Genomic DNA, 53,843 nt, shown 5'->3' with positions numbered 1-53,843 from the left:
CGACCTCGGCGACCGGGCCGGCCTGAGCGAACCCGACCGCGATGATCAGGTCGTAGCCCTGCTGAGCGAAATACTGCAGGTTGGGCACGAGATCCGAGTCCGAGGCGGACTCACGCGCCTCCGAGGTGAAGGACACTCCCGCATCCTCGGCGAGGGTGAGACCCGCAAGGCTCAGTGCGTTGAAGCCGCGGTCGTTGAAGCCGCCGCTGTCGGAGACGAGGCCGACCTTGAACGCTGAAGCGTCCTCGCTGCTGTCGGCGGCGGGGGCCGATGGGGTGCCGGCACAACCGGAGACGGCGAGCAGCAGGCCGATCACCGCCGTTCCGAGAATAACGTTTCGCTTCATGCCGAGAATCCTTTTTTGGGAGAGTGGAGGAGCTGTGTTACCCACCGAATAGGGGCTGGGTTCGACCAGGATGCCCATCTCGAGTTTCAGGGACGGTGCTCGCACGTTACAGCGATGTTAACTTGCGAATCGTTTCGCTACGCGCGGTCAGGCGAAGTCGTTCTTCCGAATGCGGGCGTGCACTCCTTTCACCAGGTCGACGACCTGCGAGATGGTGAAGTCCGTCGCGGCACTCAGGTACGCGTACGCATGGCGCTGGTCCATGCCGTAAGCCGCGACCAGCAGGGCGATGGCCGCACGCACGCAGTTCTGGAGGGCGATGTCCAGATCCGGGTCCATTCCTGTGGGCACCAGGAAGTCGCTTGTCTCGACCAGGGGGCCCGCGAGTTCACCGAAGCGCTCGACTGCGTCCTCTCGCCGGATGACCTCGAAGCGAGCCGTGACCCGAAGGGAGGCCTCCATGGCGGTCAGGGAGACCTCACCGTCGCCCTGGGCGAAGTGCGGGTCACCGAAGTACGCGAGCGCGCCGTCGACCTGCACCGGCAGGTAGAGAGTCGACCCGGCGGCGAGCATGTTGATGTCGATGTTCCCGCCGTGCGGACCGGGGGGCACGCTGTGAGCGCGAGTTGCGCCGGCAGGCGCGACCCCCATGATCCCGAGGAACGGATGCAGCTCGAATCTCGCCCGACGATCGCTGCGGGGCGCCACAGGGATAGAGCCGAACGACTTGCCGTCCACCTGCTCCACCTGTGCGAACACGCTGTAGAGGTCACCCTCCAGTGGGTACTCCAACGGCAGCGCACCGAGTCCGTGGCGGTTCGAGATGACTCCGTAGGGCACGCGCGGAACTGCGTCGAGCACATGAATCGCCAGCAGGTCACCAGGCCTGGCACCGCTCACACGCACAGGACCGGTCACGAGGTGCGGCCCGTCATGCTCGAACGAGTGCTCGGCGCTTGAAGCCGCAAACTCCACCAGGTCGCGCAGCACGTGTTGGTCGGGAATCCCCTGACCACGGAAGTAGCCCAGCGGGTCTCGCCCCTGGTCTTCCATCACGCCCTCGTGACTGAGAGTGTCGACGATGAGGGTGCCGCCGGAATCCACCTCGGCCGCGGGCAGATCGCCCTCGCCGAACAAGCGCCCCCACAGGAGGGTGCTCTCGGAGGCAGGGAGATAGGCGACGCCATCCGGGATGCCCTCGCCGCGCTGCAGGATGCGTGTCATGGCGGCACGGTACAAGAGAAACGTTTCGCCGACGTTTCTTTCATGAGTCGCTAGGCGATAGTCCCCAGGATTTCGAGAGTGGTCACCCAGGACGCTGAGTCGACGTCGATGACGACGAAGTGGTCGCCCTCCACTGGGACCAGCTGAGCGACACCCCCCGCAGAGACAGAGCTCGCGACGAACTTCTCGGACTGACTGAAGGGCACGATGTCGTCCGCCGTCCCATGTACGCACCAGACGGGCACCGCCAGGGGCACATACCTCGCCGGGTCGGCGAGGTCGTAGCGCTCGTCGACTGCACCGCCCATGAACAGCTCTACCGCGCCCTCGCCCATACCGTCCGCAACTGCATCCGCGAAGTCGAGCACCGCACCGAGGGTGATCAGGTGCGTAGCCGCCACAGCGGGGTTGCTCCAGGGCGATTCCGAGGGCTGCTGTCGGCGACTCGCCGCCCATGCGGCCAGGTGCCCGCCCGCCGAATGACCCATCGCCACAACGACCCCGTGCTCGAGCCCGGTGCCGGCGAGAAGGGCGAACGCGGCATCGACGTCGTCGAAGGTCTGCGGGAAGCCCCCGCCAAGCTCATTTCGCCGGTACTCGACATTCAACGTCGCCCATCCGTGCGCTGCCAGCGCGGCAGCGATCGGACGCCCGAGGCTGACGTCGTACTGTGCCCGCCAGAATCCACCATGGAAGTAGACCACCACGCCCTTCGGCGTCCCCTGTGGAGTCGTCAGTTCAGCGAACTGGATCGGGTCGGGTCCGTAGCTGAGTGTCGTCATGCGTCGAAACGATACTCGAATCCGTGACTACGCCTGGGCGACCAGCCGTCCACGCTTGTAGACCTCCATCGGTCGCTCCCGCTGTAGGAGCGCATCGCGTGCACTGCTCGCGTTGTAGAGGGCGAAATCGGCGTCGGCTCCGACCTCGAGGCCGTACGACGTGAGGCCGATGGCGGATGCCGCATGAGACGTGAGCATCCTGAAGATCGTCGAAGCGTCCTCTGCGCTGCCCAGATGGCACAGCACAGCGAGCAGGTTGGCGACGTCGAGGATGTTCCCCCTGCCGAAGGGTGTGAATGGATTCTGGATGTTGTTCGTGGCGACCGCGACATTGACCCCCTCCTCCAACAAGAGTCGTACAGGGGTGAGCCCGCGGCGTGCCGCCTGCTGGTCAGCGCGCCCGTTGAGGAAGGCATCCGTGACGGGAAGGGTGATGACGCTGATCCGAGACTGCGCCAATGCCGCCGCGATGCGCCGAGCCTCGTCCACCGGCACCGATCCGAGCGAGGTGAGGTGTCCGAGGGACACGCGGCCCTCCATCTCGAGACGACGCGTGCGCTCGATGACCTCGAGCACATCGAGTTGCCCAGGATCGTCCGAGAGGTCGATATGGAGGTCGAGCGGCTTGTCGAACCGCGCCGCCAGCTCGAACACGAAGTCGAGGTGCTCGGCGACGTCGCGGTCGTTGTAGGGGATGCCCCCCACAGCGTCCGCTCCCATCCGCATCGACTCCTCCATCAGGTCGGCGGTGGTCCGTTGGACGAAGATGCCTTCCTGGGGAAAGGCAACGACGTTGAGCGTGACCCGGTTGGCGTATTCCTCCTTCAAAGCGAGGATGGTCTTCATCGCGAGTAGTCCCAGAGTGTCGTCGATCTCCACGTGACAGCGCACGTGCGTCACTCCATGTGAGAGCGACTCGTCGAGCACCCGCCGCGCCCTGGTGAGGATGTCCCCCGCGGTGAAATCGCGTTTGAGCGCCGATGTGAAGGCGATGGCCTCAGCCAGGTTGGATGCATCCGCTGCCATGCGGTCGAGCAGGTAGGCCTTCTCCAGATGCAGATGGGAATCGACGAGTCCCGGCATCACGAGCAGGGCCTGGTCGGTGGTGCGCGATTCCGCCGGTGTGATCGCGGAAATGCGACCTCGATCGATCCTGATGTCTACGAGGCCGTCACTGGCCGGCGCGCGCACGCCTCTGACGATGTCCACCAAGCACCTCTCCAGCGGTCGGCCCGCACCAGGCGGAGGGCTCGGAATCCGTGTGCAGTCTAGGACGTCGACGGCCTGGTACTTCAACCAGCTACAGCGAGCGATGTGGCGCCGCTCGAGGCTTTTGGGGTCTGCGGCAGGATGACTGATCGCTCGACTCAGGCGCTGGACTTGATTGAAGCGCCGCATGCTCGGAAGACTGCTGAACAATCCGATCCGCTGGCACTTCGAACAGTGCGCGGCAGTAAGCCGTGCGCGCGTCCGCGCCAGCTTCCCGTGCCCACAATTTGCCCACACTTGTAGAAATATCGGGGTGATCGAGGCCCACACATGTGAGTCTAGAACCGGATGTTTCCGCGGTTTCTGGCCTGGAGAATACCTGGTCAGAGGCTAGTTCGGGAGTTCGAGTCCCTCCAGGGCACCGTGTTCCACCATAAAATGGGTGATCAGCATCTAGTTTGCTTCACCGCCCGCTCGAATCCGACGGTTCATCGACGGAGCGATCGGACGACGGCTGACCACCTCGAACCTGCACGTCACCGGACCTGTGCGGAGCGTTGCGATGTTCGCCTCCCTGTCGGCCGTGTGGGAGCAGATGCCGCGAAGGGATGAGTAGGTGCGCACGTTCTCGATCGAGGAACGACGCCGGATGCTGGTGCACAAGCACCATCTCCGAGGTGACGCAGACGGCCCCGAGCGAGTGACCAAAGCGTTGGTGGCCCTTCATGCCACAGACCCGGCGACGGTCTACCTCTCCGTACTTGCCAGGACATCCACAACGACGATCGCTGACGTGGCTTCCTCCCTCTATGAGAATCGAACCCTCGTGCGGTGGATGGCGATGCGTCGCACCCTCTTCGTATTTCCGACCGTCGATGTGCCGGCGATCCAGGGCGCCGTCAGCACGCCGCTCGCGGCGACCCTCCGCCGGCAACTCATCAGTCGTCTCGACAGAAACGGATCAGAACCCGCCCTCGGCACAGACGCAGACGAATGGCTCGACATCGTCGGAGCCGACGTCGACGCGGCCCTGGAGAGCGCAGGTGCAGCCACAGGAGCGCAGCTCGCAGCGGCGGTGCCCGCTCTGCGGACGACGATCCACCCCGGGTCCCCGTCAGAGAAGCCGCAGAACGTGACATCGCCATTGCTCACGGTGATGAGTACGGCTGGTCGGATGGTTCGAGGCACCCCAACGGGACCATGGACCAGCAGGCACCACCTCTGGGAACCCGTCGACCACTGGTGGCCGAACGGGTTGCCTCTGATGGATCCAGCCGAGTCGCAGGCGATGCTCGCTCGGCGGTGGCTCGAACGCTACGGCCCAGCCACTGCGGACGACCTTCAATGGTGGACAGGCTGGAACAAGACGACCACTCGCGCTGCCCTTTCCCGCCTGCCGATCGAGGAGGTCGACCTGCATGGCGTAGCCGGGATCGACCTGCGGCATGACGCATCCACGCCCGATGATGACGCTGTGCCGGAGGCAACGCTGCTACCGAGCCTCGACCCCACGTCGATGGGGTGGAGAGACCGGAAATGGTTCCTCGGCATCGACCCGCAACAGATCTTCGACCCCGCGGGCAACATCGGTCCCACCATCTGGTGGAACGGCGAGATCATCGGCTCCTGGGCAGTCGCACGAACGGGAGAGATCCGCACGGCGATCGCAGCAGACCGAGGCTCCAGCGCTGTCCACCAAATCGAACTGGCGGCAGAACGACTGCAGCGTCGGCTGAATGGCGCCCTCGTCACACCGGCTATCCGCACACCGCTCGAACGGTCGCTGGTCAACTAGATCGTTCAAGGTGTCATGAGTCGCGAGCCGGCAGCATCCAGCGGCTCGGGCCCGTCCACGGGGGCCCACCCTCTGCCGGTCGGGTCTAACAGCAGAGGGCGCGGGCTCGTCTCCGGGACCGCGCCCTCTTTCGGTCAGGTCTAACGGCGCGCGCCGCGACCCTTCACCGCAAGGTAGATGGCAAGGACGATGATCGCGCCGATGATCGAGCCGATGATGCCTGCCGGCTGGAGGAACCCGTCGCCCGCGTCCTTTCCGAAGAGGAGGAAGCCGAGGAAGCCGCCCACGAACGAGCCGATGACGCCGAGCAGGATCGTCATGCCGATGGACATGCTCTGCCGGCCGGGGATGATGAGTCGCGCGAGCGCGCCGGCGATCAGGCCAACGACGATGACGGTGATGATCGTGCCGATTACACCCATGATGAACCTCCTGCTCTGAGCTCGCATGACGAGCGCCAAATGTGACCGCGGTTACGGCAACCCCTCATTCAACCATCACTTGAGGGTGTGGAGCGAATGGATATCAGCGCAGCATGAGGTGGCCAGAGCGATGTCAGGTGCAACCAGCATCTGCGGCGCGATCGCTGTAACCCCTATCAACCGCCTTCGCGCCACCACCGGAGCGCTGTACGAGCTGGGCACTCGCTCGCTTCCGGAACGGCACGCGAGTAGCGTCCGTGGTGTGAGCGACGAAGCACGCAAGTCCGAGCGGAACCCGTGGTCTTTTCGAGGCATGGTCCTCGGTGCGTGGCGCTCAATCCTGATGCTCTTCGTTGCGGAATCCACGCTCGACAAGAGTGAGGTCACGAAGCTCGAAGAGCGCTGGGCATCCGACGACGCTCGCCGAGGGGGCCCGGAGCGCAAGTCGTAGTACAGCTCACCGCAGGTGCCCGCACGACCCGCACACTGACTCACGCGGAGAGGTCTGCGGACAGCAGTGCATCGCTCTCTCGATTGCGACGTCAGGCGGGGGCGAGCTGCTCTTCACTGGCAGCCCGAGTGCCCGCCGCCAGCAGCGCGAGTTCCCGCTCGGCGCGATCCGCGAGCACTTGGAGCCGCTGGAGGTCAACGGCCGAAGCCTTTCGGGGCGTGCCGTCCAGGATGCAGAGCGTTCCCACTGCCCGGCCGTCTTCCGAGTGCAAAGGGATGCCCGCGTAGAAGGGAAGCTGCACGACGTCGAGGAAGGGGTTGTTCTTGAACCGATCATCGGCCGCAGAGTCCGGGACGACCACGGGTCTGTCCTGCGCGACCGTCTCGTTGCAGTAGGCCAGCTCCCGAGGCATGGAGGAGGGCGCGCCGCCGCTGTTGGCGACGAACCAGTTGCGGTCGCCGTCGAGCACGTTGACTGCCGCGAGGCTGACCCCGAACATCTCCTGCGCCTCGCGCACGATCTCATCCAGCGGAGACCTGCCGTCGGTCGTGCTCGCAGCACGAACCGCGCGCTCGGTGCCCGCCCACTCCCAGCGCCGCTCAGTCTCGTCAGCGAAGGGCTTTGCGGCGCGGATCGTTTCCAGGACGGGGCTGAGATGGATCGAGAGAGCCTCTGCCCATGCCTGGTACATCTTCGGTGAACCGAGCGGCCTTGCGGCCTCGAACTTCTCTGCGGGAGCGTGGACGGCGGTGACCCGAGGGTGATTCTGTGCCAGCTCGACAGTGAACTCGGTCATGCGGTCGGCGTGCAGCTGCGCCACCGATCCCGCGGACGAGTTCGCCATCGCGTAGGCACGGATGTTCGGCAGCCCGACGAGGATCACCTGGGCCGCAGGATGGATGTCTGAGAGCACTCGATCGAGGACAGCGGCATAGTCGCGCTTCCAGTCATCGAGCCGTGTCAGACGGAGGGCGTCGTTCATGCCCAGGGCGATGACGATCAGGTCGTGTCCGGCCGCCGCTCGATTCCCGAGCCACGCGAGAGTCGATGCGGCATTCATCCGCTCGTCCCCCACGTACTCGACGGATGCCGATCTCGACGACCGCTCGTTCAGCGCTCGAGCGAGCTGTCCAGGAACAGCGAGATCGTGCAGCGAGACACCCCAGCCATGCAGTGGGCCGTTGCCGATGAGGAGGACTCGATCGGTGTCTCCCTCGGGTCCGACGCGCACCGTCGCGTCGCCTCGAGGATGTGGCGTGGAGGGCGCCGCCTGCAGCATGTTGGCGTACCACATGCGCAGCGGTGCGCGCAGATGCTCGTAGAGCGGCAAGATTCCCCCGAATCGTTGGTCCTCAAAGGAGTATTCAGGTCCAGAACCCGCGCGACCGCTCCCTCTTCGGGTGTCTCGCCTGGTCCGGGCCCTCTTCTCGCGGATGGACGACCATATGTCCGGGCCTCGACTCTTTTACCGCGGGGGTGGAACTCCCCCACCAGCGCATCGGCGGATCCAGCTTCGGGAGCTCTGGCGACTGTCTGAACGAGCTCGCGTGGCTGGAGGCTATGCTCCGAGGCAAGGCCATGCCCACGATTGGTCGAATCCGCACTCCTCAATCGACGTGCGCCTTTTCACAACCGGGACCGTGGCTGCAGCGCCCGTCCATCTCCGCAAGCAGCAGGGGTTGACGATGAAGCGTGTGCGCTATGACGGCGAAGAGCTGATCATGCTCGACGAGGTCGCTGACGGATTCATCAGGTACGCGCTCGCGCTGGGGCAGCGGGGCGGCGTCGACGTCGTGACGGTTCCCACCCTCACCGTTTCCGGCGCGTCCCAGACGGTGCAGATCTACCTCAACCCGTCGATCCACCTGAGCAGCCGCCCCATCGACGAGCCCCAGGACGACCGCCATCCGACGGCGGCCTTTCTGGCCGAGCTGGAGCTGAGAAGTGCCGGGGTCGAGACCAGTCTCTCGAAGGACTGACGGCGCAGACCGAAGTGACGGCGCTCGATCACAGCAACGGTTCTCGTCGGCAAGCTTCGCTCACAGCATGAAGGGGAGCGTGGTTCGCGCGACGGTGCATGAGCTTCGTGAACCCCTGGGTGAACTTTTCCGGTCCACGAGGGAAAGTTCGGTCGCTGATCTGGAAGTCGAGCGCGATCGGCGTTGGATCGGAGGATGAGCGAATCCAGCGGTACGCGTCTGCCCGACGACCCGATCGACGAAGCCGAACTCCCCAGCATGCGGATCAGTCCGTCCGCCGGTGAGGAAGCGCTGATCACCTCGGGCGCAGAGGTGGTGGGTGACTCCGAGATCGAGTCCTCCCCTGAGGACGTCGATTCCGAGGCTCCGACCCCCGACGGCGACACCGCTCGCTAGGTCAGGCGCCGGAGTGCGCTCCACGGACCTCTTCAGCTGAGTGGATCGGAAGCGCTGCGCCGTTCGATGAGGAGGGTGTCCCGCCACCGACCGGCGAGAGGCCCGTAGGTCATGAGGGCGATGCGCTCGCGCCTTCCGATCTCGCGGAATCCGAGCCTCGTGTGCAGAGCGAGACTGGCGAGATTCTCGGGGAAGATGCTCGATTGGATCGTCCAGATGCCTGCGTCTTCGGCGGCCTCGATGAGTGCGGAGACCAGCAGCCGGCCGACGCTGTGTCCTCTCGCGAGCTCGCCGACGTAGACGGAGTGTTCGACGACGCCCCGGTAGACGGGCCTCGCCGAAATGGGAGTCAGAGCGGTCCAGCCCAAAATGGCGCCGTCGTCAACAGCGACGAGGCGTCCGACGGGCAGCTTTCCCGCATCGAAGTCAGCCCAATCGGGTGGGGCGGCTTCGAACGTCGCGTGGCCGGTGTCGATCCCCTCCCGATAGATCGCCTCGACCTGCGGCCAGTCCCCCGCCGTCATCGCGCGGACGGCGACGCTCACGCGCAGCATCCGCTGGACTTCGGGTCGGCCCCCGTCGTCTCCGCCGATGAGTTGGCCTCCCACATCGTCTCCGAGGTGGCGGGCTCGACCGCGCAGCAGCCGGCGCCACCGGATCCGAGGTCGGTCGAGCAGACCCCGGTCTGCGGAAGTACAAGCTGCACCTGTCGGGCGGCCGCATGGTTGCCGGCGAGCTCGTCGGCGATCGAGCGGACCTGCTCGTAGCCGGTCAGCAGCAGGAAGGTCGGCGCACGTCCGTAGGACTTCATCCCGGCGATGAAGAAGTTCGATTCGGGGTGGGCGAGCTCGGCGACGCCGTGGGGTTCGACCGTGCCGCAGGAGTGCAGGTTCGGGTCGATGAGGGGCGCCAGCGCACGCGGGGCCTCCACGATCTCGTCCAGCGAGACGCGCACTTCGCGGAGCATGTCGAGGTCGGGGCGGAAGCCGGTCGCGTTCACCACGACATCGACGGTGACGCTCGCCGGCGCTGCACCGCGGCGCGCGGTCACCGCGCAGGCGCCCTCTGACTCGTCCAGCCGCTCGATCTCGAAACGGTCGAGCAGCGTGACCGCACCGGATCGGACGAGTTCGTGCACCCGGCCACCGAGCTTGCCCCGCTCCTCGAGCTCGTCGCCATCGGAGCCGTACACGCGTACCGGATCGGCGCCGCGGATGGCCCATGTGATATCCGTTCCGGGTTCCTCCGTCGCGAGCTCGGCGAGCTTGAGGAGGGTGTTGGCAGCGGAATGTCCGGCCCCCACGACGAGCACGCGGCGTCCGGCGAACCGGGCACGCTCGGCACCCAGGACGTCCGGCAGCGCGTGACTGACGAATGCGCCGCCGCCGGAGGAACCGAGCGGGTCGAGACCGGAGGATGCGAGCGAGTTGGGGGTGGAATAGGTGCCGGAGGTATCGATGACCGCGCGCGCCAGCACATCGATGGTCTCCCCTGTTGATTGAATACGCAGCAGGAACGGCGTCGACGCGCGGCCGGTGGATCGGGTGCGGTCCATGCCCTCGCGGCTGACGGCGGTGACGCGCGAGCGATATCGGATGCGGGGCGCGAGCTCGGTGGTGGCGGCGAGCGGCGCCAGGTAGTCGCGGACGAGCTGACTGCCGAGAGGCAGCTCGTCGCTCACGGGCGACACCCATCCGCCGGCGTCCAACAGGCGTCGCGCAGCCGGGTCGATCAGGTGCTCCCACGGCGTGAAGAGGCGGGTATGTCCCCACTGGGTCACGGCGGCGCCCGCGTGGTCGCCGGCCTCGTAGACGACGACCTTGATCCCCCGCTCGAGCAGCTGGGCGGCGGCGGCGAGGCCGATGGGCCCAGCGCCGATGATCGCGACCGGCAGGCCGGTGAGCCGGTCCTCTGTGGCACGGGGCGGCACGGTGAGGGTCATCGTCATGCGTGGGTCTCCTTCATCCATGAGCCGTTAGACCCCGGAATCTATATCGACGTTGATCGATGGAGGCAGTCTGCAAGCAGACATCGACGGTTGTCAATGTCTATGGGAGACTGTGGCTGTGACACTCCTCCAGACGACCGTTTCCGACGCCTGCTGCGCGCCGACGTCGTCGCGCGAGCCGCTCGGAGCCAGCGAGGCTGACTCGCTCGCGCACACGCTGAAGGCGATTGCAGACCCGACTCGGCTGCGCCTGGTGTCGATCATCGCGGCGAGCACGGAGGGCGAAGTCTGCGTCTGCGATCTGACGGATCCCGTCGGGCTCAGCCAGCCGACGGTCTCTCACCACCTGAAGGTGCTCGTCGACGCGGGCATCCTCAGCCGCGAGAAGCGGGGCACCTGGGCCTACTACTCGCTCGTCCCAGGCGGACTGAGTTCCCTCGCCACCCAGGTCGCCGGGGTCTGACCCGGTCTTGCCGCTATGCGGCGGAGATGCGATCGACGAGCCCCTCGATCCGGTTGTCAGCTGTGCAGGCCCTCGGGGTCGATGTCCATCGGGGGTGGCCATTCCTCCCAGGTGGCGACCTCGTCGTCGGTTCGTTCCGCTGCGGAGAATCTGACGGGGAAGTGGGCGGTCATGAACACGGACACTCGTCCGTGGCCATGGGTGTTGAAGTGGACGAAGTCGCCGCCTACTCGCACTGCAGCGACGATCTCCCTTTCGAGCGTGAGTTGGTCGACGTCGGGAGTGAGGTAGAAGTAGTCGCCGTCGTGTCGCATGGTTGTCACCAGCATCGCGTGGTGCCCGATCCGTCGCCAATGAACGCTGTTCTCGACTGGTCTTCCTGGTTGGAAGCGCCTCGCTGAGACGCGGCGACTGCATCCACGCTACGTCCCCTTGGCGAACGCGCAACCCTCTTGACATGAAGCTGCGCGCGGCTGCTGTGGGCGCTCGATGGTTCATCTTCACCTCCACGGCAAGTGGCGGCGCGCCCTCTGAGAGGGCGGTCGAGCTCACGAACGCCGATAGCGGCGGAACGCTGGTGCGACGTCGGATGGACCGTCGCTCGCTGTCACCGCTGTGCGGTGAGCGACAGCTCTGCCGCGATCAATTCCAGCGGGGTCGTGATGTCGCTATTCGCGGGCTGCACCTGGATGCAGACGTGATCCGCGCCCTGGTCGAGATGCGACTGAACGACCGCTGAGATCTCGGCCGCGCTTCCATGGGCGACGAGTCCATCGACGAGCTGGTCGCTTCCGCCGTTCGCGATGTCGTCGTCGGTGAAGCCGGCGCGGCGCATGTTGCGGGTGTAGTTGTCGAGCTGCAGGTAGCTCTTGAGGAAACGGCGGGCGCTCACGCGGGCTGAGTCGCTGTTCTCGTCGAGGACTACCGTCTGTTCCGGCGCGACGAGGGCGGCGGCGCCGAGAGCGTCGCGCGCCTCACGGGTCTGCGTCGGCACGGTCAGGTAGGGGTGAGTGCCCGCGCTGCGTTCGCGGGCCAGTTCGAGCATCCGCGGGCCCAGTGCTGAGATCGCGCGCGACTCGACGGGCACGTTCTCACGGTCGAGGACGTCCAGATAGCTCACCATCGCGTCGATCGGGCGGACTCGTTCCGGGGTCGATTCGCGGTGACCGGTCCCGATCCCGAGAAGAAGCCGGCCGGGGTGCCTCGCCTCGATGCGGTGATAGGACGCGGCGAGCTCTGCGGCGTCGGACTGCCAGATGTTCACGATGCCCGTCGCGATCTGCAGGTGCTCGGTGGCGTCGAGGAACTCTTCCGCCTCGTGCAGAGCGGATTCCGGCGATCCGCCCAGCCAGAGGGTGCCGTATCCGAGCTGCTCGATCGTCTGAGCCAGTTCGGGCGTGATGCTTGATGTGCTTCGCCAGACGCCGACCGTGCCGAGCCGGGCGGTCCAGGAGGAAGGGACTGAAGGGGTCGACGCTGCCATCTGCCCAGCCTATGCACCGGCTCGGTCAGGCCTCGCCCGGAGCACATCCCTTTGACAGCGCCGGCATATGAGACAGTTTCACCACCGCTGCGGGTGGTCGAGGCCTCCCCTTCTCATCGGAGCTACGCCAATGCTCAGCCTTCTCGGACGCGCCCTTCGGAATCGACGCGCAGGTCAGCGAGCCCTCGCCTGGGCTCGCCCCGGTCTGCAGGCTCCAGAGATCTTCTCGGTCACGAGCTCGGCCTTCGAGCACGAAGCGCAGATCCCAGAAGCGCATCGCGGGCGACTTCTCGGTGACAACATCTCCCCCGCCCTCGCCTGGACGCCTCCCCCAGCCGTCGCCGTCGAACTCATACTCGTCGTTCAGGATGCCGATGCTCCCGGGGCGAGTCCTGCGACCCATGCGCTCACGATCGGGATCGATCCCGCTCTGTCAGGCATCCCGGAGAACGGACTGTCCCACCCGAGCCCCATCCCCGGCCTCCGTCACGGCAGAGGCCCCTTCGGGCGTCGAGGCTGGGCGGGCCCCCTTCCCCTTCCTTCCCACGGGCCACACACCTACGCCTTTCAGCTGTTCGCCGTCGACCGACGTCTGGATCTGCCAGAGAGCTTCACCCTCGAAGCAGCCCTGAACGCGATGGAGAACCGCGTCGTAGCTCGGGCACGGCTCGATGGCACCTTCGAGATCCGATGAAGAACGTTCGAGACTTCCCCGAGTCGTCAGTACTACGAGCGCGGTCGATACTGTTGCGCTACCGGCCGGGACCCCGCCGCGACGGGCAGCCCGAGCTGCTCGGGTGAGCGAAGGCCCGGACGCTGAACCTGTGGCGCCGAGTCTTCGTTGCCCGTGAGCGGGCGCCGGTGCTCGGACTCCGTGAACGGTCAGTCGAAGATGACCGCAGCGCCGCGGCTGCGGAGATCGGTCAAGGCGTCGCGCATGCGCTGAAGCTCGTCCGGGGAATGCCCGGTCCACTCGGCGAGCTCGCCGACGACGCGGACGGGCTCACGGGTCCGAAATGAGCGCGTCGGATTGCCCGGCATCCGCTTGTCCGTGACATTCGGATCGTCTTCGATCGGTCCCATGGGTTCGACGAAGTAGATCCGCGCCGGCCCATCCCCGCGGGCGAACTCAGCGCCCCACACCGCGGCGTCGAGCGTCTGGGTCACGTAGACGTGGTTCATGATCCGGCCCTCCTCGAAGTTCGACTCGCGACCCGGCACCAACAGGTCGCCGACAGCGAGGTCGGCCCTGGTCCCGTGCAGGAACGCCCCCGACTCGTGGATCTCGAAGGGCTTCGGTACCTGATTCATGCGTCTCCCGTCCCGCTCACCGGATATTAGCGAGGCCGGTCGGCTCAGCACGGAAGTCGGTCTCAGGCGCGCGTTCCGCGAGCGTTATTGTTCACGGGAACTCGAAAATGGCGCGGGCAGCGCGAGGAGGTGGCTGATGCGGACCCTTCACCCCGCCCTGCTTGTGCGCGACATCTCTGCATCCCTGCGGTTCTACTCCACTCTCGGATACAGCGAGGTGGGAAGGGTTCGCGGCACCTCGCTCGGCGACCTGACGCTCCTCAAACTCGCCGGCGACGACTACGCCGCGTTGGAGCTGGTCGAAGATCCACAGCGGGATGCTTCGACATCGGGCTCCTCGTTCAGTCACCTCGCTGTGCAGGTCGAGTCCGTCAGAGACATCATGGACGCACTCCGCCTCAACGGATTCGAGCCGGCACCCGTTCTGATGCCGGGTGGCCCTGCCGGTCCGGAGACGTCTTGGGTCTCGGACCCTGATGGCCATCGGATCGAGTTGACCCAGTGGCCGGCCGGTCACCCGCTCGGCGTGACCTCGGCGGACTTCTGAGCGGACACCCTCACCTGCTCGACGCGCACGTGCGCCGGATCGCACCGGACCGGGAAGGTTTCGGCGCGCTGCTAGCGTTCGACCTGCATCTCCCGACTCGAGCAGGAGCCCAATGGCTGAACAGATCGTCCTCCTTCGCAGCATCGACATCAGCGCCGAGCCCGCCGAGGTCGCGGCCGCCATCTCCGATTTCCACCGATGGGTCGAATGGTCCCCCTTCGAAGGATTGGATTCGAACCTCGCACGCACCTACTCCGGCCCCCAGTCCGGTGTCGGGGCCGCCTACGCGTGGGAGGGAAACCGTCAAGCCGGGGCCGGTCGGATGGCGGTCACCTCGGCGACCGATGACGAGGTGGGAGTGAAGGTGAACTTCCTCAAGCCGTTCAAGTCAGAGAGTCAGTCCACGTTCACCATGGCTCCGACCGCTGCCGGAACCCATGTCGCGTGGCAGATGTCCTTCGAGAAGACTGTGCTCGCTCGGGTCATGAGCCTGGTGGCGCCCTACGAGAAGGTTCTCGGGCCGGAGTTGGACAAGGGACTGGCCAAACTGAAGGTCGTGCTCGAGAAGTAGTCGGGGATGATGAGCGCGCCCTCCACTCATCCCCCAGCTGCGGGACCCGACGCACGGCTCAGCAGCAGCTCAGCCATCTCGCGGGAGACGGCGGCCGCGGCGGCCGTGTGATCCATCTGCGCGGTGGTCGTCGCTCCGTCGTAGAGCACCACGAGCTGCAGGGCGAGCCGATCCGGTTCTCGGGTGTCCAGTGCAGACGTCAACTCGCCGAACAGCTCGTGGATCCAGGAACGGAAGCGCTCCGCGGCCAGCATTTCGACGCTGTCGGGTCGAGCTTCAGCGGCCGCATTCATGAACGCGCAGCCCCGGAAGTCAGGTCGGGAGAATAGCTCGCCCAGGGTGTCGAAGACGGCGAGGATGCGCCGTACCGGGTCCGCCTGTGCTGAGATGCCGCGTTCGACGGTGTCCTTCCACACGCCATGTCGATTGGCGAGGTAGGTCTCCACCAGCTCGTCCTTACCGCCCGCGAAGTTGTAGTACAGGGAGCCCTTCGCGACGTTGGCCTTCTCCAGAACTCGATCGATCCCGACGGTATGGATGCCTTCGGAATAGAAGAGCTCATCGCTGGCCGCCAGCAGACGCTCGCGCGCACTGCCCGCCTTCTTCACCGTCGCTGTCACGCAGTCACCATATCAGACAGGTCTGTCTAAAACCTGAGGCACGCTTCGCCTTCGGCTGTGGCAATTGCGCGAATTAGACAGACCGGTCTAACATCGGTTTAGACAGACCGGTTCAAACGGCCGGCGTCGAGAAGGAGCACACCATGACCCCCACCAGCACCCCCGCCGTTCGAGACCTCGAAGGTCTCACCGCCCTCGTCACCGGGGCGACCTCAGGAATCGGCCGCGCTACCGCGATGCAGCTCGCCCGACAGGGCGCCGCCGTCATCGTGCACGGACGAGACGCAGCCCGAGGCATCCAGGTAGTCGAGGAGATCCAGCTCTCCCAGGGCAAGGCCCGGTTCATCGCCGCAGACATCTCCGACCCCGCCGAGGCAACCCGCCTCGCTGCTGAGGCGGGAGACGTCGACATCCTGGTCAACAACGCCGGCTTCTCCTGGTTCGGACCCACCGCCGACCTCGACCCCGACACACTCGACAAGCTGTTCGCCTCCAACGTTCAGGCCGCCTACCTGCTGGTCGCCCAGATCGGGCCGAAGATGGCGGCGAAGGGAAGTGGAAGCATCATCAACCTCGCCAGCATGGCCGGCACCATCGGCCTCGCGGGCGGAGCGGCCTACGGAGCCACCAAGGCGGCTGTCGCATCCCTCGCCCAGTCATGGGCGGCCGAGTACGGACCCAGCGGCGTCCGAGTGAACGCCGTCGCGCCCGGCCCCGTCTACACCGGCGGCGCGAAGAAGGAGACTACCGACAGCCTCGCACCCACCACCCTCCTCGGACGCGCGGCACAGCCCGAAGAGATCGCAGAAGCGATCGGCTTCCTCGCCTCACCCCGCGCAGGCTACGTCACCGGAGCCATCTTCCCGGTCGACGGAGGACGCACCGCGGTATAGGCCAGGGGCCCCGGCGCGCCTAAGCACCGGGGCCCAATAAGTCGCGCCCCCAGACCAACTTCACGACCTCGCTGCCGATATCACCCCTGGGCTTTCACGCCGCTCTTGTCGTGATACCACATGAGCACCGGCACTGCGAGCACATCGCCAATCGGCGATGAGCTCGCGCCCGCACCATACGCAGGACGCCCCCGTGTGGGGGCTAAAGGATCAAGGCAGAGGCCATCTGTCAAGGGTCTGGTCGCTGTTCCCGCAGGCCGTTTAGCTTCCTGGCGAGTGCTAGGAGGATCGATGCTCGCCGCCCATTCCTTGGGACATTCTCGACACATCCGTCGCCGTCAGACCGACCGCCGAAGCGGACTCCTCGTCTGGTCGCGCGTCGGAGACGTCTGGATCGCGCACATCGACAACGCGGTGGCCGGCTGCATCGAACGCCGCGGACACACCTACCGCGTGCTGAACTGGCTCGGCGAGCCGGTAGACGCCTCCCTCACCCTGGCGGGCGCGAAGAGGTACCTCGAACCATCGCGGCTGGCAGCGATGCGCGACGAGATCTACCGAAGGGACACCCGGCAGGAAGCCCACCTCTCCGGGGTGATCGTCACGAGCGTGATCCTCCTCGGCGGCATCGCCGGGACACTTCTCGTCCAGGCCCCGATCTAGAGGCGGCGCACACGATCCGGCGCCCATTGCCCTCATGACGTCGCTTTCATAATTCATGGTCGAGAAGTCATCCATGAGGATTCCTTTCATGCTGCGCGGCCGCGATGTCATCCTTCGGGATGATCGGCCCACTACTCGCCGCTGACGACGCGGTGCATCCCGGGCTCATACGGTCGATTCACCCCCGCCTGTCGCCGACATCGCGGTCGTGCCAGCCGAAGGGAACCGCGTGCACCGGCGTATCTCTCACACCCTCGGAGCAGCCACCACCCTGAACGACGTCCTTACATGCTGACCGGCATCCGCAGACGCTCACCACTCAAGGGCCTGCTGAGAATGTTCAGCAGCCGGACTGCAGATCCGGCCGGTACTCCCGCTGGACCAGCGGGAGCAGCGACGCGCGACGCCGACGCCGCGTTCCTCTCGCGCCTCCGCGCACGGATCGTGCCGAAGGCGATCGGCGCAGAGGGTGTATTCGCCTACGCCCGCCCCTTCGCCGCAGGTCTTGTGACCGTGCTGTGCGTGGATCATCCCGAATCCGTCGAGACCCTGACGGATCGATCCGTCGCCGGCGCCGACCTCGACTTCCTCTTCGAGATCGGCATCGCGAACACCATGCGCGAAAGCGTCGACGTGGATCGGGAGATCTCCCCCGGGGTCCGCGTCTTCGCCGGCGACTCCCTGTTCTCAGCCAGCCAGGCCATCCAGATGGAGCAGGTGGTGTCGCGACGTTTTGGCTCCGCGCCGCTCGGAGTCGCCTTCGCCCTCCCCCATCGCCACCTCATGCTCGCCCACCGCCTGAGCGACTCCGACTCCATCGTCGCCGTCACCAGGCTCGCCAGGCTGCTCGCCATCCACAGCGCCGAGGCGCCCGGCGGATCGCTGAGTCCGCTGGTCTACTTCTGGCGGGATGGAGTCATCGAGACCGCAGGCAGGCCGAGTCTCGACGGGTCGATGGAGATGAACGGAGCGCGAGAGTTCTCGAAGGCCCTGGAGGAGGCATCCGGGCGCTGACTGCCCCTGCGCCACCGACTATTCGAGGCCGACGAAGCGTCTACAGGCTCTCCCTCCACGGATGCTGCGGCTCGAAGCCGAGCATCGAGCGCGCCTTGTCGATGGAGAGCAGCGTCGCGGTGCCCGGGATATCGCCGCGCACCGGGACGTCCGGGAAGACCTCGGCGACAAGCTCCAGCGAGGGCCGCGACATCACGGTCTCGGCATTCGCGATGATGAAGTTCTCAGCGCCCACGATGTCGCTCTCCACCGCGAGGCGACAGGCCAGAGCGCCGTCGCGCGCGTCGATGTACCCCCACGAGTTCCACGAGCGCAGGCGGGCATCTGAATCGAATCCGGGGAAGTCGGCGTAGTCCTCCGGCGCCATCACGTTCGAGAATCGCAGTCCGAGAAAGCCCGCCTGCGGAGACCACCTTGCGAAGTGTCGGGCGATCTCCTCGTCGACGGCCTTGCTCAGCGAGTAGGACGACTGCGGACGTACCGGATACTCCTCGTCGACGGGGAAGTACGGCGGCGGGGTGGTGTCGAAGGGCAGACCGAGCAGCGTCTCGCTCGAAGCGAAGACGATCCGGGTCAGGCCCGCCAGCCGCGCGGCCGAGAACAGGTTGTACGTGATCGCGGTGTTGTTCGCGTACGTTGCCGCGTTCGGCCGCAGACCAGGTGCGGGGATCGCCGCGAGGTGGACGAGAGCTGGTGCGTCGGCGCCGGAGCCGACGGGAAGCGAGCCGTACGCGTCGTCGATGTAGCTGAGCGCTTCCACCGCCTGACCGAAGTCGGTGAGATCAGCACTCAGGAATCTCGCACCGTCGGGCAGCTCCGCCGGCCGCGCACGGTCGACGCAGACGACGGAATATCCCTGTTCGGCGAATTCCCGCACCACTGCACGGCCGAGCTTGCCGCTCCCGCCGGTGACGATCACGGATCGAGTCGAATCGGTCATCTGACGATTCTCGTCCCCATCGCACAGCAGTCAGCTCGACGCCTTCGCGACCAACCCGCCGAGCATGGCCAGGTCGGCTTCGGTGAGATCGTTCGTCACCGCGAACGCCGTCACCCACGCCGCACCGTCGTCAAGGGTCGCCGCGGTGTCGAATTCGAAGGTCGAGTAGCGGACCTTGAACTTCGACTTCGGCTTGAAGAAGCAGATGACCTTCCCATCGCGTGCCCAGGCCGGGAAGCCGTAGTAGGTCTTCGGGTCGAGATGCGGCGCGGCAGCGACGACCATCCCGCGGATGAGCTCGGCGAGCTCGCGCTCATCGTCGGGCAGCTTGGCGATCGCCTGCTCGTTCGCCGCGGCGTCCGCCTCCTTGCCGGCCGCGGCCTTCAGCTCCTTGGCACGCTCGCGCATCGCCTTCTTCTCTTCAGGACTGAACGTGTCTGCTGCCGCTGCATCTGCCATGCCGCCATCGTAGGGACGCAGCCGATCCCGCACTTCTCGAAATATGCTCGATCGCCCACCAGCGGGCGGAACGCCGTCGGTCGCCTCGACGCATTCGAGATCGTCCAGGCCGGACCGGGCAAGGTAGTGGATGACCGGAAGGCCGCGGGAGGACGCCTCCTGCGATACCGGAGAGGAGCCCGACATGACCAGGACGGATGACGAGACTGCGGCATCTCGCCTGGCTGAGGCGTTGGCGAGCCTCGACTCCTCCGCCCGGCTACAAGCGGCGCTCGCTGCGGGAACCCACCCGAATCCGGCGTACGTCGCCGTGCTCGTCGGGCGGTGCGCGATCGAGCCGGACTTCTTCGTCCGCGACATGCTCACCTGGGCGCTCGTCCGCCATCCCGTCGACTCCGCTGTTCCTCCGCTGCTCGAGGAACTCCGTGGAGGCTCGGCTCAGGCCCGCAGTCAGGCGCTGCACACGCTGTCGAAGATCGGAGATCCGCGCGGATGGACCGCGATCACGACCGAACTGCTGGAGGATGCGGACGACCGTGTCGCCCGGAGCGCCTGGCGCGCAGGCGTGATCCTCTCCCCCGACGACGCCGGCGCCGATCTCGCCGCAGCCCTGACGAGTCAGCTCGGGCGAGGCGACCGGGAGCTCCGCAAGAGCCTCAGCCGTGCGTTCGTCGACCTCGGCTCCGTGAGCGAGCCGGTTCTGGAGGAATCCACGAAGCGTCTGCACGGCAGGGCGCTCCTGCACGCGCTCGCCACCCTGCACCTCGTGAGGAATGCGGATGAGACATTCGAGAGCGCGATGTTCGAGGCACAGCACGAGGTGCTGATCCGAGATGACGACGGGGCGTAGCCCCGGCCCCGCTCAGTCCAGGAAGTCGGCGAGTGCCTCGGCGGCGGCGGCCGGGGTGATGTCGTGCGTCTGGTGAGCGAGCACCTCGAATCGTCCACCGGACCGCGCAGCCACTGTCTGCGCTCCATAGTGCAGGAAGTCGGGCGAGGCTCCGCCCGCCAGGGCGAGCACGTCGGCCCGCAGCGACGTCAGGTCGGGGACCCTGCTGTCGCCCATGACGGCGTCGTCGTAGGCGAGGGTGGGCGCGAGCGCTTCCATGCCCGGCCACGCCGGCGATCGACGTACGCCGACGACGGCGTCCGGAGCCACCCCGACGCGGCGGAGGAATGCCTCGACCGCGGCACCTCGATCGCCGTGCCGCAGCGCGCGTGCGAGTTCGGCGGTGTAGGTCCGTGCACCTGCAAGGGCCGGTTCGGGCATGAACGGAGGCTCGTAGACGGCGACACGGGTAACGATGCTGAGGGCGCCCGCCGCGCGCAGGGCCAGCGCTCCACCGGAGGAGATCCCGAACAGAGCAAGCGGTCCGCCGACGGCGGCGCCGATCGCCGCGACGTCCTCGATCTCGCGCTCGACCGCGTACGGGGCGGTGTCGCCGGATTCGCCTCGGCCTCGCCGGTCGTAGACGACGACACGACGGGTGTCGCCGATCGCTTCCGCTATCGCGGGCATCGGTCCGCCCGCGCGAGAGCACATCGCGCCGTCGACGAGTAGCAGAACCGGACCGTCACCGTGCACGTGGAAGCCGATCCGGGTGCCGTCGGCCGACGTGGCGAACTCGGTCATGGGTGCTGCCTTTCCGAACTGTCTGCGACCAGGAGGAGGTCGAGGGCGTCGAGCGCCCGGCTGAGTCCGGATTCGATTCCGAGCTTCAGTGCGCGGTCCCGGTCGAGCGCCGACCGATGGCGGATGCGGATGGTCAGCGTGGTGGTGGCGACATCCGGGGCGGGCGCGAGATTGATGGCGACGTCCGCCGGTGGACGACCGGCCGCAACGCCGCCCGCTGAATCCGACGGGGTCTCCCAGTACCGCAGCCTCGTCGGTTCGACGATCTCGGTATAGACGGCGCGCGCCCAGAACTCCTCTTTCGTGAGCTCTCCGCGGAGCAGGTAATGCCAGACTCCCCCGGGCCGGAAGTCGATGGTGCAGCTCACCATCGGGTATCCCGGAGGGCCCCACCAGAGGGAGAGCTCGTCGGGGTCGGACAGCGCGCGGAAGATGCGCGGCACATCCGCCGGCAGCTCTCGCGTGACATCCAGTCCGTTCTGCACACGGGTCACCTGCGCCGCGCGCACTACGCCTCGTCCCGCAGCCGGGCTTCAAGACGGTCCAGGCTCGAGGTCCAGAGCGACTCGTAGTGATCGACCCACTCGCGCAGGCGCGCGAACGCCGCTGCCTCGAGCCGGCACCGTCGCCACTGCGCCTCGCGGTGTCGCGAGATCAGTCCGGCGCTCTCGAGCACGGTGAGATGCTTCGAGACCGACGGGGTGCCGATCTGCAGCCGAGTCGCGAGCTCACCCACCGTCGCGTCGCCCGATCGCAGCTCGTCGACCAGCCGCCTGCGGGTGGGGTCGGCGAGTGCGAGAAACAGGGATCCCAGAGAATCCTCCCGCTCCCGCGTATTTTCCATAAGCAGAAAGTACGGCGCAGCAGCTCTCGGTGTCAACACCGACCGATCCGCCTTCACCCGTGGGAACCAGTCGCCCGCGGCTTCCGCCTCGCCTGGTGAGGGCGGACATCACACGGTCAGCGCGGCGTGAACGCGATCTCCGCCCCTCCTGGCGGGGTCTCCACCTGATACCCGCGCCAGCTGTCGTAGATGAGGTGGAGCTCGAAGGTCTCACCTGATGGCGCGGTCAGCGTGATCACCTGATCGTCGCGATCGGTGTCGTCGGCGGACCACGTGCCGCCGCCTTCGAAGGTGCCGTCCGACCCGACGGATTCCGCGATCATCGCGCTCGGCAGCGCTGAGCCCGACCAGGTGCCGTCATCGGCGAAGGTGATCCGAGCCTCGCCATGTGCCCATTCGCGTTCGAGCATCTCGATCGACGGGGAGGCGACAGAGGCGCACCCACTCAGGGCGCAGGCAGCGAGCACCGCGGCGAGAAGGCCGGTGACGGGTCGAGGAAGCTTCGGCATACGCCAGAGCGTGTCAGCCGCGACCCGTCCGGGGGCGCATGGACGCGGTGTGCCGCGGTGATGAGACCCGCTCAGAACCCGGGCGGAACGGGTGTGGCGCCACGGACCGTGGCCATGTCAACCCTCAGCTGGAACGGTCCTCGAACCATTTGATGAGCTCCTTGGTGATGCGGAGAGTGATGGTGGAGTCCGGGTCGGAGGCCAGGTTGTCGAAGGTACTGAGGTAGCCCGGGATGCCTGACGGGTCATCGATCGAATCGGCCGGGAACCCCATGGCCCAGCCGGCGAACTGACGCTCGTCGAGCTTCTCCTCGAACATGATCCGCATGCTCTGATGACGATCGTCGCTTCGGATGATGGCCAGCCGCGACTCGACGGCCTCGGGCGGGCCTTCCAGCACCTGGAGGAAGCGGCCCTCTCGGTAGAGCAGCATGCCCGTCAGGGAGTTGCGCTCATTGTTCCTGCGACTCACGCCCAGCAGCGCGACCAGATCCTCGTCGCTGAAGGGCAGGGCTTCGGTGCTGGAGTAGACGACGGATGACAGCGATCCAGACTGCACAGACACGGAAGTCACTGTATCGGCGTCTAGGCGCCGGCGTGATTCCGGGCGAGACCCGACGTCGAACCCGGGCTACAGGAAGGAATCCACCATCCAGAGCACGGGGCCGGTGAGGACGACGATCCCTATGCCGATGACGACCCCCAGCAGGTACGGGTGCCGTTCGCGCCAATAGATCGCAGAGCCGTATTCGGCCCGCAGATCGGACATCGTCGCGACCTTCTCCACCCGGACGACCGGCAGATCGAACGATCGGACCACGTTCTCGAGCGCCTCCTCACCCCAGAACGCCCCCCGCATCCGCAGTCGGGTCCGCCCGTCGTGGTCGAACAGGAACAGGTGGTTGTGGGCCGTCGATGAATTGCCGTCCGTGACCGGCACCATCAGGATCGAGCTCATCTCGGCACGAGGGGTGGACACGGGCGCGGTGAAGAGGTCCGTCTCAGTGATGCCTTCCGGCGACAGGACGACGCGAGAACGACGCAGGGACATCGTCAGGACGAAGCCGATGGCCGTGGGGATCACGTGCAGAAGCAGCACGTAGGCCCACTCTCCTGCCGCCAGGCTGAAGACGTAGAGCGTGATCACGGGCGGAAGTCCCATGCAGAGCGCGCTGATCCAGTACCGGGTCAGAAGCTTGGAGATGAGGGGACGCACGACCACAACATCGGTCTCATCCAGCACGATTCCGACGATCCCAGAATCGGCTCGATCAGCACAGCCCCCGAGCCGGGGGCAGGCTGGTGGCGCGCCTACTCCTCGAAGGTGAGGCTGATGGCATTCCTGAGCGCGAGAGGTATCGCGACGAGCCCGGCGGCACCGAGCGGTGAGAAGACGAATGAGCCGTTCTGCACGCCGTCGTCCGCCTCCTTCAGAGCTGCCTGCAGCCGGTGCGCATCCAGAATCGAGACGTCGTAGCTGCGGTCCTCATAGAGCAGGGTCCACATGGCGCCGCCCTTTCCCTTCGTCTCTGATGAAGAGCCGCGTCCGGCCCGCGAGATCACTCGACGGCCGGACGCGGCTCATAGGTGCTGCTGCGATCAGACTCGCGGCGTCGTGCGGGTGGCCGTCTTGACCTGCGCGGCCGCGGCCTTCGCCTGGTCGGCGACGCTCGGCGCACCGTCGGCCTGAGCCTTGATCTTCGGAGCCTCCTCCTCGGCCTTGCTCAGGTACGCCTCCCAGCGCGCCTGCATCGGCTTGATCAGGCCGCCGCCGGCTCCGACGATGATGACCCCGGCGATGATCGCGAGCACCGCGATCAGCAGCGGCGTGGTGACCGTCGTCGCGACCTCGATCTGGTTGAGGGCAGCCGTGATCCCGAGGAACAGGATGAAGATGCTGGCGATGTTGGCGATCACCTTTCCGTAGGACAGTCCGCCGAGGGTGCCCTGGATGAGAGTCTTCGCACCGGCCGCGATGGCCGCGGCGATCACGACGATGATGATCGCGACGATGATCTTCGGCAGGAAGGCGATGATTCCGGCCAGGAGATCGCTGACGGGGTTGGGCCCGAAGACGCCGAATGCGAACTGCAGGACGAAGAGCACCAGCGTGTAGTACAGGATCTTCGCGATGATGTCCGACGCATCGAGCTTGGAGCCCTGGAGCGCCTTCTTCACCCCGCCGCGCTCGACGACGCGGTCGAAGCCGACCCGCTCGAGGAGTTTGCCGAGCGCCTTCGAGAGGACCTTGGCGACGATCAGCCCGACGATCAGGATGACGAGGAACAACAGGAGCTTGGGGACGAAGTCGATGACGGTCGCGAGACCGCCGAGGAGCGTTGCTTGCATGGGAATGCCTTTCAGGGGTGGTCAGGGAGGAGGGCTCGGGGTGCCGTCATCGACACCCGAGCCCCGTTTGCTGTGATGGAGGAACGGGAAGAGAGCTGGTGGGCTTGGGCGATCAGCGGCGGTCGCCGAGGTCACGCTCGTCGGGGACGTCGGCGTCGATGACCTCCTTGCGGACCTCGGCGTCGACCTGCTCCTGCTCGGTCACGGTTGTGGTGCCCAGGCTCACCCGCTCGACCGGGACGGTCTCCTTGCCGACGACGACGCGCTCCTCGCTGAGGACCACTTCGTGCTCCTCTTCGCTGAGCTCGGGACCGGCCAGTGCGCTGTCGACGTTGTCGCCGGTGATGGGCTCGCGCACGACGCGGATCTCCTCGTGCGAGACCGGGACGGTGACGGTCTGCTGCTCGGTGACGATGTGCTTGCGCAGGCGGGCACGGCCGGTCTCGACGGTCTCGGTGCCGACGTGCAGGCGCTCCTCGGAGCGGGTCATCGCGTCGTCGGTCGTGGGGCCGGAGGTGTCGTAGCCCTCGCTCCCGAAGGCGGACGGCTGGGCGGACTGGCTGTCCTGTCCGGAACCGTAATAGGTGTAGAGGGCGTCCTCCTCCTCAGCCGACAGGGCGGAGTCGGCGTCGATGCGCGGAGCGTCCTTGACATAGTCCTTGTCGAGTGGCAGCCGAACGTTCTCGCCATCCCAGCTCGCCGCGTCGAGCGGGGCGAATGACTCGGAGGTGCCGAAGAGACCGGTGCGGACGGTGATCCACTTCGGCGCCGACGTAGCGGTGTCGAGGTAGACCTGGCCGACCGTGCCGATCTTGCTGTCCTGGGAGCCGAGGACGGGAGCTCCGATGATCGATGAGGGGTTCTGGACGTCAAACATGTGCTGCTCGTTTCCGTCAGCGGGGGCCGACATGATGGGTCGTTTCGGGCATGCGGGTGACCCGGTCGGCGCGAGGCGCCTGCCGGAAGTCACCCTCACCTAAAGGACGGAGCGAGGCGCGAAAGTGTCACGAGATTGGGTCGAAGACTTTCGACACCGAGAAGACCGAGGGCGGCGTCAGCCCACGCGGCCGATCTTGACCTTCACGGCGCGAGCGGGAAGGTCGTGGTTGCCCGCGACGTACTCGCGGATCGCGTCATGGGCGCGGCGGCAGACGTCCGGTGCGGCTTCATCGGCGGAGACTCCGACGTATGCGTCGATGTCGATGCCGCCGTCCGCATCGCGGATGGTCACCAGGTGAACGGCAGTCGGCTCGTTCTTGATCACCTCGACCACGGTGCTGAGCACTTTGGGCAGCACCGGCGCGGTCGCGTACACGGCCGTGACGCCGGGGACCTTCCGCAGCATCTGCGTCAGCCGATAGTTGAGGTCGTCAGGGGTGCTGTAGCCCATCAGTCTTCCTCCGGGTCCTTCTCGAAGTCGCGGACGACGATGTCCACACCCGAGACGTTGAGCTCCGTATGCCGCGAGAGGGCTGACTCGACCCCGCGACGCAGCTCGTCGATGACGGAGCTGGCTTCGGCATCCGCGTAGATGGAGACGTCGATCACCACCGACACCGGCTCGCCCGAGGTCTCGACGTCCCCGTCCAGACGGCATCGCTCGACGAGCACTCCGTCGATCTCGTCGCCCACGGCCCGGACGATTGCCCGCACGGCCCCTTCGGTGATGGACAGCTGGGCTTCCGGGTGGTCGGAACGGATCGGGATTTCGCGTCCGGCATGCGCCTGCACGCCGATCTGGTCGAGCAGCCGCTTGAACCAGCTCGCGTCTCTGACCGGCGCGGCTTTCGCCTCCGCCTCGAGGATGCGTGGAGCGAGGGCGCGGAGCCGACTCAGAGCGGCGAGGGCGTTCTGCGCTCCCGCGGACGACTCGATGGACTGATCCGTCGGCTGGCGCCCGTTGTCGAGGTAGTCGCTGAGCTCCTCGATGGTGTGGCCATCGAGGTTCTGCTCGTCGAGCGGCGAATCTCCGGGAGGCATCATGGGGTCGGTCACCGCCACGCCTCCATCTCGCGCACCAGGCTCTTGCGGCTGCGTGCGAGAAGCCCGCGCACCGTGGAGACGGGCAGCCCGAGCTCCTGGGCGATTCGGTCGTAACCATACCCGGCGACTTCGCGCAGCAGCCAGCAGCGTCGTTGGTCGGGAGGCAGCGCCGACAGCGCCTTCGACAGCGCCTCGTCGAGGGAGTTCGCCGACGCGGTGACATCGGGGCCGTCGGAGCGGGCTTCGATCTCGACCTCGTCGATGTCCGAGTGCTCGTGACGAGCCCGAAGGCGATCGATGCTCTTGCGCGTGACGATCGTGATCAGCCATCCCCGAACGGCGCCGAAGTCCTCCATCGTGGGCAGCTGCTGCCAGGCGGCGATGAAGGCCTCCTGGACGACGTCGTCGACGTCGACGGCCGACCCGAGCACGCGCAGCGCGTAGGTGCCGAGCAGCTGCTCGTAGCGGCGCACCAGCACTTCGAACGCGCGGATGTCACCATCCGAAGAGCGACTGGCGAGGCCGCGATCGTCGACGTCATCGAGAGACACGCGACCCGGAAGGGAGACCATGCGCCCTCCGGCTCGTCCGATCGATGGCGCACACGGTGGCGGTCACCAGCGCGTTATGAGTATCACAGTTCCCGTCGCCGCTGGATGCCCTCGTCTGTGCGCCGACTCCGCTAGCGCTCGGCTTGAGGCACCGCTGGGAACCCGCGGCGAGCGACGGCCACCAGGACGACGGTGGCGACGGCGAGCGCGCTGCCGGCGACGAGCGTTCCGACCGGACCGCCGACGACGAGCAGGACGGAGCCGAGAGCGGCGCCTCCGGCGATGCCCAGATTGCTCGACCCGTTCACGAGTGCGCCCGCCGAGTCGGGAGAGCCCGACTCGGTCCTGATCGCAGCGGTCATCAGGTACGAGGGAGTTGCTCCGAAGGCCGCCGACCAGAGCGTCGCCGCCACGATGAGCACGACGAGGGAGTCCGCCGCGACGGCGGCGACCCCGAGACCGACCGCGAGCACGGCGAACGTCGCCAGGGCGCCCGCTCGCGGTCGGCGGTCGACGAACAGACTGGCCGACCAGAGTCCGACGATGCCTGCTGCGCCGAAGAGCAGCAGGCAGGCGCCGACCGCCGAGGTCGGCAGTCCGGCACGGATCAGGATGGGGGCGATGTAGGTGTAGGCCGTGTACTGAGCGAGGAAGACCAGCAGGTTGGCGAGGCCGACCGCGATGATCCCCGTGCCCTGCCACTGGATGCGTGCGTCCGAGCCACGGTGGTCTTCGACGACGGGAGGGAGCAGGGTTGCGGCCAGCAGCACCAGGATCGCCGCCGCACCTGCCATGGCCGCGAAACCGGCTCGCCAGCCGACCGCCGCGCCGACCGATGTGGCGAGCGGGACCCCGAGCACGTAGCCGAGGGAGGTGCCGGCGAAGGCGATCGCGATGGCCCGGCCGACAAGCTCGCGGGGAACGAGCCGTGACGCGTAGGCCGCCACGACGGAGAAGAACAGCGCGTGCGCGACGCCTCCGATCGCGCGTCCGACGCAGAGCAGGACGAAAGTCGGCGCGATCGCGACGATCAGGCTGCTGAGTCCGTAGCCGCCGATCGACACGAGGAGCAGCGGCTTGCGCGGAAGCCGAGCCGTCCACGCGGTGAGCGGAAGGGCGAGGATGGCGACGACCACGGCGTACAGCGTCACCACCAGGCCGATCACGCTCTCGTCGACCCGGAACTCCGTGCTCATCTGCGGCAGCAGACCGACGGGGAGGATCTCCGTCGTGATGGCTACGAAGGTCGACATCATGAGGGTGCCGAGGCCGATCGCGGACGCGATCGAGATGTTCTTCGCCACGGGCGGTGCAGTCCTCTCCGAAGATCGGGGGTCATCGTTCATCCGGCCGAACGGAGCGACCCTGGTCGGAGGCCTTCGACGTGCTTTCCATCATGCCGGTCGGAGCGCGAGCGGGCATACCTCCGTGTTGTCAGGGAGACGCCCGACAAGCCTCCCCGCCACGCGCGCGGACGGATCGACTGGCCATAGGGTTCAGCGGTGACAACCACAGACGACGCCCAAGACCAGATCCCGCTCCTCGACAGCCCGTCGGTTCCCGGATACACGCGCACGGGCGAGCACACCTATGTCTCGGAGCTGCGCCTGGTCATCGAGTGCGAGGACTGGGACGGCGCTCTCGCGTTCTACCGCGACGCTCTCGGGCTGCGCGAGATCATGGGGTACAAGGGCGACAACGAAGGTCAGGTCATCCTCGATGTGGGCCGGGCCAGCATCGAGCTCGTCCACCCCGAGCTTCCGAGCACCGAATCGGGCGCATCCGTGGAGCTGTCCGCTCCCCCGGTCCCCCGCACCCGGCTGGCGTTCCGCACCACGCGCGCGCAGGCCCTCATCGAGCGGCTCGAGGAGTCCGGAGCGAGTCGCGTCGAGGGGCCGCTGCTCAATGCCGCCGACACTCTCAACGTCCGACTGGTGGCTCCCGACAACATGCCGATCACCATCTTCCGTCCGCTGGGCGAATCAGAGTTCGCAGAGGCGGCGGAGTAGGCGTCGACATCCTGCACGACGACCTCGCCGATCAGTTCAGCTCGGCCGGTTCTGCAGTCACGGGAAAGCCGAGCGCCTGAGAATCTGCCGTCTCCACGCAGAGCTGGGTATCCGCGAAGTCGACGCTGACGGGATCGGGCGCGCCCGACACCGAGAACAGGATGCTGGCGACATCCGCCACCGCGCAGTCGGGGAACTGCGCCGGCTCCGGGAGGAATACGGCGATGTAGGCGTGGCCGCCCGGCGCCACCGTGACAGGATCGCCTGAGAACTGCTCGCCGCCTGTCTGCAGGATGGGATATTCCGTCGATGCGCCCTCGGCGTCGAGGGCGGTGGTTGTCGCATTGCCCTGCAGGACGCAGTCACCATCGCCGGAATTGGTGAGCTCGACGTTCACCACGGCCTGTTGAGTGACCAGCGCGGTGGCGTTCGTCTCAAGCGCGCACGCGGCTGGCGGCGCAATCGATGCGGCGGAAGCGGAGGACGGTGCAGTTCCCAGGCCCGGCGATGACGAGGTGACGACTCCCGTGGCTACGGGTCCCGGGGCACTGGCGCAGGCGGCGAGCGGGAGGGCCGAGATCGCGACGAGGAGCAGGACGGAAACGGCGAGCGGTCGACGGTGCATTGCTCATTGCACCTCTTCTCCCGGTGCGCCGACTGAGAGCAGGCTCAGGCGCTCAGGCCGCCGTCCAGACTCCGGCTGGAGATGGGGCTCTGCCTACTGCAGGTGATTGGTGCGAAACCAGTCCAGCAGCCAGAGCGCCCGTGACTTCGTCGCCCAGGCCCGGGCGCCCATGGGGCCCGCCTCGAAGAAGTCGTCGTAGCCGGGAATGGCGCGGATGGTCTCGTCGCTCAGTGGCTGATACCCCATCGTCCACTGCGGGAACTGGCGGCGTGGCGTCTGCTCTTCCGCGAGCGTCCAGAAGTCCGTGTGTCTCGGATCGTGCGAGATCGTCTCGACCAGTGCGCGCACTGCGGGCTCCGGCCCCTCGAGCGCCTGCATGAACTGGCCGTCCTTGAGCAGCAGCAGCCCGGTGATGCCCAATCGGGTGTTGTTGCGACGGCTCTGCTCCAAGAGAGCGGCCACGTCAGCGTCGGAGAACTCCACGGCCGCCGTGCTGGAGTACACGATGGCGAAGACTTCGTCCTGCGACTCGGCTTGAGGCGGGTCGAGCACGGCACGCTTGCGTTGGAAGAGGGGCACGCGGATTCTCCTGATCGATGCGCCGGCGATGAGTCTGGGGACGCTTCGGTCCGACCCGGCACTCCCCCGCATGACGTTACCCGAGCATTTTCACGGGTGAAATGGCTTGATTTCTGATGCGGCTGACGCCTAGACCTTCGAGAGTGCATGCCGCCAGCGAGTCAACCCCTGTGCCGAAACCCGCAAAGGAGAGGTCCAGGGCGACCCAGGGCATACGGTCTGATCATGAAGATCGTCTTCGCCGGTTGGCTCGGTTTCGTCGCCGCCGGTCTCGTGTACATGCTGGCCATCGCTCTGAGCGGGCGGTGAGCCGGATGTCCCGCCTACGACCGCATCTTTTGAGCGTTCTGTTCGCCGTGATCTTCCTGATCACTCTTGCCGGCCAGTCCATCGCGGGTCTGGCCCAGCTGAATGACGATCAGATGGCCCACGGCTTGCCCGCCGTCGGCTACCTGGCCTTCATCACGTCATCGGACTTCGTCGTCGATGTGGCGGAGAACTGGCAGTCGGAGTTCCTGCAGTTCTTCCTATTCATCCTGGCCACCATCTGGCTGGTCCAGAAGGGCTCGCCCGAATCGAAGAAGCAGGGCGACGAGGGTCTCGGCAGTGACGCCGATCAGCTGGTCGGCGAGCACGCTCGAAAGGATTCGCCTCGGTGGGCGAAGGTGCGGGGATGGCGCCTGGCGCTGTACTCGAACTCGCTCCTGCTGGTGATGGGTCTGATCTTCCTGCTGTCATGGCTGACCCAGTCGATCGCCGGACGGATCGTCTACAACGAGGAGCAGGTCGAGCACAATGAGGCCCAGGTCGATTGGCTCGGGTACGTCGCCTCACCCGACTTCTGGAATCGCACGCTGCAGAACTGGCAGTCCGAGTTCCTCGCAGTCGGCTGCATGATCGCCTTTTCGATCTACCTGCGCCAGCGCGGATCGGCGGAGTCGAAGCCCGTCGGAACGCCGCACCACACCGCCTCGGTGGAGAGCGAGTAGAGACCCGGCCGCACCGGCTGCGCTGTCCGGCGAAGGTCCATCGCCAGCCGCGGTCAGCGTCCCCGAGAGATGAATGCTCGGCCGACACGCAGCGCGAGGTAGCCGCCGACGACCCAGGGAGCCGCCACCAGGATGGGATCCATCCAGCTGTGGCGCAGATCCACCCGCGGGGTGCCCATCCTCGAGGCGATCCCGTGCCGTGAGACCTCGCTGAGGATTCCCGTCTCGCTGATCGGATTGTCGGGCCGCCCCTTGAGCAGCGCGGTGGCTCGGCTGCCGACGAAGTCGACTCGATCCGCAGCGACCAGCAGCAGCCAGTGCGCCGCACGGGCCTCGCTGAATCGGGCGTAGGCGAAGCGGCGGATGAGGCCGGACGTTCCGCGCGTCGGCTGCGCAGTGCCGAACACGGGTGTCAGGAAGCGATGCTCGATCGAGCGCTCGCGCGGGCCCTCGGGTGTCTGCCGCTCGGGGAAATCCCAGTGCGCTCCGCTCGCTCCCGGGTCGAAGCGCTCCTTCGGCCAGGCGGGCCGATTCGCCGTGTCGAGGTCGCTCCCCCATCCCGGTATCAGGTCGCGCAGCTGCTCCGACGTCACCTTCTGGGGCGGCCGCTCTGCGGTGTAGGCCATGGCTGTCTCCTCGTCAGTTCGCTTCAGGGACGACGACCGTCTTGATGCAGTCATCGAGCTTGGCGGAGAACATGTGGTACCCCTCGGCGATGTGCTCGAGCGGGACGCGATGGGTGATCAGCTCGCTGGGCTTCAGATGACCCGCCTGGATGTGCTCGAGCAGCCGGGGCCACTGCCGCTTGACCGGAGCCTGGTTCATCCGGAGGGTGAGCCCCTTGTTCATCGCGTCACCTAACTTCACCGCACTGAAGATGGGTCCGTACGCCCCCACCACGGAGATGGTGCCGCCCTTCCGGACCGAGTCGATGGCCCAGTTGAGAGCGATCGGCGAGCCACCCTGCAGCTTCAGCTTGCTGGCGGTCACGTGCTGCAGGAAGTTGCCGTCGGCCTCGGCACCGACCGCATCGATCGCCACGTCGGCTCCGAGGTAGTCCGTCGTCTTCTTCATCTCGACGACGATGTCGTCGTATTCGGCGAAGTTGAAGGTCTCGGCGTGCGCGAAGCTCCGCGCCTTCGCCAGGCGATACTCGAGCTGGTCGACGACGATGACCCGGCCTGCGCCCATGAACCATGCCGACTTGGCGGCGTACAGGCCGACGGGTCCTGCGCCGAAGACCACGACCGTGTCGCCTTCGACGATGTCCCCGAGCTGGGCACCGAAGTATCCGGTGGAGCATGCATCGGTCAGCAGAAGGGCGTCCTCGTCGTCCAGCCAATCGGGGATGACAGACGGGCCGACGTCGGCGAACGGCACACGCACGAACTCTGCCTGGCCCCCGTCATAGCCGCCACAGGTGTGCGAATACCCGTAGATCCCGCCGACCGCGGTGGCGTTCGGATTGACGTTGTGACAGTTGGAGTAGAGGCCCCGCGCACAGAAGAAGCAGGAGCCGCAGTAGATGTTGAACGGCACCATCACCTTGTCGCCGCGCTGGAGGTTCTGGACGGACGAGCCGACCTCCTCGACGACGCCGATGAACTCGTGTCCGAACGTATGCCCGATCCGGGTGTCGGGCATCAGCCCGTGGTAGAGGTGAAGGTCGGACCCGCAGATGGCGGCGAGCGTCACCCGCACGATGGCGTCGTTGGGATGCTCGATGCGAGGCATCGCCTTCTCCTCGACGCGAACGCGATAGGGACCGCGATAGGTCATCGCCTGCATGAGTCCTCCTCTGTCGCTCCACCTCAGCACGCACCGAGCCGGGATCCCAGGGGGTTGAAACCCGAGCCGAAGAGGCGTACAACAGGGGCGCCCGGTCCTAGGCGTTAGGAAGCCGTAAGGATCCGGGCGCCGGGCGCCGCGGACAGCTTCGGCACCGCCCTGGCCTGCTAGACACATCGGGTGACCCGCCTCGCTCCACCCCCTGCCGACCTCGACCCGGCTCCTCGCACCTCGGGACGGGTCGGTTCGTGGCTCCTGCAGGGGCTCCGGACGGGGACGGCCTCGCACCAGGGTCCGCACGCCGAGACGGTGCACAAGACCAACTCGTGGTGGCGGGTCATGTGCCTCACCGGCGTCGACTACTTCTCGACACTCGGGTATCAGCCCGCGATCGCGGCCGTCGCGGCCGGACTGCTGTCCCCCCTCGCGACCATCGTCCTGGTCCTGCTCACCCTGCTCGGCGCCCTCCCCGTCTACCGTCGGGTGGCCAGCGAGAGCTTCCGGGGCGAGGGCTCGATCGCCATGCTCGAGCGCCTCTTGCCATGGTGGGGCGGCAAGCTCTTCGTCCTGGTGCTGCTCGGCTTCGCGGCGACCGACTTCATCATCACGATCACCCTGTCGGCGGCGGACGCGACCGCGCATGCGGTCGAGAACCCTTTCGCGCCGGAATGGTTCCACGGCGCCGAGGTGCCGATCACCCTCGTGCTGCTCGCCCTCCTAGCCGCGGTGTTCCTCCGCGGCTTCAAGGAGGCGATCAACATCGCCGTGGTCCTGGTCGGCATCTTCCTGGTCCTGAACGCGGTCGTCATCGTCGTCGCGCTGGGCCACATCGCGGACAACGCCTCGGTCGCGACCGACTGGTGGTCCGCGCTCACCCTGCAGCACGGCAACCCGCTGGTCATGGTCGGCATCGCGCTCATCGTCTTCCCCAAGCTCGCGCTCGGTCTCTCGGGCTTCGAGACCGGCGTCGCCGTCATGCCGCAGATTTCGGGCGATCCGTCCGACACCGCCGACAACCCGGCCGGCCGCATCCGCGGTGCCAAGCGACTGCTGACCACCGCGGCGATCATCATGAGCAGCTTCCTGGTCACCTCGAGCATCGTCACGACCTTCCTCATCCCGCAGGCCGAGTTCCAATCGGGAGGCTCGGCGAACGGACGCGCACTCGCCTACCTCGCGCACGAGTACCTGGGCGAGGGCTTCGGCACGGTCTACGACGTCAGCACCATCGCGATCCTCTGGTTCGCCGGAGCCTCCGCGATGGCCGGGCTGCTCAACCTGGTCCCCCGCTACCTGCCCCGCTACGGCATGGCGCCGCAGTGGGCTGCGGCCGTCCGACCGCTTGTCCTGGTCTTCAGCGCCATCGCGTTCCTCATCACCATCGTGTTCGACGCCGACGTCGACGCGCAGGGCGGCGCCTACGCGACCGGGGTGCTCGTGCTCATCACCTCGGCGTCCGTCGCCGTCTTCCTCTCGGCTCTGCACAGGAAGCAGCGCGGCTGGACGATCGCGTTCGCCGTCATCGCCGCGATCTTCGCCTACACGACGGTGGTGAACGTGATCGAGCGCCCGGACGGCGTCCGGATCGCCGCCCTCTTCATCGTGGGGATCCTGATCGTCTCGATCGTCAGCCGGGTGCACCGCTCGTTCCAGCTGCGTGCCCGCTCGATCGAGTTCGACGACATGGCCCTGTCCTTCATCGAGGAGGACTCCGAGGAGTACTCCTCCATCCAGATCATCTCGAACGAGCCGGACGACGGCTCGGAGGAGGAATACCGCCGCAAGCTGAAGGAGGAGCGGCGCGACAGCCACATCCCGCAGACCTCGCCGGTGATCTTCCTCGAGGTGCAGCCGGCCGACTCATCCGACTTCGAGGAGGATCTGATGGTCCGCGGGGTCGTCCGGCACGGCTTCCGGGTGCTCGTCGTCGACAGCGGCAACGTCCCCAACACGATCGCCTCCGTCCTGATGGAGATCCGCGATCGAGCCGGGATCGTGCCCGACATCTACTTCGAATGGACCGAGGGGAATCCGGCCTCGAACATGCTCCGCTACCTCGTGACCGGCAGCGGCGAGGTGGCGCCCGTCACTCGCGAGGTGCTCCGTCGAGCCGAGCCGCGGCCGCACAAGCGGCCCGGCGTGCACGTCAGCTGACGGACAGGTCACCCGACTCTCCGGGACGCCGGACGACCTGGCCTGCGATCAGGCCGGATCGGGAACGGCAACGATCTTGCCCCGGAGCTCCCCCGCGTCAGCCTGGGCATGGATGCCGATCAGCTCACCAAGCGGCACCCGTCGCGGCGCCTCGAGTCGGAGCTCGCCGCCATCGATCATCGAGACGAGCTTCGTCAGCTCGTCCACGTCGCTTCGGACGTAGATGATCGTCGAACGCACCTGCCGGTCCTCGTCGGCCGGCGCCGGCATCCATGCCGTCGTGCTGACGACCACGCCGCCGTCGCGGACGTGCCCGACGAGGTCCACGAATTCCTGCTGCTCAATGGGAGCGAGGTTGAGGAGGACGTCGACGGGTTCGGTCATCGCATCGGCGACGGAGGTCGTGGTGTGGTCGATCACGATGTCCGCGCCCGCAGCGGTGACGGTCGCGCTGCTGCGCGGACTCGCGGTGGCGATCACGTACGCACCGATCGACGTGGCGAGCTGAACGGCGATCCCTCCCACCGCTCCGCCCGCCCCGACGATGAGCACGCGCTGCCCTGCGACCAGGGCCGCCTCGTCGAACAGCGCCTGCCATGCGGTGAGTCCCACCGAAGGAAGTGCAGCGGCGTCGGCGAGGGGGATGTTCGACGGCGCCTTCGTCAGGACCGAGGAGGGCGCGATCACATACTCGGCCGCCGAGCCGTTGTCGGTCATCGGAAGGAAGCCGACCACCGAGTCACCAACCGAGATCCCCGATTCATCGTTCCGAACCGCGCCACCGAGTGTGCCACCGACCGCATCGACGGTTCCAGACACGTCGTAGCCGGGGATGTGCGGCAGGGTCACCGGAATCGGCAGCCTGCCCCAGCGGATTCCGTTGTCCGCGGCGTTGAACGCCGATCCGGCGACCCGGATGCGCACCTCGCCCACGCCGGGAACCGGCTGCTCGACATCTTCGTAGCGCAGGACCTCGGGGCCGCCGAGTGCGTGGTACTGGATCGCCTTCATCGTTCTCTCCTCATCTCTGTGCTTCGGATTCGAAGCAATGGATGAGACGGTAGCATTGCTTCAAGTTTGCAGCAACTACTTCGCATTCGCAGCAACTGCTACCCTCGGCGCATGGCCAAGGCGCACCCATCACTCGACCCGACAGAGCTCGGCGCGTACTTCGCGCTGATCGAGGTGAGCAGCCTTTTGCGCCACTCGGTGGAGCAGCAGCTGCGCGAAGCCGGCGACCTGAGCTATGTGCAGTTCCAGCTGCTGGCGAGGCTGGGCGACTCCCCTGCCGGCAGCCACCGGATGACCGATCTCGCCGACGGGGTGGTCTACAGCCGCAGCGGGTTGACGTACCAGGCGCAGCTGCTCGAGCAACGGGGCCTGATCACCCGCACCCCGTCGCCCAATGACGAACGCAGCACGTCGGTCTCGATCACCGAGGCCGGGCGCGATGTGCTGACGAGGGTCTTCCCCGGTCATATCGCCGTCCTCAACGAGCTTCTCTTCGAATCCCTCTCCCCTGCCGACGTCAGCATGCTGGGCGACGTGCTGGGGCGGGTTCGCGACCACATGCGATCGACCCCGCCTCGATCAGCGGCTCCGCGGCGGCGCAAGACGGAGTGACGCGACGTCGGCCCAGGGCACCTTGGGGAGACGAGGAGCGACGCCGGCCGCGGAGCGCCGCGTCAGCCGCGAGTGGTCGGGCGGAGATGGAACCGATCGAGGTTCGGCACGGCATGCCCGACCCGGTGCTCGGCCTCGTGCACGACGACTTCCGCTGACGACAGACTGCCATCGGCGACGACGATCAGCGCGGCACCCTGCAGCCGATGACCGACCCAGCGCAGCTGCAGCTGGTCGACGGCGAGGACGCCGGGCGTGCCGGCGATCGCCCGCTCGGCCCTGTCGAACAGCTCGGGCTCGATGCCATCCATCAGTCGGCGGCCGATGGAGCGGACGGTCCCCCAAAGGAGGACGATGATCGCCACCGAGATGAGGATGCCGACGATCGGATCCGCCAGCGGGAAGCCGAGCATCACTCCCCCGGCTCCTGCGACGACGGCGAGTGAGGTGAACCCGTCCGTTCGCGCGTGCACTCCATCCGCGACGAGCGCGGCCGACCCGATCTGCTGTCCGACCCTGATGCGATAGATCGCCACCGCCTCGTTGCCCGCGAATCCGATGACGCCCGCGACGACCACCCACCAGAGATTCTCGACGGGATGAGGCGCGAGGAGCCGGACGATGGACTGCCAGGCAGCCACGATCGCCGATGCAGCCACCACCACCACGATGAACAGCCCGGCCAGATCCTCCGCACGGCCGAGACCGTAGGTGTACCGGCGGGATGCCGCTCGGCGGCCGAGCAGGAAGGCGATCCACAGTGGCACCGCCGTCAAGGCGTCCGAGAAGTTGTGGATGGTGTCGGCGAGCAGCGCGACGGAGCCCGAGATGAGCACCACCAGGAACTGCAGGACCGTCGTGGCGAGCAGGACGAAGAGGCTGATCTTGAGCGCTCGGACGCCCTGCTCGCTGGCCTCCAGCGCATCGTCGATCGAATCGGATGCGTCATGCGAATGCGGCACGAACAGGTCATGAAGGAAGCCGCGCACACCGCTGGGATGCGAATGGCCGTGCGGTCCCTGGTCGTGCTCGTGCCGCTGGTGGTCGTGCTCGTGGTCGTGCCCGTGGTCGTGCCCGTGGTCGTGCCCGTGGTCGTGCTCGTGCTCGTGCTCGTGGTGCGCTCGCGCATCCGGACCGAACGTGCTCACGAGCCGGCGTCCTGATCGTGGTGGTGGCGCGGAGTTCCGCCCAGGGTGTGCTCGGCCTGGAAGATCGCATCGGAGACCAGACGACTCGCGTGCTCGTCGGCAAGGCGGTAGAAGATCCGGGTGCCGTCCTGACGGGTGGTGACCATTCGAGAGAGACGGAGCTTCGCGAGGTGCTGGGATACGGCAGCGGGTGACTTGTCCACCGTCTCGGCCAGCTGGGTGACCGAGCGCTCGCCTTCGCGGAGGGCGAGGATGATCCGCACCCGAGTGGCGTCGGCGAGCATGGAGAAGACCTCCACGGCGAGCTCGACGAACTGGCTGTCGGGCGAACGTCCGCATATCGGCTTATCTGCATGCATACGCAGATTGTTTCACACCGAGAGGACTGCCTTCAGCGGGTCAGCCGTCCCAGGGGCGCCGCGGCGCTTCCCACAGCGTGCTCATCCGACACTCCGACGTCGATTCCGTAGGAGGTGCGGACCTCGGCGCCGCGTTCTCTCCAGACGAGGTTGCCCATGAGGAATGCGTCGTGCTGACCGTCCGCCGCCACCGGGGTGAAGCCGAGGCGCTTCGCGAGCGCCGCGGATCGAGGGTTGCCTCTGCGCACGATGGCGGTGACCCACTGGGCCTGGAGCACATCGAAGGCGAGCGCGAGCATGGCCGATGCGGCTTCGGTCGCATACCCGCATCCCATGTTCCGGCGGTCGAGCAGCCAGCCGATCTCTGCCGACCGATTGGACCCCTCGATGCTCCGCACGTGCAGCGAGACGTCCCCGATCAGCTCCCCGTCCAGCTCGATCGCGAGGGCGAGGAAGTCGTCGGCCTGCCAGAGGCGGGTGTGACGAGTCCGATGTTCGAGGTGACGCCTGCTGGCGGCGCGATCGCGCGCCGGCCAATTCAGAGCGGTGCGGACGTCCGGCTGGTTGACGATGTGATGCCACGCTTCGGCATCGGCATGACGCAGCCGGTGCGGACGGAGGATGAGCCGCCTGGTGCTCATCGGAGTCGCATCGACGGGGTGCTCCAGGAAAGAGCCCCGCAGAAAGCGCTGCCTCCGTCGCAACGAGAAGGATCGACCTCTCCATTTCAGCCCCATGAGCCGAATGTAACCGTCGTTACTTGGTAGGAGCTAGGAACCGGCGATGACGTCGGCCTCAGACTCGCGCTCGGGTCGTGGACCGACGCCCCACGAGCAGGCCGAGGGCGATCATGCCGACCGCGAGGAACAGGTGCAGCCAGTTGTCCGCGGTGTTGAACGGCACGAAGTTGGCGCTCATGTTGTCCATCGCGAGCAGACCGTAGAGCCACAGCGCGAGGTAGACGACGCCGCCCACGATCAGGTAGTTGCGGGCGCCCCTCGCCGTTCGTGCGAACAGGATCCCCGCGACGCCGAAGAGCAGGTGGACGATGTTGTGGAAGATGGAGACCTGGAAGAGTCCGAGCAGCATCGCGTCGGAGTCGTGGCCGATGAATTCCAGGTTCTCGATGTCGGTCGTCAGGCCGGGGACGAATCCGGCCAGCCCCACGAGCAGGAAGACGATTCCGACCACCAGCGACACCTTCTGCACGGCGGTCTCGGCGTAGCGGTGGGTGGTGTCGGTCCGGGTGGCGGTGCTCATGGGACTCTCCTCGTGTTGGTGATGCATCTACCGAAGCACCGGGCGCGGATGTCCAGAAGGCCTTGACAAGGGGCGGAGCGCGTCGTAGCGCGACCGAGGCCGAGGACGGGAACGCCGAGCTCCACGAAAGGGTCGTGCAATCCGACGACCGGGCACATGAAGCGTTCACAGACGCCCCCTAAGGTGGGCGTGTGAGCGCCCCTCAGGTCCCCGGAATCGCCGTCGAATTCGGACCGCGTGGGCGACTGGATCGCCACTCCGATCTCTTCGCGGAGGCCTCCCGTGTGCAGGGCGATGCGCCGCGCGCCATCCAGCTCGCCCGCCGCCTGGATGACGTCGCGTTCCCGGGTGAGGGCGAGACACTCCAGCTGTGGGGGCTGCTGGCGACCTTGGGCTCGATCGATCTGACCGCCGCGCGCGTGGCCGAGGCGCATCTCGACGCGCGGTCGATCCTGCGTCAGGCCGGCTCGGCTGCCGGCGATGGAGCATGGGGCGTCTTCGCGGCGGAGGCCGCCGACGTCCGGCTCGACGCGACGGCCGCCGGCGACGGATGGCGGCTCTCCGGAACGAAGCCGTGGTGCTCGCTGGCCGGCATGCTCGACTCGGCGCTCATCACCGCGCACACCCCGGTCGGTCGTCGACTCTTCGCGGTCGACCTCCGCGAAGATGGGGTGACGGTCGAGCCGGGCGCCTGGTTCGCCCGAGGACTCAGCGAGGTGACCAGCGGGCCGATCCACCTCGAGGACGTGCCTGCGACCGCGGTCGGTGACACGGGCTGGTATCTCACGAGGTCGGGCTTCAGCTGGGGCGGGATCGGAGTGGCCGCCTGCTGGTTCGGCGGCGCGATCGGCGCCGCGCGCGCACTGCTCGCTCAGGCCCGTATTCGGGAGCCCGATCAGATCGCGCTGGCCCATATCGGCGCCCTCGATGCGTCGATCCACGCGAATCGAGTGCTGCTCGAGCATGCGGCGACCGAAGTCGACGCGGGCCGCGCGGAGGGCGAAGCGGGCGGGATCCTGGCGGCGCGCGTGCGTGCATCCATCGCGGATCTGGTGGAGGAGACGATCCTGCGGACGGGCCACGCCCTCGGACCTGCACCGCTGTCCTTCGACGACGAGCACGCGCGACGGATCGCCGATCTGCAGCTCTACGTGCGCCAGCACCACGCGGAGCGGGATCAGGCCTCCCTCGGGCGCGCGGCCCTCGCGGCCGGTGTCACGTGGTGAGATTCGAGGCCGCCGATCCGAGCACACCGGAGCAGGACTGGCTGGACTCCGCCGTCGTCGCATCCGCCGCCTCCGTCGATCCGCTCACGTTCGACGCGCTGATCGTCGTGGCCGCACACCCCGACGACGAGACGTTGAGTGCAGGTGGGCTGATCGCCCGTTTCGGCGCTTCGGCGCGAGCTGTCACCGTCGTCCTGGCGTCCGACGGAGAGGCCTCTCATCCCGATTCGCCCACCACGCAGCCGGCACGGCTCGCCGAACTGCGGCGCGCGGAATTCGCTCGCGCGATGTCGATCCTCGCTCCCCGGGCCCGCGCGATCCGCCTGGAGCTGTCCGACGGCCGCCTGGAGCAACAGGAGAGGGCGCTCACGGAAGCCCTCCGCTCGATCGTCGGAGAGGCCGAGGGCAGCGTTCTGATCGTGACGCCGTGGCTGGGCGACGGTCATCCCGACCACTCGGCGACCGCGCGTGCAGCCACGGCCCTCGTCGCCGACGGCACGGGTGCGCGCACGATCGAGGTCTGGGGCGCTCCGATCTGGGCCTGGCACTGGGGTGACCCCGGCTCGACGGAGTGGCCGCATGCCGTGCGGATCGAGCTCACGCCAGACGAGCAGGATGCCAAGCGCCGCGCGGGCGACGCCTACACGACTCAGATCGCCCCGCTCTCCCCCGAGCCGGGCGACGAAACCCTTCTGAGTGCGGAATTCCTCGCGCATTTCGATCGGAGCATCGAGCTGTTCTTCCCTGAGACGACCCTCGTTCCACTGTCTGGCCTCGAGGGGGCAGCTGCCCCATGACGGTCGACGCGGAAGGGATCACCCTGATCGGGATCGTGGTCCCCGTCCTCAACGAGGCAGCCCTGCTGCCCCGCGCTCTGGACGCGATCGCCGCCGCCCGGCAGGAGTTCGAGCGCGAGTCGATGTGCCGGGTGCGGCTGGTGATCGTCGATGACGGCAGCACCGATGATTCGGCTCGGATAGCGCGATCCCGGCCGGACGTGGAGGTGATCGCGTCGCGGCATCGAGGAGTGGGCAGCGCGCGCGCTGCCGGTGCGGCGCACCTGCTGGCGGGCGCTCGTCCGACGCAGACCTGGATCGCCAGCACGGACGGAGACTCGGCCGTCCCGGCCGAGTGGCTGAGCGTGCACCATGCAGCCGCCACGTCGGGTGCCGAGGTCCTCGTGGGGCAGATCGAACCGGACCCCGCAGACCTCACGCCTCGACAGCTTCGGCGCTGGCGCTCCTTGAACCCGCCGACGACGGAGCCGGTCTACATCCATGGTGCCAATCTCGGCATCCGGGGCGACGTGTACCTGAGGAGCGGAGGGTTCCAGGCCGCCTCCTCCGACGAGGACGTGCTGCTCGTCGACGCCCTGAGGCATCAGGGCAGTCGGATCCGCGGCACGGATCAGGCCCCGGTTCTCACCTCTGGACGCGTGCGCGGCCGAGCACCGGACGGGTTCGCGCGCTACGTCCGCGAAGAACTGGGCTGATCCGCCTCAGGGGGCGACGAATCGCAGGATCGCGCTCGCGACCTCTTCCGCTCCCGAATGCACGACGTTGTGCCGGTGTCCCTCCACGGTGACGACCTCTCCGAGGCGGACCTGCCGTGCGAGCCAGTCCACCCAGGGCGGCTTGGCGATCGGGTCGTGCGCGCCGCGCAGGACCAGCAGCGGCTGCTCGACCGCATGGATGCGGACGTGCGTGGGAAAGTCCCGCATCACGATCGACTGGGCGAGGAACCAGCGCACGCCGGACCTCGCGTAGTCGAAACCTGCCATGAGCTGGGTGAGCGGCGGCTCGAGCGGCCAATCGCGCAGAAGCGCCCGCGCCTGCCCGCGCAGCGTGGGATGCGCGGGATCCACGACGGGTCCGATCAGGACGAGGTGGCTGACGAGGTCGGGGCGGGTCGCGGCGAGCTCGACCGCGAACTGAGCGCCCATCGAATGTCCGACCACCACCGAGGAGCGCACGTTCCGCGCATCCAGGGCCTGGGCGACCCGCCGGGCGTTCTCCTCGATGCTCACATCGCGGAGCGGTCGCCGGCTGGGGCCGAAACCGGGAAGGTCGAAGGCGATGACGGGACCCGTCTCGCGCAGCACTCGAGCCAGGCGTGAGTACTCGCGGTGCGAGAGTCCGACCCCGTGCAGCAGCACGAACGTGGGGCCGTCTGCGACTGAGGTCGCAGTCGTTGTCGCAGTCGCTCGATAGGTGAGCAGCTCATCCCGGAGCGCTCGGCGTCGTTGCGAAGTTCGAGCCGGGCTCACGCCGTGTCGCCGGCGGTGCGCACTCGCAGCGCCTGCGGCTCGATCCAGGCGCGGAAGGCGACCGCCTTGCCGAAGCCGTCGCCGTCGAGTTCGATCTCCTCCGGGCGGGACAGCCTCGCCACGAACTTGCTTCCGGTCTCGTAGCGCAGATCCCGGTCGTTCTTCTGCTCCCCCGCGATCGCCCGGCCGGCCTTCGTGCGGCGGACGACGCCGTTCGTCCACGCGACCTTGAACCAGACGCGGATCCAGCCGAGCAGCCCGCCCGGTCGGGTCATCATCAGGTCGAAGAGACCGTCGTCGAGCACCGCTTCGGGCATCAGCATGATGTTCGCGGGAAGGGAGCCGCAGTTGCCGAGGATGAGCGTGTGCACGGTGGTCCGCTTCGGTCCGCCATCGTCGAGCCGGAATCGCAGGTGCAGCTCATGCGGGTCCCGCAGCGATGCGGCGATCGCCTTCACGTATGCGGCCCAGCCCGCCTTCTTCTTGAGGTCCTCGTCGGTGTTGGCGATCATCTTGGCGTCGAGGCCCATGCCGGCCATGACCACGAAGGCGTGCTGATCGCGGCTCTTGTCCTCCCGCTCGATCTGGATCATGCCGAGGTCGATGCGCCGGTCGGATCCGGCGAACGCGGCGTGGATGCTGCCGGGGATGTCGTTGAGGGTGAGCTCGAGGTTGCGAGCGAGCAGATTGCCCGTCCCCGACGGAAGCAGCGCGAGGGAGACGTCGTGGCCACGGGCGGCCTCGGCGACCGCACGTACCGTCCCGTCGCCGCCCGCCGCGATGAGCATGTCGACCCCTTCATCGAGGGCGCGCTTCGTGGCCTCCTGGCCGACGTCCTCGACGGAGGTCGAGAACCACAGCGTCTCGGCCCAGCCCGCGCTGGTCGCTTCGCGGGCGACCGCCTCGCGGAGCACGTCGAGGTCGACCTTGATCGGGTTGTAGATGACCGCAGCGGTCCGGGTGTCGGTGGGCATGGATTCCTTCATCGGCGCGCGACGCCGTTCCGGCTCGGCCATGGTCGACGACTCATGGAGACCGAGCTCTCGGCATCGCTGTTGAGAGACGGGTTCGGCGGCGCAGGAACCGGCAGGCATGCCGATGAACCGTCGCGCCACCTCTCTGTTGTACCCCGGATGTAACGCGGGATACAACCTCCCCAGGGGTGTAGCGGCAGTCGCTAGGCGCGATTGGTGCGGAACCAGTCCAGAAGCCAGCGCGAGCGCGACTCGGTCGCCCACACGCTGCTCGCGCCAGGAGTGGCATCGAAGAAGTCGCTGTACCCCGGGATCGCCTGGATGGCCTGGTCGGTGAGTCCTCGATAGCCCATCGTCCACGCCGGGAACTGGCGCTGCTCGATCGGTTCCTCCCACAGGGTGCGCACGTCCTCGTGCCGTGGGTCCTTCGAGATCGTCGCGATCAGGGAGCGCACGGCGGACTCGGGTCCTTCGAGCACCTGCATGAACTGGCCGCCCTTGAACAGCAGCATCCCGGTCAGGCCCAGCCCGTCGTTCTTCGAGCGACTCTTCTCGAGCAGCTCTGCGACCTCCTCGTCCCAGAAGGGAACCGTGGCGGTGCTGACGTAGACGATCGAGTACAGACCCATGCCGCGACCCTAGGCGGGGATGCCGATCAGGCAGGAAGGGCACGCGGCGGGCCGACGATCCCCGACCGACCGGGCCCGCTCGCTTCACGAGTACTTGTAGAAGCCTTCGCCCGATTCGACGCCGAACTTGCCTGCGTCGAGGAAGTTGGTCTTGAGGTAGGCGGCCCATGCCTGCGACCCGGGGTCGGGTCGCGCGCTCGAGATCGCGTAGGCGGTGCGGAGTCCGACCACGTCGAAGATCTGGAACGGTCCCGCGGGGGCGCCCGTGCCGATCCGCCAGGTGGCGTCCACGGTCTCAGGCTCGGCGACTCCGGTGAGCACGAGACCCGCCGCCGCGTTGAGCAGTGGCACGAGGAGGGAGTTCAGGACGTAGCCGGGCTGCTCCTTGTGCAGCTCGATCGGTACCATCCCGATCTCCTTCGCGAAGGCGACGACCCGCTGGTACACGGTAGGATCGGTCTGCGGCGTGCCCATGATCTCGGCGGTGTTGTTGCGCCAGACGTGGTTGGCGAAGTGCAGAGCGAGGAACCGGTCCGGCCGTCCCGTCGCATCGCTGATCTGGCTCGGCAGCAGTGTCGACGAGTTCGTCGCGAAGACCGTATCGGCCGGAGCCAGAGACGCGAGGCGCTCGTAGACGGCTCGCTTGAGCTCGAGGGACTCCGGTACCGCTTCGATGACCAGATCGGCGGAACCGACAGCATCGGCGAGGTCGGAGCTCAGCCGGATTCCCGCAACGGCCTGCTCTGCCGCGGCGCGCAGAGACTCGCCCGCGTCGGCGACGAACTGCGGCACGATGGCCTGCAGGCGAGCGCGGCCCGCTTCGAGCGCGGTGTCGTCGATGTCGTACGCGGTCACGTCCTTCCCGTGCATCGCGCTCTGGAATGCGATCTGAGCGCCGAGCACTCCGGCGCCCAGGACGGTCACCCTCTGAAGATCTCCCATGTCCTATTCCTTCTCCTTCTCGTGCTGCTGTCCGATAGCTGGTCCTACCGCTGCATCGTGCCGCTGAAGGGCGCCGCTGTCGCTCCCCTTGCGCGAGCCGGAATGAGGGGTACGCGTGAGGAAGTCCTCTACAAGGCGGGCGAACTCGTCGGGCCGCTCGATCTGCGGCATGTGGCCGGTCTTGGCGAACACGTGGGACTCGACGTTCGGCAGCGCGTCGATCGCCGCATCGAGGTGATGCGGCGGCAGGACGTGGTCATGGTCGCCCCACACCGCGAGCGTCGGGATCTGCAGTGCGGCGAGCGCCTCGAGCAGCTCGCTTCGCCACTCCGGCCGCACGCCTCGGAAGGTGCCGAGGTCACGCGCCACGTCGAGGATCGTGGCGGAGTGCCCGGGCCGCTGGGCCAGCAGGTAGGAGTGCTGGATCCGCTCGGCCGTCGCCAGCGTCTGGTCGTAGAACAGGGAGCGCACCGTGCGGACGGAATTGGCGATCGCGGGGCGCATGAGGCGGGATCCGATCGGCTTCACGGCCAGCAGGCGCAGCACGATCGTCACCTCCCGGCCGAAACCGGCGCTGTTGGCGAGCACGAGCGCACCGACCCGCTCAGGATGCGCGACGGCGAAGGTCATCGCGACCGCTCCGCCCAGGGAGTTGCCGAGAACGGCCACCGGACCTCCGATGCCGAGCGCGTCGAGGAAGCCCGGGAGGGAGTCGGCGAGATATCGCAGGGTGACAGGCGCATCCGGCCGTTCGGAGAAGCCGAAGCCGGGCAGATCGAGGCTGAGCACCCGATGGTCTCGCGAAAGGCGATCGTGCTGCTCGTTCCAGTCCTCGAGACTCTGCCCGATGCCGTGGATCAGCAGGATCGGCGACCCGCTGCCGGTGTCGCGGTACCGGATGCGCGCGCCGTCGACCGTGACGAACGCCTCCCCCGGCTTGCTTGGCAGAGCAGGTTCGGCGCTCCGCTCCGTCCCGCTCGACGGATTCCGGCGCGATATGGCCCGGCTGTACCGCAGCCCGTCGGTCACGCTGCCGATTCGCAGCAGCAGGTAGTCGTGGAGATAGTTCTGCTTGAGCCTCCACGGCGTGACGGCGCCCTGACGAGGCAGCCGCGCCGAGCTCCTCAGCACGTACCCGGCCTGCAGGTCGATGAGCGGCGACAGCGGGCCCGATCGCACCGAGGCAGGCGCTTCGGGCACGACGCTCGCGTAGCCCAGCCGTCGCATGCGGCGCAGCAGCCGCCCGACGAACCGCGCGACGAGATCCGCCTTGAGCGTCCAGGAGGCGTTGGTGTAGCCGATCGTCAGCGCGAAGTTCGGCACGCCGGTGAGCATCATGCCCTTGTAGGCGATGGTGTCGGCGACATCCACCGGCCGCCCGTCCACGCTGAGGGCGATCCCGCCGATCACCAGCAGCTCCAGCCCGGTGGCCGTGACGATGACGTCCGCCTCCAGCTCCGCTCCGGATGCGAGGCGGATTCCGTGCGGGGTGATCCGATCGATCCGATCTGTGACGATGTCCGCTGCGCCCTTCGAGATCGCCCGGTACAGGTCGCCATCCGGGATCGCGCAGAGGCGCTGGTCCCACGGCTCGTACGTGGGCGCGAGATGGGTGTCCACCGCGAAGCCGGCCGGCAGCTTGGCCACCGCCGACTTGCGCAGCAGCGACTTCATGAACTCCGGGCGACGACGGCTCAGCTGGTAGGTCAGCATCGAGTAGCCGATGTTCTTGATCCGGATGATCCGATAGGCGGTCTGCGGGGGCAGCTTGCCCCGCAGCCGGTCGGCGAGATGATCGCGGGAGGGCACGGCGGCGATGTAGGTGGGCGAGCGCTGCAGCATCGTGACGTGTGCGGCGGTCGCGGCCATGGAGGGAACGAGGGTCACGGCGGTCGCGCCACTGCCGATGACGACGACCCGCTTACCGGCGTGGTCCAGATCGCGGGGCCAGTGCTGCGGATGCACCAGCGCTCCTTCGAAGGTGTCGGCGCCGGGGATCGCGGGGGTGAACCCCTTGTCGTATCGGTAGTAGCCGGAGCAGACGAAGAGGAACGAGCAGGTGAAGGTGACCGTCTCCGTCTGCCCTGCGGTCTCCGGCTGCACCTCCATGTCGGCGCCGTCGTCCATCCGGTACTCGCCGTCACCGGTGACGACGGCGGTGACGGTCCAACGCGCGTCCGAGCTCGACCACTCCGCGGCGACCACCCGGTGATTGGTGCGGATGCGGGAGCGCAGCCCCTCTGCCTCCACGGTGTCGACGATGTACTCGCGGATGGACCTGCCGTCGGCGATGGCCTTGCCCGCGGTCCAGGGGCGGAACGAGTAGCCGAGCGTGAACATGTCCGAGTCCGAACGCACCCCGGGATAGCGGAACAGATCCCAGGTCCCGCCGATCGTCGAACGCGACTCGAGGACGAGCACCGACTCCTCGGGGTTCTCCCGCCGGAGATGACTGGCCGCGCCGACCCCGCTGAGGCCGCCTCCGACGATGATCACGTCCACGTGCTCGCTCATCCTCGAACTCTACGCACTGTCGACATAATCGACGCTGTGTCAATGCTGAGCGATACGATGCAGGGATGGCATCGCGTGGACGCAGGAACTCCCGCCCCTCGGGCGACGAGCGCGAAGAGGCCATCCTCATCGGTGCCGAGCGGCTGCTGCAGGACCGCTCGCTGGCCGCGATCTCGATCGAGGAGCTCGCGACCACCGCAGGCCTGTCCCGCCCTGCGTTCTACTTCTACTTCTCGTCCAAGGACGACGTGCTGCTCGCACTGCTCGACCGGGTGATCTCCGAGGTGGACGAGCGGGTGGCATCCCTCCCCCGGGACTTCGCGGCGGATCCCTATGGGGCGTGGCGACGGTCGATCGGCACGTTCGTCGATGTCTTCACCGCTCACCGGGCGATCGCCGCCGCCGCGATGAACGTCCGTCAGGACAACCAGAAGGTGCGCGAGCTCTGGTCGACGTCGATGCAGTCGTGGGTCGGGTACTCGGCGAACGTCATCGCGGCGGAGCGGGATCGCGGGGCCGCCCCCGGCGGCCTGGACGCACACACTCTGGCGACCGCGCTCAATCTGATGAACGAGCGCGTGCTGCTCTCCGCGCTCACCGATGAGGATCCGCGCGTTCATGCCGCCGATGCGCTCGACGCTCTGACCCGGATCTGGGTGCTCGGCATCTACGGCTCCACCGACCTGCTGCCTCACTGACACGACGACGACCATGACGACCATCGGATAGGCGAAGGAGCCCTGAATGTCCACGACATCCCGCAGCGCGATCGGACGCGCCCTCGGAGGCGCCGCGATGCGCCGGCTGGGCGGCATCCTCCGCAACCAGCAGCTGGCCAGACGCGACCAGTTCGAGGCCACAGGGGCGCAGGCGAACAGGATCGTCTTCCTCGGCGACAGCATCAGCGAGTTCGGCAACTGGGACGAGTGGTTTCCAGACGCCCCCGTCCTGAACCGAGGGATCGGCGGCGAGACGAGCGGCATGGTGCTCGACCGGCTCGACAGCGCGATCGGGACGCCGCTCGGAGTGTTCCTGCTCATCGGCACGAACGACCTCACAGCCGCCCTGCCGGAGCCGCTGATCGTGCACACCGTCGGCCGCATCCTCGACGGGATCGAACGACGCGCGCCGGGAACGCCGGTGTGGGTGCAGAGCGTGATGCCGCGCTCCGCGAAGTTCCGCGACGAGCTCGACTCGATCAACGGCCGACTGCAGACTCTGGTCACGGAGCGACCCGACCACATCCGCTACCTGGACCTCTGGCCTGCTCTCTCGACCGCCGACGGGGCGCTCCGGAACGAGTTCACGCGCGACCATCTGCACCTGAACGGCGAGGGCTATCGCGCATGGACCGACGTGCTGCGACCGATCGTCGACCGGATCACCTCTGGCGACTGATCGATCCATTGATAGGCAAGTAGCCACTTGCCTATCTTGAGGTCGTGGCAGACGTCTTCCAGGCTCTGTCCGACCCGACTCGGCGGACGATTCTCGACGAGCTGCTCGCGCGCGACGAGCAGACCCTGTTCGAGCTCTGCACCCGACTGACCATGACGCATGGGCTGAGCTCCAGCCGCCAGGCGGTGTCCCAGCATCTCGACATCCTCGAGACGGCAGGACTCATCCGCACCGAGCGGCGCGGACGCTACAAGCTGCACACGATCGACACCCGACCGCTCGCTCAGATCGACGAGCGCTGGCCCCAGAAGGAACCCGCATGAGAATCAACGTGATGTCGATCTTCGTCTCCGACCAGCGCGCGGCGCTGGAGTTCTACACCGCCGTGCTCGGCTTCGTGCCGGTCGCCGACGTGCCGCTGGGCGAGTTCAGCTGGCTCACCATCGCATCATCCGAGGATCCCGACGGAATGCAGATACTCCTCGAGCCGAACAACCATCCCGCGGTGGAGCCCTTCCGCTCCGCCATCGTCGCGGATGGCATCCCGTGGGCCTCGTTCGCGGTCGACGACGTCCAGGCCGAGTACGACCGACTGAGCGAGCGCGGCGTCGTCTTCACCCAGGCGCCGACGGATTTCGGCCCGGTGACCACGGCGGTCTTCGATGACACGGTCGGCAATCTCATCCAGCTCACCGCCATGAATGCCGCTCCCGCCTGACGACCCCGCCTGACGAACCGCATCGCCGGACGGCTACGGACTGTCTACGGCCGCGCTCAAGGATGGAGCCGGCGGAAGCGCCTGCCGACGCAGCCGGGTCCTGACGGCAATCCCCGCGCAGAGCACGACGACCAGTCCGCCGGCGATGGTGGCCCAGGTCAGCTGCTCGTGGAGGATGAGGGCGGCCCAGATGATGCTGAAGACCGGCTGCACGAGCTGGACCTGGCTGACCTGCGCCATCGGTCCGATCGCCAGCCCGCGGTACCAGGCGAAGAAGCCGAGGAACATGCTGACGACGGCGAGATAGCCGAACGAGGCCCATTCAGCGAGCGTTCCGGTGGGCGGCTGCGCGGCGGCCGACGCTATCGCGAGGATCAGCATGATCGGCGAGACCATCACCAGCGCCCACGACACGGTCTGCCACGGACCGAGCTCGCGCGCCAGCAGGCCGCCTTCCGCGTAGCCGACGGCGGCAGCGACGACCGCCAGGAAGAGGAGGAGGTCGGACCAGCGCAGCTCGTTGATCCCACCTCCCTGCAGCGAGGCGAAGAACACCGCCGCGACAGCGCCGACGATGGCCATGATCCAGAAGACACGAGGCGGCCGTTCCCGCGTGCGGATGACCACCATCACCGCGGTGGCAGCAGGCAGCAGCGCGATGACGACGGCGCCATGACTGGCGGGAGCGGTCTGCAGGGCGAACGAGGTGAACAGCGGGAAGCCGATCACGACCCCTCCCGCGACGATGAGAAGTCGGAGCCACTGCGTCCCACGAGGCAGCCGTTGACGCGTCACGGTCAAGGCGATGGCAGCGAGCACCGCCGCGATGACGGCTCGACCGGAACCGATGAAAAGCGGCGACAGCCCGCCGACCGCGATCCGCGTGAAGACCACGGTGAAGGAGAACGCCAGGACGCCGAGCAACCCCCAGAGGAGACCGCCGAGCAGACCGCCGCGCAGGGTGGGCATGGCCGCCGTCTCAGGATGGATGGCGCTGGTGTCTTGACTCACGGATCACGGTACCAGTCGGCACATCGCCGGCGTCGACCCTCGGAGTGCAGCAGCCAAGCCGACGCGCTTCCTTCCTTCTTGCTGAGCAGCAGGCGCGCCTGATTGCACTTGGTGCATCGATGCACCTAGTGTCGTCGCGTGCTCATCTCGCATCCCGATCGACGGACCGCCCTCAAGGCGCTCCATCGCGAACGGATCCTCGGAGCGGCGCAGGCTCTGGTCGATGAGCGAGGCGGTCCCCAGTTCAGCGTCGACGAGCTGGCCGCTCGCGCGGACGTCGCACGGCGGACGGTGTTCAACCACTTCGCGTCTCTCGACGAGATCCTGCTCACGCTCTGCGATCGAGCCCTCGACGTGCTCATCGAGGACTTCCTGCTGGAAGTGCGCTCCGCCGAGATCGGAGACGGCAGCAGGGGATGCGTGTTCGACGAGATCGTGAAGACCATCCAGTCGGCGGATCTGCCTCTCGCCATCACCTCGGCGACCCGGCTGCTCGGCGGATCCGAGGCGCCCGACGCCCGACGACGCGCACTCGGCGACGCGGTGTTCGCGCGCGCCGCCGAACGCCTGCTGCTCGAGGTGGCGAGGCGCTACCCCGAGGCGGATCCGCTCGAATCCGAGCTCACCGTGGCGACGCTGATCAGCGGCGTCTCCGTGATCGCCAAGCACTGGGCGGCGCTCCCCGGCGATCGCCTCGACGCCGCGGGGCGGGCGGAGTGGCAGCGGCTGCTCGCCACTCTCACCGACCATGCTCGGGCCGGATACCTCCCCACCACCTGATCTTCCTTTCCATTCCCGGGTCCACCGTCGCGCCCACCTTCTTCCACGAATCCAAGGAGAGTGGCTCCCATGGCCGCATTGCTCTACCGCCTCGGCCGCTTCTCGGCTCGACGGCACTGGCAGGTCATCGTCAGCTGGCTGGTCATCATCGCGCTCGCGGGAGTCGGCTACGCCCTGTTCGCCGGCACCCTGTCGCCGACGGTCAGCATCCCCGGCACGGCCACGCAGGCGGTGCAGGACGAGCTGACCGAGAAGTTCCCCAAGGCGTCGGGCGGCAGTGGCACCCTCGTCTTCGCGACCGACGACGGCTCAGAGTTCACGACCGCGGAGCAGAGCGCGATCGCCTCGTTCCTCAATCGGATCGGCAGCGAGGACGGCGTCAAGGCGACCACCGACCCGTTCGTCACGCAGGCCCAGCTCGACGATCAGAAGCAGCAGATCGTCGACGGTCGCCAGCAGATCGAGGACGGCCGCGCACAGCTGACCACCGCCCAGCAGCAGCTCGACGCCGGCCAGGCCCAGCTGACCGCCGGGCAGCAGCAGCTCGACGCGGCTCGCGCCCAGGCCGAGGCCGCGGGACAGCTCGAGGCGGCGAGCGCCCAGCTCGACGCCCAGCAGGCCCAGATCGACGCCCAGCAGGCGCAGATCACCAGCGGGCAGGACCAGATCGACGCGAACACGGCCACCCTCGAGGCGCAGAGCGAGAAGCTCGAGACCGGATCGAAGCTGCTGGATCTGGCGGCCAACCTGCGCTTCGTCTCCTCCGATGACAGCGCGGCGGTCGCGACCGTGCAGTTCCCCGTCTCGGTGAACAGGGTCGACCCGGCCCTCAAGTCCACGATCGTCGAGATGGCCGAAGCCGGACTCGACGGCGTCGACGTCTACGTCTCGAACGACATCTCCCAGAGCGTCCCGAGCGTGCTCGGCCCTGGCGAGGTGGTGGGTGTCATCGTCGCCGCGCTCGTGCTGCTGCTGATGCTCGGCACCGTGATCGGCGCGGCGCTGCCGCTCGTGAGCGCCATCGTCGGCCTCGGTGCCGCGACGCTCGGATCGATGGCGTTCTCGGGGATCATCGAGTTCACCTCCGTGACGATCGTCCTCGGCGTGATGCTCGGGCTGGCGGTCGGGATCGACTACTCGCTCTTCATCCTCAACCGGCACCGCCGCCAGCTGAAGCAGGGGGTCGAGCTGCACGAGTCGATCGGACTGGCGAACGGGACCTCCGGCAACGCCGTGGTCTTCGCGGGCACGACCGTCATCGTCGCGCTGCTCGCCCTCAACGTCACGGGAGTGCCATTCCTCGGCCTCATGGGAACCGTCGGCGCGATCTCCGTGGCCGTAGCGATCCTCGTCGCCGTGACCTTCACTCCCGCCGTCCTCTCCGTCATCGGGATGAAGATCCTGCGCAAGAAGGAGCGCGCACGGATCGGCGAGATCACCGCGGACAGGACTCCCCCAGTGTCGAT

General features: G+C 67.3%; 68 protein-coding genes (2 of these 68 only partly in view). 26 read left to right on the top strand and 42 right to left on the bottom strand.

Annotated elements, in window-relative coordinates:
* From E6C64_RS15710 to E6C64_RS15695, 4 genes are all read right to left on the bottom strand, one after another.
* Positions 1–346: the start of a BMP family lipoprotein gene (locus E6C64_RS15710; RefSeq protein ID WP_158437892.1), read on the bottom strand. Its footprint begins 701 nt before the window's first position; the window shows 346 of its 1,047 coding nt (coding positions 1–346); its start codon is at positions 344–346; its stop codon lies off the left edge, out of view.
* A 147-nt stretch (positions 347–493) separates the two neighbouring features.
* Positions 494–1,570, bottom strand: a complete 1,077-nt coding sequence (locus tag E6C64_RS15705) for an acetamidase/formamidase family protein (RefSeq protein ID WP_136428475.1) — start codon at positions 1,568–1,570, stop codon at positions 494–496.
* A 50-nt stretch (positions 1,571–1,620) separates the two neighbouring features.
* Positions 1,621–2,352: an alpha/beta hydrolase family protein gene (locus E6C64_RS15700; RefSeq protein WP_136428473.1), complete on the bottom strand. Its 732-nt coding sequence runs from the start codon at positions 2,350–2,352 to the stop codon at positions 1,621–1,623.
* A gap of 27 nt (positions 2,353–2,379) precedes the next feature.
* Positions 2,380–3,561, bottom strand: coding sequence for an amidohydrolase family protein (locus tag E6C64_RS15695; protein ID WP_158437891.1), 1,182 nt, complete (start codon positions 3,559–3,561; stop codon positions 2,380–2,382).
* 649 nt (positions 3,562–4,210) lie between these two features.
* Between E6C64_RS15695 and E6C64_RS15690 the strand changes: the two genes are divergently transcribed.
* Positions 4,211–5,356, top strand: a complete 1,146-nt coding sequence (locus tag E6C64_RS15690; protein WP_233255686.1) for a winged helix DNA-binding domain-containing protein — start codon at positions 4,211–4,213, stop codon at positions 5,354–5,356.
* Between the two features lie 140 nt (positions 5,357–5,496).
* Here the strand turns inward: E6C64_RS15690 and E6C64_RS15685 are convergent, their stop codons facing one another.
* Positions 5,497–5,778 (bottom strand): GlsB/YeaQ/YmgE family stress response membrane protein, encoded by a 282-nt coding sequence (locus E6C64_RS15685; protein WP_136428467.1) that lies wholly within the window; start codon positions 5,776–5,778, stop codon positions 5,497–5,499.
* Positions 5,779–6,040: 262 nt separating this feature from the next.
* On the opposite strand from E6C64_RS15685, the gene E6C64_RS15680 reads away from it, so the two are divergent.
* A complete protein-coding gene (locus tag E6C64_RS15680; protein ID WP_136428465.1) occupies positions 6,041–6,229 on the top strand; it encodes a hypothetical protein in 189 nt (62 codons plus the stop codon).
* Between the two features lie 91 nt (positions 6,230–6,320).
* On the opposite strand, the gene E6C64_RS15675 is transcribed toward E6C64_RS15680, so the two are convergent.
* Positions 6,321–7,559 (bottom strand): GAF domain-containing protein, encoded by a 1,239-nt coding sequence (locus tag E6C64_RS15675; RefSeq protein WP_136428463.1) that lies wholly within the window; start codon positions 7,557–7,559, stop codon positions 6,321–6,323.
* A gap of 349 nt (positions 7,560–7,908) precedes the next feature.
* Here E6C64_RS15675 and E6C64_RS15670 point away from each other — a divergent pair, with 349 nt between their 5' ends.
* Both E6C64_RS15670 and E6C64_RS15665 read left to right on the top strand, forming a co-directional pair.
* Positions 7,909–8,208, top strand: coding sequence for a hypothetical protein (locus E6C64_RS15670; protein ID WP_136428461.1), 300 nt, complete (start codon positions 7,909–7,911; stop codon positions 8,206–8,208).
* Between the two features lie 195 nt (positions 8,209–8,403).
* Positions 8,404–8,604, top strand: a complete 201-nt coding sequence (locus E6C64_RS15665) for a hypothetical protein (protein ID WP_136428459.1) — start codon at positions 8,404–8,406, stop codon at positions 8,602–8,604.
* Between the two features lie 32 nt (positions 8,605–8,636).
* Here the strand turns inward: E6C64_RS15665 and E6C64_RS15660 are convergent, their stop codons facing one another.
* Together E6C64_RS15660 and E6C64_RS15655 are read right to left on the bottom strand one after the other, a co-directional pair.
* Complete coding sequence (locus E6C64_RS15660; RefSeq protein WP_438941870.1) at positions 8,637–9,158, bottom strand: GNAT family N-acetyltransferase; 522 nt, start codon at positions 9,156–9,158, stop codon at positions 8,637–8,639.
* The gene (locus tag E6C64_RS15655; RefSeq protein WP_136428457.1) at positions 9,146–10,552 is read right to left on the bottom strand and encodes an FAD-dependent oxidoreductase; all 1,407 of its coding nucleotides are present in this window, start codon (positions 10,550–10,552) and stop codon (positions 9,146–9,148) included. The genes E6C64_RS15660 and E6C64_RS15655 overlap by 13 nt, the downstream gene beginning before the upstream one ends.
* Before the next feature lie 112 nt (positions 10,553–10,664).
* On the opposite strand from E6C64_RS15655, the gene E6C64_RS15650 reads away from it, so the two are divergent.
* The gene (locus E6C64_RS15650) at positions 10,665–11,015 is read left to right on the top strand and encodes an ArsR/SmtB family transcription factor (protein WP_136428455.1); all 351 of its coding nucleotides are present in this window, start codon (positions 10,665–10,667) and stop codon (positions 11,013–11,015) included.
* Between the two features lie 56 nt (positions 11,016–11,071).
* Here E6C64_RS15650 and E6C64_RS15645 read toward each other — a convergent pair whose 3' ends face one another.
* Together E6C64_RS15645 and E6C64_RS15640 are read right to left on the bottom strand one after the other, a co-directional pair.
* A complete protein-coding gene (locus E6C64_RS15645) occupies positions 11,072–11,338 on the bottom strand; it encodes a hypothetical protein (RefSeq protein WP_136428453.1) in 267 nt (88 codons plus the stop codon).
* Between the two features lie 284 nt (positions 11,339–11,622).
* Positions 11,623–12,498 carry an LLM class F420-dependent oxidoreductase gene (locus tag E6C64_RS15640; RefSeq protein WP_136428451.1) on the bottom strand — a complete coding sequence of 292 codons (876 nt, stop codon included), beginning with the start codon at positions 12,496–12,498 and terminating at the stop codon, positions 11,623–11,625.
* Positions 12,499–12,628: 130 nt separating this feature from the next.
* Between E6C64_RS15640 and E6C64_RS15635 the strand changes: the two genes are divergently transcribed.
* Positions 12,629–13,192, top strand: coding sequence for a YbhB/YbcL family Raf kinase inhibitor-like protein (locus tag E6C64_RS15635; RefSeq protein WP_158437890.1), 564 nt, complete (start codon positions 12,629–12,631; stop codon positions 13,190–13,192).
* A gap of 188 nt (positions 13,193–13,380) precedes the next feature.
* Here the strand turns inward: E6C64_RS15635 and arr are convergent, their stop codons facing one another.
* Positions 13,381–13,809, bottom strand: a complete 429-nt coding sequence (arr, locus tag E6C64_RS15630; protein ID WP_136428448.1) for an NAD(+)--rifampin ADP-ribosyltransferase — start codon at positions 13,807–13,809, stop codon at positions 13,381–13,383.
* Positions 13,810–13,945: 136 nt separating this feature from the next.
* Between arr and E6C64_RS15625 the strand changes: the two genes are divergently transcribed.
* Together E6C64_RS15625 and E6C64_RS15620 are read left to right on the top strand one after the other, a co-directional pair.
* The gene (locus E6C64_RS15625) at positions 13,946–14,356 is read left to right on the top strand and encodes a VOC family protein (protein ID WP_136428446.1); all 411 of its coding nucleotides are present in this window, start codon (positions 13,946–13,948) and stop codon (positions 14,354–14,356) included.
* A 112-nt stretch (positions 14,357–14,468) separates the two neighbouring features.
* Positions 14,469–14,927: an SRPBCC family protein gene (locus E6C64_RS15620; RefSeq protein WP_136428444.1), complete on the top strand. Its 459-nt coding sequence runs from the start codon at positions 14,469–14,471 to the stop codon at positions 14,925–14,927.
* Between the two features lie 26 nt (positions 14,928–14,953).
* Here E6C64_RS15620 and E6C64_RS15615 read toward each other — a convergent pair whose 3' ends face one another.
* Positions 14,954–15,547 carry a TetR/AcrR family transcriptional regulator gene (locus E6C64_RS15615; RefSeq protein ID WP_199241056.1) on the bottom strand — a complete coding sequence of 198 codons (594 nt, stop codon included), beginning with the start codon at positions 15,545–15,547 and terminating at the stop codon, positions 14,954–14,956.
* Between the two features lie 143 nt (positions 15,548–15,690).
* Here E6C64_RS15615 and E6C64_RS15610 point away from each other — a divergent pair, with 143 nt between their 5' ends.
* From E6C64_RS15610 to E6C64_RS15600, 3 genes are all read left to right on the top strand, one after another.
* Positions 15,691–16,440, top strand: a complete 750-nt coding sequence (locus tag E6C64_RS15610; RefSeq protein ID WP_136428442.1) for an SDR family NAD(P)-dependent oxidoreductase — start codon at positions 15,691–15,693, stop codon at positions 16,438–16,440.
* A gap of 291 nt (positions 16,441–16,731) precedes the next feature.
* On the top strand, positions 16,732–17,103 hold the full coding sequence (locus E6C64_RS15605) for a hypothetical protein (protein ID WP_136428440.1): 372 nt from the start codon (positions 16,732–16,734) through the stop codon (positions 17,101–17,103).
* Between the two features lie 336 nt (positions 17,104–17,439).
* Positions 17,440–18,117: a hypothetical protein gene (locus E6C64_RS15600; protein ID WP_136428438.1), complete on the top strand. Its 678-nt coding sequence runs from the start codon at positions 17,440–17,442 to the stop codon at positions 18,115–18,117.
* A 40-nt stretch (positions 18,118–18,157) separates the two neighbouring features.
* Here the strand turns inward: E6C64_RS15600 and E6C64_RS15595 are convergent, their stop codons facing one another.
* A complete protein-coding gene (locus E6C64_RS15595) occupies positions 18,158–19,057 on the bottom strand; it encodes an NAD-dependent epimerase/dehydratase family protein (protein WP_136428437.1) in 900 nt (299 codons plus the stop codon).
* 30 nt (positions 19,058–19,087) lie between these two features.
* A complete protein-coding gene (locus tag E6C64_RS15590) occupies positions 19,088–19,516 on the bottom strand; it encodes a hypothetical protein (RefSeq protein ID WP_136428435.1) in 429 nt (142 codons plus the stop codon).
* 184 nt (positions 19,517–19,700) lie between these two features.
* On the opposite strand from E6C64_RS15590, the gene E6C64_RS15585 reads away from it, so the two are divergent.
* Positions 19,701–20,366, top strand: coding sequence for a HEAT repeat domain-containing protein (locus tag E6C64_RS15585; protein WP_136428433.1), 666 nt, complete (start codon positions 19,701–19,703; stop codon positions 20,364–20,366).
* A gap of 12 nt (positions 20,367–20,378) precedes the next feature.
* On the opposite strand, the gene E6C64_RS15580 is transcribed toward E6C64_RS15585, so the two are convergent.
* From E6C64_RS15580 to E6C64_RS15520, 13 genes are all read right to left on the bottom strand, one after another.
* Positions 20,379–21,149: an alpha/beta fold hydrolase gene (locus E6C64_RS15580; RefSeq protein ID WP_136428431.1), complete on the bottom strand. Its 771-nt coding sequence runs from the start codon at positions 21,147–21,149 to the stop codon at positions 20,379–20,381.
* Positions 21,146–21,658: an SRPBCC family protein gene (locus E6C64_RS15575; protein WP_136428430.1), complete on the bottom strand. Its 513-nt coding sequence runs from the start codon at positions 21,656–21,658 to the stop codon at positions 21,146–21,148. Before E6C64_RS15575 ends, E6C64_RS15580 begins: the two co-directional genes overlap by 4 nt.
* On the bottom strand, positions 21,658–21,993 hold the full coding sequence (locus E6C64_RS15570; protein ID WP_136428428.1) for an ArsR/SmtB family transcription factor: 336 nt from the start codon (positions 21,991–21,993) through the stop codon (positions 21,658–21,660). Before E6C64_RS15570 ends, E6C64_RS15575 begins: the two co-directional genes overlap by 1 nt.
* Positions 21,994–22,109: 116 nt before the next feature.
* Complete coding sequence (locus E6C64_RS15565; protein ID WP_136428426.1) at positions 22,110–22,502, bottom strand: hypothetical protein; 393 nt, start codon at positions 22,500–22,502, stop codon at positions 22,110–22,112.
* A 124-nt stretch (positions 22,503–22,626) separates the two neighbouring features.
* Positions 22,627–23,067 (bottom strand): BLUF domain-containing protein, encoded by a 441-nt coding sequence (locus E6C64_RS15560; RefSeq protein ID WP_158437889.1) that lies wholly within the window; start codon positions 23,065–23,067, stop codon positions 22,627–22,629.
* A 66-nt stretch (positions 23,068–23,133) separates the two neighbouring features.
* Positions 23,134–23,745 (bottom strand): hypothetical protein, encoded by a 612-nt coding sequence (locus E6C64_RS15555; RefSeq protein WP_136428422.1) that lies wholly within the window; start codon positions 23,743–23,745, stop codon positions 23,134–23,136.
* A 68-nt stretch (positions 23,746–23,813) separates the two neighbouring features.
* Positions 23,814–24,008 carry a hypothetical protein gene (locus E6C64_RS15550; RefSeq protein ID WP_136428420.1) on the bottom strand — a complete coding sequence of 65 codons (195 nt, stop codon included), beginning with the start codon at positions 24,006–24,008 and terminating at the stop codon, positions 23,814–23,816.
* Between the two features lie 93 nt (positions 24,009–24,101).
* Positions 24,102–24,851 carry a mechanosensitive ion channel family protein gene (locus E6C64_RS15545; protein WP_136428418.1) on the bottom strand — a complete coding sequence of 250 codons (750 nt, stop codon included), beginning with the start codon at positions 24,849–24,851 and terminating at the stop codon, positions 24,102–24,104.
* Positions 24,852–24,963: 112 nt separating this feature from the next.
* Positions 24,964–25,728: a DUF2382 domain-containing protein gene (locus E6C64_RS15540; protein ID WP_136428416.1), complete on the bottom strand. Its 765-nt coding sequence runs from the start codon at positions 25,726–25,728 to the stop codon at positions 24,964–24,966.
* 177 nt (positions 25,729–25,905) lie between these two features.
* Positions 25,906–26,241, bottom strand: a complete 336-nt coding sequence (locus E6C64_RS15535) for a hypothetical protein (RefSeq protein WP_136428414.1) — start codon at positions 26,239–26,241, stop codon at positions 25,906–25,908.
* Positions 26,241–26,846: an Asp23/Gls24 family envelope stress response protein gene (locus tag E6C64_RS15530; RefSeq protein WP_233255655.1), complete on the bottom strand. Its 606-nt coding sequence runs from the start codon at positions 26,844–26,846 to the stop codon at positions 26,241–26,243. The genes E6C64_RS15535 and E6C64_RS15530 overlap by 1 nt, the downstream gene beginning before the upstream one ends.
* The gene (locus E6C64_RS15525; RefSeq protein ID WP_136428412.1) at positions 26,843–27,406 is read right to left on the bottom strand and encodes an RNA polymerase sigma factor; all 564 of its coding nucleotides are present in this window, start codon (positions 27,404–27,406) and stop codon (positions 26,843–26,845) included. Before E6C64_RS15525 ends, E6C64_RS15530 begins: the two co-directional genes overlap by 4 nt.
* Before the next feature lie 110 nt (positions 27,407–27,516).
* Positions 27,517–28,689 carry an MFS transporter gene (locus tag E6C64_RS15520; RefSeq protein WP_158437888.1) on the bottom strand — a complete coding sequence of 391 codons (1,173 nt, stop codon included), beginning with the start codon at positions 28,687–28,689 and terminating at the stop codon, positions 27,517–27,519.
* Between the two features lie 198 nt (positions 28,690–28,887).
* On the opposite strand from E6C64_RS15520, the gene E6C64_RS15515 reads away from it, so the two are divergent.
* On the top strand, positions 28,888–29,394 hold the full coding sequence (locus tag E6C64_RS15515) for a VOC family protein (RefSeq protein WP_136428408.1): 507 nt from the start codon (positions 28,888–28,890) through the stop codon (positions 29,392–29,394).
* Between the two features lie 31 nt (positions 29,395–29,425).
* Here E6C64_RS15515 and E6C64_RS15510 read toward each other — a convergent pair whose 3' ends face one another.
* Positions 29,426–30,019, bottom strand: coding sequence for a DUF4232 domain-containing protein (locus E6C64_RS15510; RefSeq protein WP_136428406.1), 594 nt, complete (start codon positions 30,017–30,019; stop codon positions 29,426–29,428).
* A gap of 93 nt (positions 30,020–30,112) precedes the next feature.
* Positions 30,113–30,598 carry a BLUF domain-containing protein gene (locus E6C64_RS15505; RefSeq protein WP_233255654.1) on the bottom strand — a complete coding sequence of 162 codons (486 nt, stop codon included), beginning with the start codon at positions 30,596–30,598 and terminating at the stop codon, positions 30,113–30,115.
* A 314-nt stretch (positions 30,599–30,912) separates the two neighbouring features.
* Here E6C64_RS15505 and E6C64_RS15500 point away from each other — a divergent pair, with 314 nt between their 5' ends.
* Positions 30,913–31,587: a DUF6766 family protein gene (locus tag E6C64_RS15500; protein WP_136428402.1), complete on the top strand. Its 675-nt coding sequence runs from the start codon at positions 30,913–30,915 to the stop codon at positions 31,585–31,587.
* Between the two features lie 53 nt (positions 31,588–31,640).
* Here the strand turns inward: E6C64_RS15500 and E6C64_RS15495 are convergent, their stop codons facing one another.
* On the bottom strand, positions 31,641–32,213 hold the full coding sequence (locus E6C64_RS15495; protein ID WP_136428400.1) for a hypothetical protein: 573 nt from the start codon (positions 32,211–32,213) through the stop codon (positions 31,641–31,643).
* Between the two features lie 13 nt (positions 32,214–32,226).
* The gene (locus E6C64_RS15490) at positions 32,227–33,375 is read right to left on the bottom strand and encodes a zinc-dependent alcohol dehydrogenase (RefSeq protein ID WP_136428398.1); all 1,149 of its coding nucleotides are present in this window, start codon (positions 33,373–33,375) and stop codon (positions 32,227–32,229) included.
* A 180-nt stretch (positions 33,376–33,555) separates the two neighbouring features.
* Between E6C64_RS15490 and E6C64_RS15485 the strand changes: the two genes are divergently transcribed.
* A complete protein-coding gene (locus E6C64_RS15485) occupies positions 33,556–35,529 on the top strand; it encodes an APC family permease (protein ID WP_136428396.1) in 1,974 nt (657 codons plus the stop codon).
* Positions 35,530–35,577: 48 nt separating this feature from the next.
* Here the strand turns inward: E6C64_RS15485 and E6C64_RS15480 are convergent, their stop codons facing one another.
* Positions 35,578–36,540: an NADP-dependent oxidoreductase gene (locus tag E6C64_RS15480; RefSeq protein ID WP_136428395.1), complete on the bottom strand. Its 963-nt coding sequence runs from the start codon at positions 36,538–36,540 to the stop codon at positions 35,578–35,580.
* 111 nt (positions 36,541–36,651) lie between these two features.
* Here E6C64_RS15480 and E6C64_RS15475 point away from each other — a divergent pair, with 111 nt between their 5' ends.
* Positions 36,652–37,152: a MarR family winged helix-turn-helix transcriptional regulator gene (locus E6C64_RS15475; protein ID WP_136428393.1), complete on the top strand. Its 501-nt coding sequence runs from the start codon at positions 36,652–36,654 to the stop codon at positions 37,150–37,152.
* Positions 37,153–37,214: 62 nt separating this feature from the next.
* On the opposite strand, the gene E6C64_RS15470 is transcribed toward E6C64_RS15475, so the two are convergent.
* Entirely contained in the window at positions 37,215–38,114 is a 900-nt protein-coding gene (locus E6C64_RS15470; protein WP_233255653.1) for a cation diffusion facilitator family transporter, read from the bottom strand.
* 42 nt (positions 38,115–38,156) lie between these two features.
* Here E6C64_RS15470 and E6C64_RS19475 point away from each other — a divergent pair, with 42 nt between their 5' ends.
* Entirely contained in the window at positions 38,157–38,315 is a 159-nt protein-coding gene (locus E6C64_RS19475) for a hypothetical protein (protein ID WP_233255652.1), read from the top strand.
* On the opposite strand, the gene E6C64_RS15465 is transcribed toward E6C64_RS19475, so the two are convergent.
* The 3 genes from E6C64_RS15465 to E6C64_RS15455 all read right to left on the bottom strand — a co-directional run bounded on the left by E6C64_RS15465 (position 38,297) and on the right by E6C64_RS15455 (position 39,919).
* Positions 38,297–38,659, bottom strand: coding sequence for an ArsR/SmtB family transcription factor (locus E6C64_RS15465; protein ID WP_136428389.1), 363 nt, complete (start codon positions 38,657–38,659; stop codon positions 38,297–38,299). The two genes, E6C64_RS19475 and E6C64_RS15465, sit on opposite strands and share 19 nt — an antisense overlap.
* A gap of 32 nt (positions 38,660–38,691) precedes the next feature.
* Entirely contained in the window at positions 38,692–39,300 is a 609-nt protein-coding gene (locus E6C64_RS15460) for a GNAT family N-acetyltransferase (RefSeq protein ID WP_233255651.1), read from the bottom strand.
* Positions 39,301–39,454: 154 nt separating this feature from the next.
* Positions 39,455–39,919 carry a DUF4383 domain-containing protein gene (locus tag E6C64_RS15455; RefSeq protein ID WP_136428386.1) on the bottom strand — a complete coding sequence of 155 codons (465 nt, stop codon included), beginning with the start codon at positions 39,917–39,919 and terminating at the stop codon, positions 39,455–39,457.
* A gap of 191 nt (positions 39,920–40,110) precedes the next feature.
* Here E6C64_RS15455 and E6C64_RS15450 point away from each other — a divergent pair, with 191 nt between their 5' ends.
* From E6C64_RS15450 to E6C64_RS15440, 3 genes are read left to right on the top strand one after another with little or no spacing between them, the layout of a single operon-like run.
* Complete coding sequence (locus E6C64_RS15450) at positions 40,111–41,145, top strand: acyl-CoA dehydrogenase family protein (RefSeq protein ID WP_136428384.1); 1,035 nt, start codon at positions 40,111–40,113, stop codon at positions 41,143–41,145.
* Complete coding sequence (locus E6C64_RS15445) at positions 41,139–41,942, top strand: PIG-L deacetylase family protein (protein ID WP_136428382.1); 804 nt, start codon at positions 41,139–41,141, stop codon at positions 41,940–41,942. Before E6C64_RS15450 ends, E6C64_RS15445 begins: the two co-directional genes overlap by 7 nt.
* Positions 41,939–42,637, top strand: a complete 699-nt coding sequence (locus E6C64_RS15440) for a glycosyltransferase family 2 protein (protein WP_136428380.1) — start codon at positions 41,939–41,941, stop codon at positions 42,635–42,637. The genes E6C64_RS15445 and E6C64_RS15440 overlap by 4 nt, the downstream gene beginning before the upstream one ends.
* A 6-nt stretch (positions 42,638–42,643) precedes the next feature.
* Here E6C64_RS15440 and E6C64_RS15435 read toward each other — a convergent pair whose 3' ends face one another.
* From E6C64_RS15435 to E6C64_RS19470, 5 genes are all read right to left on the bottom strand, one after another.
* Complete coding sequence (locus E6C64_RS15435; protein ID WP_158437887.1) at positions 42,644–43,300, bottom strand: alpha/beta fold hydrolase; 657 nt, start codon at positions 43,298–43,300, stop codon at positions 42,644–42,646.
* Between the two features lie 107 nt (positions 43,301–43,407).
* Positions 43,408–44,385: a diacylglycerol/lipid kinase family protein gene (locus tag E6C64_RS15430; protein ID WP_136428376.1), complete on the bottom strand. Its 978-nt coding sequence runs from the start codon at positions 44,383–44,385 to the stop codon at positions 43,408–43,410.
* Between the two features lie 203 nt (positions 44,386–44,588).
* Positions 44,589–45,014 (bottom strand): BLUF domain-containing protein, encoded by a 426-nt coding sequence (locus E6C64_RS15425; protein WP_136428373.1) that lies wholly within the window; start codon positions 45,012–45,014, stop codon positions 44,589–44,591.
* An 84-nt stretch (positions 45,015–45,098) separates the two neighbouring features.
* Positions 45,099–45,956: a 3-hydroxyacyl-CoA dehydrogenase gene (locus E6C64_RS15420; RefSeq protein ID WP_136428371.1), complete on the bottom strand. Its 858-nt coding sequence runs from the start codon at positions 45,954–45,956 to the stop codon at positions 45,099–45,101.
* A gap of 3 nt (positions 45,957–45,959) precedes the next feature.
* Complete coding sequence (locus E6C64_RS19470; protein ID WP_158437886.1) at positions 45,960–48,470, bottom strand: alpha/beta fold hydrolase; 2,511 nt, start codon at positions 48,468–48,470, stop codon at positions 45,960–45,962.
* Between the two features lie 65 nt (positions 48,471–48,535).
* Here E6C64_RS19470 and E6C64_RS15410 point away from each other — a divergent pair, with 65 nt between their 5' ends.
* The 4 genes from E6C64_RS15410 to E6C64_RS15395 are packed head-to-tail and all read left to right on the top strand — an operon-like array spanning position 48,536 to position 50,586.
* A complete protein-coding gene (locus tag E6C64_RS15410; RefSeq protein ID WP_136428369.1) occupies positions 48,536–49,168 on the top strand; it encodes a TetR/AcrR family transcriptional regulator in 633 nt (210 codons plus the stop codon).
* A gap of 46 nt (positions 49,169–49,214) precedes the next feature.
* Complete coding sequence (locus tag E6C64_RS15405; protein WP_136428367.1) at positions 49,215–49,868, top strand: GDSL-type esterase/lipase family protein; 654 nt, start codon at positions 49,215–49,217, stop codon at positions 49,866–49,868.
* A 44-nt stretch (positions 49,869–49,912) separates the two neighbouring features.
* Positions 49,913–50,191 (top strand): ArsR/SmtB family transcription factor, encoded by a 279-nt coding sequence (locus E6C64_RS15400; protein ID WP_136428365.1) that lies wholly within the window; start codon positions 49,913–49,915, stop codon positions 50,189–50,191.
* Entirely contained in the window at positions 50,188–50,586 is a 399-nt protein-coding gene (locus E6C64_RS15395; protein WP_136428363.1) for a VOC family protein, read from the top strand. The genes E6C64_RS15400 and E6C64_RS15395 overlap by 4 nt, the downstream gene beginning before the upstream one ends.
* Positions 50,587–50,619: 33 nt before the next feature.
* Here E6C64_RS15395 and E6C64_RS15390 read toward each other — a convergent pair whose 3' ends face one another.
* A complete protein-coding gene (locus E6C64_RS15390; protein WP_438941869.1) occupies positions 50,620–51,597 on the bottom strand; it encodes a DMT family transporter in 978 nt (325 codons plus the stop codon).
* A gap of 138 nt (positions 51,598–51,735) precedes the next feature.
* Here E6C64_RS15390 and E6C64_RS15385 point away from each other — a divergent pair, with 138 nt between their 5' ends.
* Together E6C64_RS15385 and E6C64_RS15380 are read left to right on the top strand one after the other, a co-directional pair.
* The gene (locus tag E6C64_RS15385; protein ID WP_136428361.1) at positions 51,736–52,377 is read left to right on the top strand and encodes a TetR/AcrR family transcriptional regulator; all 642 of its coding nucleotides are present in this window, start codon (positions 51,736–51,738) and stop codon (positions 52,375–52,377) included.
* 69 nt (positions 52,378–52,446) lie between these two features.
* Positions 52,447–53,843 carry the 5' portion of an MMPL family transporter gene (locus tag E6C64_RS15380; RefSeq protein ID WP_136428358.1) on the top strand. It continues 1,168 nt past the right edge of the window, so 1,397 of the gene's 2,565 nt are visible here — the first part of the coding sequence; the start codon lies at positions 52,447–52,449; its stop codon lies beyond the right edge, outside the window.

Source organism: Naasia lichenicola (assembly GCF_004801885.1).
GTDB lineage: Bacteria > Actinomycetota > Actinomycetes > Actinomycetales > Microbacteriaceae > Naasia > Naasia lichenicola.
This window is presented reverse-complemented; position numbering and strand designations above follow the sequence as displayed.

Coding starts and splice junctions, on each gene's coding strand:
- E6C64_RS15705 (WP_136428475.1), bottom strand. CDS start 1,570: ATGACACGCATCCTGCAGCGCGGCGAGGGCATCCCGGATGGCGTCGCC.
- E6C64_RS15700 (WP_136428473.1), bottom strand. CDS start 2,352: ATGACGACACTCAGCTACGGACCCGACCCGATCCAGTTCGCTGAACTG.
- E6C64_RS15690 (WP_233255686.1), top strand. CDS start 4,211: ATGCTGGTGCACAAGCACCATCTCCGAGGTGACGCAGACGGCCCCGAG.
- E6C64_RS15685 (WP_136428467.1), bottom strand. CDS start 5,778: ATGGGTGTAATCGGCACGATCATCACCGTCATCGTCGTTGGCCTGATC.
- E6C64_RS15665 (WP_136428459.1), top strand. CDS start 8,404: ATGAGCGAATCCAGCGGTACGCGTCTGCCCGACGACCCGATCGACGAA.
- E6C64_RS15660 (WP_438941870.1), bottom strand. CDS start 9,158: ATGCTGCGCGTGAGCGTCGCCGTCCGCGCGATGACGGCGGGGGACTGG.
- E6C64_RS15655 (WP_136428457.1), bottom strand. CDS start 10,552: ATGACGATGACCCTCACCGTGCCGCCCCGTGCCACAGAGGACCGGCTC.
- E6C64_RS15640 (WP_136428451.1), bottom strand. CDS start 12,498: ATGGCAGCGTCGACCCCTTCAGTCCCTTCCTCCTGGACCGCCCGGCTC.
- E6C64_RS15635 (WP_158437890.1), top strand. CDS start 12,629: ATGCTCAGCCTTCTCGGACGCGCCCTTCGGAATCGACGCGCAGGTCAG.
- arr (WP_136428448.1), bottom strand. CDS start 13,809: ATGAATCAGGTACCGAAGCCCTTCGAGATCCACGAGTCGGGGGCGTTC.
- E6C64_RS15625 (WP_136428446.1), top strand. CDS start 13,946: ATGCGGACCCTTCACCCCGCCCTGCTTGTGCGCGACATCTCTGCATCC.
- E6C64_RS15620 (WP_136428444.1), top strand. CDS start 14,469: ATGGCTGAACAGATCGTCCTCCTTCGCAGCATCGACATCAGCGCCGAG.
- E6C64_RS15610 (WP_136428442.1), top strand. CDS start 15,691: ATGACCCCCACCAGCACCCCCGCCGTTCGAGACCTCGAAGGTCTCACC.
- E6C64_RS15605 (WP_136428440.1), top strand. CDS start 16,732: ATGCTCGCCGCCCATTCCTTGGGACATTCTCGACACATCCGTCGCCGT.
- E6C64_RS15600 (WP_136428438.1), top strand. CDS start 17,440: ATGTTCAGCAGCCGGACTGCAGATCCGGCCGGTACTCCCGCTGGACCA.
- E6C64_RS15595 (WP_136428437.1), bottom strand. CDS start 19,057: ATGACCGATTCGACTCGATCCGTGATCGTCACCGGCGGGAGCGGCAAG.
- E6C64_RS15590 (WP_136428435.1), bottom strand. CDS start 19,516: ATGGCAGATGCAGCGGCAGCAGACACGTTCAGTCCTGAAGAGAAGAAG.
- E6C64_RS15585 (WP_136428433.1), top strand. CDS start 19,701: ATGACCAGGACGGATGACGAGACTGCGGCATCTCGCCTGGCTGAGGCG.
- E6C64_RS15580 (WP_136428431.1), bottom strand. CDS start 21,149: ATGACCGAGTTCGCCACGTCGGCCGACGGCACCCGGATCGGCTTCCAC.
- E6C64_RS15570 (WP_136428428.1), bottom strand. CDS start 21,993: ATGGAAAATACGCGGGAGCGGGAGGATTCTCTGGGATCCCTGTTTCTC.
- E6C64_RS15565 (WP_136428426.1), bottom strand. CDS start 22,502: ATGCCGAAGCTTCCTCGACCCGTCACCGGCCTTCTCGCCGCGGTGCTC.
- E6C64_RS15550 (WP_136428420.1), bottom strand. CDS start 24,008: ATGTGGACCCTGCTCTATGAGGACCGCAGCTACGACGTCTCGATTCTG.
- E6C64_RS15545 (WP_136428418.1), bottom strand. CDS start 24,851: ATGCAAGCAACGCTCCTCGGCGGTCTCGCGACCGTCATCGACTTCGTC.
- E6C64_RS15540 (WP_136428416.1), bottom strand. CDS start 25,728: ATGTTTGACGTCCAGAACCCCTCATCGATCATCGGAGCTCCCGTCCTC.
- E6C64_RS15535 (WP_136428414.1), bottom strand. CDS start 26,241: ATGGGCTACAGCACCCCTGACGACCTCAACTATCGGCTGACGCAGATG.
- E6C64_RS15525 (WP_136428412.1), bottom strand. CDS start 27,406: ATGGTCTCCCTTCCGGGTCGCGTGTCTCTCGATGACGTCGACGATCGC.
- E6C64_RS15510 (WP_136428406.1), bottom strand. CDS start 30,019: ATGCACCGTCGACCGCTCGCCGTTTCCGTCCTGCTCCTCGTCGCGATC.
- E6C64_RS15500 (WP_136428402.1), top strand. CDS start 30,913: ATGTCCCGCCTACGACCGCATCTTTTGAGCGTTCTGTTCGCCGTGATC.
- E6C64_RS15495 (WP_136428400.1), bottom strand. CDS start 32,213: ATGGCCTACACCGCAGAGCGGCCGCCCCAGAAGGTGACGTCGGAGCAG.
- E6C64_RS15490 (WP_136428398.1), bottom strand. CDS start 33,375: ATGCAGGCGATGACCTATCGCGGTCCCTATCGCGTTCGCGTCGAGGAG.
- E6C64_RS15480 (WP_136428395.1), bottom strand. CDS start 36,540: ATGAAGGCGATCCAGTACCACGCACTCGGCGGCCCCGAGGTCCTGCGC.
- E6C64_RS15475 (WP_136428393.1), top strand. CDS start 36,652: ATGGCCAAGGCGCACCCATCACTCGACCCGACAGAGCTCGGCGCGTAC.
- E6C64_RS19475 (WP_233255652.1), top strand. CDS start 38,157: ATGGCCGTGCGGTCCCTGGTCGTGCTCGTGCCGCTGGTGGTCGTGCTC.
- E6C64_RS15465 (WP_136428389.1), bottom strand. CDS start 38,659: ATGCATGCAGATAAGCCGATATGCGGACGTTCGCCCGACAGCCAGTTC.
- E6C64_RS15460 (WP_233255651.1), bottom strand. CDS start 39,300: ATGAGCACCAGGCGGCTCATCCTCCGTCCGCACCGGCTGCGTCATGCC.
- E6C64_RS15455 (WP_136428386.1), bottom strand. CDS start 39,919: ATGAGCACCGCCACCCGGACCGACACCACCCACCGCTACGCCGAGACC.
- E6C64_RS15440 (WP_136428380.1), top strand. CDS start 41,939: ATGACGGTCGACGCGGAAGGGATCACCCTGATCGGGATCGTGGTCCCC.
- E6C64_RS15430 (WP_136428376.1), bottom strand. CDS start 44,385: ATGCCCACCGACACCCGGACCGCTGCGGTCATCTACAACCCGATCAAG.
- E6C64_RS15425 (WP_136428373.1), bottom strand. CDS start 45,014: ATGGGTCTGTACTCGATCGTCTACGTCAGCACCGCCACGGTTCCCTTC.
- E6C64_RS15420 (WP_136428371.1), bottom strand. CDS start 45,956: ATGGGAGATCTTCAGAGGGTGACCGTCCTGGGCGCCGGAGTGCTCGGC.
- E6C64_RS19470 (WP_158437886.1), bottom strand. CDS start 48,470: ATGAGCGAGCACGTGGACGTGATCATCGTCGGAGGCGGCCTCAGCGGG.
- E6C64_RS15410 (WP_136428369.1), top strand. CDS start 48,536: ATGGCATCGCGTGGACGCAGGAACTCCCGCCCCTCGGGCGACGAGCGC.
- E6C64_RS15405 (WP_136428367.1), top strand. CDS start 49,215: ATGTCCACGACATCCCGCAGCGCGATCGGACGCGCCCTCGGAGGCGCC.
- E6C64_RS15395 (WP_136428363.1), top strand. CDS start 50,188: ATGAGAATCAACGTGATGTCGATCTTCGTCTCCGACCAGCGCGCGGCG.